Below are 43,719 nucleotides of genomic sequence, written 5' to 3'. Positions count from 1 at the left end.
TTCAGCGCCGATGGTACTGCAGGGGGGACCCTGTGGGAGAGTAGGACGCCGCCGAACAATTTTTGGGAAAACCCCGCACCTTACGGTGCGGGGTTTTCTGCGTTTAGGGTCGTTGTATGCGCTACGAACTGATTGTCTTCGACAATGACGGTGTCCTCGTCGACAGTGAGCCGATCTCCAATCGGCTGCTGGCGGCCTATCTGACCGAGCTGGGGCACCCGACCTCGTACGACGAGTCGTTGCGCGACTACATGGGGGCCGCGATGCACCGGGTCCACGATCTGATCCTGGAGCGGTCCGGCCGGCGGCTTCCGGAGCACTTCGACGACGTCTTCCACGGACGGGTGTTCGCGGCCTTCGAGCAGGACCTGCAGCCCGTTCCCGGGGTCGTCGGTGTGCTGGAGAAGCTCGCCGCGGACGAGGTGCCGTACTGCGTGGCCTCTTCCGGGAGCCATGAGCGGATCCGGGTGGGGCACCGGAGGACCGGGCTGGACCGGTGGTTCGACGAGGCGCGGATCTTCAGTTCCGAGGATGTGGGCCGGGGCAAGCCGGCGCCCGATCTCTTCCTGCACGCGGCCGAACGGATGGGTGTCGCCCCCGAGCGGTGCGTGGTGATCGAGGACAGTGCGCTCGGTGTGCAGGCGGCGGTCGCGGCCGGGATGGACGTGTACGGGTTCACCGGGATGACGCCCGCCGCGAAGCTCGCCGGGGCCACTCGACTCTTCGGTGACATGGGGGAGTTGACCGACCTGCTCGTATGACCCGAGGCAGGGGCCCGCGCTGACATGTGTCATGCGTAGCTCCGGACGGTTGCTTCTACCGGGGGCGCCGCGAGGTGAACGGGCTGCCCGTGCTCATCCTCCTGGTGCGCCTCGCCGGGCTGCTGCTCAGTTTCGGGACGGGGGACGCCCGGCGTGAGGCCGCGTGGGAAAGGCTGCGTCGGGAGTCGCCGGCGTTCCGGCGGGCGGAGCTCAGGTTCACCGGGGTGTGGGGCACGGCGTTCGTCGAACTCGGCGAAGTTGAGGGGAATTCATCTTTGGCGGGATCTACCCACCAGTAAGCCCGGGCCCTACGCTCGCCGCCATGACAGATGTGCTGCGGCGCGGCAGGGCCTCGTTGGCGTTCGGCTTCTTCGCGCAGGGTGTCGCCTTCGCTCTGCTCGTGACGCGCATCCCGGCCATCCAGGACCGGTACGGCATCTCGGATGCGCTGCTGCCGGTCTTCCTGGCCGCGGTCCCGATCCTCGCCGGTGTGGGGAGCGTGGTGACGGAGCGGCTGGTGCGGCGGGTGCGGCCCAGTCGGGTGCTGCGCTGGTCCCAGCCCGTGGTGCTGCTGGCGCTGCTGGGCGTCGGCGCGGGGGACGCGATGGCGGGGCTGGCCGTGGCCCTGGCGGCGTTCGGGCTGGCGGTGGGGGCGCTGGACGCCTCGATGAACATGCTCGGGGTGAGCCTCCAGCGGGCGTACCGGCGGAGCATCATGCTCGGGTTCCACGCCGCCTACAGTCTGGGCGGGATCCTGGGGGCCTCGCTGGCGTGGGTGGGGGCGCACTGGGAGCTGGCGCTGTGGGTGTCGTATCTCCCGGCCGTGGCGGTGCTGTTGCCGGCCGCGCTGGTGGGCAGTCGGTGGTACGTCGACGGGGAGCGGACCGACGCCGGGGCGGAGGCGCCGGTGAGCGGGGGCGGTGGTGCGGGCGTCGGCTTCAAGGTGCTGTTGCCGCTGTGTCTGGTGATGACGTTCGCGTACATCGGGGACTCGACGGTCTCCAACTGGAGCGCGAAGTACCTCCAGGACGTGCTGGGTGGTTCGGAGCAGATGGCGACCGTTCCGTACAACGTGTACATGGTGACGACGCTGGTGGGGCGGGCGGTCGGGGACTTCGGGGTGCGGCAGCTGGGGGCCGTCGCGGTGGTGCGGGCCGGGGCGGTCGTCGCGGCGGGCGGGTTCGCGGTGGTGGCCGTGGCGCCGGGGGCCTGGGCCGGGATGCTCGGGTTCACGCTGCTGGGACTGGGGTTGTGTGTGCTGGTGCCGCAGACGTTCGCGGCGGCGGGGCGTTTGTTCCCCGGGGCGTCTGATGCGGCGGTGGCGCGGCTCAACGTCTTCAACTACGTCGGTTTCCTGATCGGTTCGCCGTTGGTGGGGGCGCTCGGGGACGCCTGGAGCTACCGCGGTGCCATGCTCGTGCCGATGGTGTTGGTGCTGGTGACACTGGTGTACGCCCGGTCGTTCGAGGCTCAACCGGACCGATACGGTGGCGGGCATGAGCGGCCGCGCACAGCTGATGTGGGACGAGGCAGTAACGGGCTATGACTTCGGTCCGGACCATCCGATGGACCCGGTCCGGCTCGCCCTGACGCGAGGACTGGTCGGTGCCCTGGGGCTCGACCGGGAGGTGGAGGTCGTCGCGGCCAAGGCGGCGGGGGAGTCGACGCTGCGGCTCGTCCACCGGGAGGACTACATCGACGCCGTGAAGGCGGCCTCGGCTGATCCGGGTGCGGCGGACGGGTCGTACGGGCTCGGGACGATCGACGATCCGGCGTTCGCGGGGATGCACGAGGTGTCCGCGCTGATCGCCGGACAGTCGGTGGGCGCGGCGGAGGCGGTGTGGCGCGGGGACGCGCTGCACGCGGTGAACTTCGCGGGCGGGCTGCACCATGCGATGCCGGGGGCGGCGTCGGGGTTCTGCGTCTACAACGACGCGGCGCTGGCGATCGCGCGGCTGCTGGAGCTGGGGGCCGAGCGGGTCGCGTACGTGGACGTGGACGTGCATCACGGGGACGGGGTGCAGGCGGCGTTCTGGGAGGATCCTCGGGTTCTGACGATCTCGCTGCACGAGCATCCGCGGTCCCTGTTTCCGCAGACGGGGTGGCCGGAGGAGACCGGGGCCGACTGTGCGGAGGGGTCGGCCGCGAACGTCGCGCTGCCCGCGGGGACCGGGGACGCGGGGTGGCTGCGGGCGTTCCACGCGGTGGTGCCGGAGCTGATCGCGGACTTCCGGCCGCAGGTGCTGGTGACGCAGCACGGGGCCGATACGCACTTCGAGGATCCGCTGGCGCATCTGGCGGTGTCGCTGGACGCGCAGCGGGCCGTGCAGGTGGCCTGTCACGACCTGGCGCACGAGTACGCCGAGGGGCGGTGGGTGGCGCTGGGCGGGGGTGGCTACGCGGTGGTGGAGGTGGTGCCGCGGTCGTGGACGCATCTGGTGGGGATCGCGGCGGGGCGGCCGGTGGAGCCGGAGACGGTGATTCCGGAGGGGTGGCGGCAGGAGGTGTTCGCGCGGACGCGGCAGTTGGGGCCGATGCGGATGACTGATGGGCGGTGGCCGGTGGCGTGGGCGTCGTGGGAGGCGGGGTACGACCCTGCGGATCGCTTGGATCAGGCGGTGGTGGCGGCGCGGCGGGCGGTGTTTCCGTTGCGGGGGTTGTTGGCGTGACGGTTTCTTCCGGCGTGCGGGGCGGGTGAGCCGGCCGGCTGTTGCCTTGGCTGCCGTGCCGGTGCCGGTGCCGGTGCAAGGCGGGGGTGGGTCGCGTGGCCTGGCGCTGCCGGGGTGCCCCCCACTCTCGGCTCCGCTCGAGCGGGGGGACTCCCACCGCCCACCCGTGCCGCCCCTGGGGGCACCTCCCAGGCCGTTCAGGCACCGGGGGAGGCACGACTGCCCGCAGCTGGGCGGGGCAGCTGCCCGCGGCTGTGCGGGGGCGACGAGGCGACCAGCGGCTTGGGCGGCATGACAGCGGTTACGCCGTCCGTGGGGAGATTGTGGGGATCTCGGGTTCGGGCGTGGGTGGGTCCGGCAGGATCGTGCGGGTGTTGAGCCGTGGAGCTCTTCGGGCTCATCTTCTGGATGTTCGTCTTGCCGGTGTGGTGGCCACTTCTCGGGAGGCGAGTCTGCGGAGTTACCGGTTGTTCGCCGCCCGGGATCCGCGGGTGCTGATCGGGATCGATCCGGAGGGCGACTGGGGGCAGCGGGAACTGCTCGGGCTGATGGCGCGCAGGTGTGGTGTTTCGGCCGACCCGCGGCATACTTCGGGCCAGGATGTGATCGACCCCGAGCGGACGCTGACCGCTCTGGACGCCTTCGCCGGGCGCCTGGCCGCGGTGGCCGAGCGTCGCGCTCCGGTCCTTCTCGGCACCGGGCACCCGCATCGGCTGCTCGGTTTCTACGTCGCCCTGGCAGACGCCCTGTCGGCGGCGGGATGTGCTGTCCTCACCCCGGCGCAGGGTCACTGTGTCGACATGACGACCCGGTTCGGTCTACGCACCTACAACCTCGAGTACGTCCGGGGAGTCGCGTTGGTGCGGGAAGCCGGCGCGGAACGCCCCGGTTGTGAGCCCGGCGCACACACGCACTCGCCGCTCCCGGTTCGGACCGCGCTGGCTGTGGCGGCCGACGCCGGCGGGCCGCTTCCCGAGTTGGTGATCGGGGACCACGGCTGGGTCTGCGGAGCAGGTCAGCTGGGGTTCGAGGCCATCGGGCCGGGCGATACGAACGATCCCGCGCTCTTCGTGGGGGAGGCCGAGGGGTTGGTGTCCGTCGCCGTTCCGCTTGATGACGGTGTGCGGCCCGAGTACTACCGGCCGCTCACCCGCTACGTACTCAATCGGGCGTGTCTGTCCCAGTAGGACGCCGATGCGTGCACCTCTTCCCCATTCGCATCACCCGCACCTACATTGGGGAGTGAGCACGCAGCGACGAAGAGTCACCGGAAGGGGAAGCCGGTGGCCGTCGAGTGCGGAAGGTTCAGGTGTGTCATGGCTGCAGCTGGCGAAAGGCCTCTGAACGAGGTTCAGTTCCTTACCGTGGCGGAGGTCGCCTCGGTGATGCGCGTGTCCAAGATGACCGTGTACCGGTTGGTGCACAGCGGTCATCTGCCCGCGATCCGGGTGGGACGGTCGTTCCGCGTCCCGGAGCAAGCGGTTCACGAGTACCTCCGCGAGAGCTATGTGGGGGTGGAAACGGCCTGACGACCTCGATTACGACCTCAGCGCTCGGGCGGGTAGGCTAGCCCCTCGTAGGTCGTGTGGGCCCATGGCGCCCAAACAACCGAGTGATGAGAAGTGAGCGAGGGTAGTCGTGGGCTCTGTTATCAAGAAGCGGCGCAAGCGGATGGCCAAGAAGAAGCACCGCAAGCTGCTCAAGCGCACGCGCGTTCAGCGTCGCAACAAGAAGTAAGCGACGCTGCGCCGTCAGCGTGTTCTGTGGCCCCCCACCGATTCGGTGGGGGGCCACAGTCGTATCCCGGGATCCTGCCGGGATCCTCGAGGCCGGGCGAGCGCGAATTCCCGTCACGTGCTGCATCCGACGGTCATCACAGCGCAACACCGACCGGCTAAGTTGGCCCGCAGGCGGGAACGCGGCAGGGTACGGAGTAGGGCGAGAGGAAGGCGCTGATCTTGGGCAAGGTCGTGCTCGTGACCGGGGTGGCCCGTCCGCTGGGAGGCCGGTTCGTCCGGCGGATCCAGCGTGATCCCGACGTGGACCGGGTCGTGGCCGTGGACGCCGTCGCGCCGGAGCACCATCTGGGCGGCGCCGACTTCGTCCAGGCCGACATCCGGCAGTCGGCCATCGGGCGGGTGCTGGCCGAGACGGGCGCGGACACGGTCGTCCACATGGACGTCACGGGCACCCCGCTGGGCAGCGGCAGCCGCACGTCGGTCAAGGAGACCAACGTCATCGGCACGATGCAGCTGCTCGGCGCCTGCCAGAAGTCGCCGACCGTGAAGCGGCTCGTGGTCAAGTCCAGTACGAACGTCTACGGTTCCGCGCCGCGAGACCCGGCCGTCTGTACGGAGACCACCGCGCCCAAGTCGCTGCCCAGCGGCGGATTCGCCAAGGACGCCGTGGAGGTCGAGGGGTATGTGCGGGGCTTCGCGCGCCGCCGGCCGGACGTCGCGGTGTGCGTGCTGCGATTCGCCAACATCCTGGGCCGGAGCGCGGACACGCCCCTCGCGTCGTACTTCGGGCTGCCGGTGCTGCCGACGGTGTTCGGCTACGACCCGCGGCTGCAGTTCGTGCACGAGGACGACGTGATCGAGGTGCTGCGGACCGCCTCGCACGAGCCGCGGCGCGGCACCCTGAACAGCGGCACCTTCAACATCGCCGGCGACGGCGTCCTGCTGCTCTCCCAGTGCTCGCGCCGGCTGGGGCGCCCCACGGTGCCGTTGCTGCTTCCGGCGGTCACCTGGGCGGGCTCCCTCGTGCGTACGCTGGGGATGACGGACTTCTCCCCCGAGCAGATCCGGCTGCTCACCCACGGGCGGGTCGTGGACACCACACAGATGCGCGAGACCCTGGGGTTCCGGCCGAAGTACACGACGGCCGGGACGTTCGCGGACTTCGTGCGCGGCCGCGGTCCCGGGCTGCTGCCGCCGGAGGCCCTCGCGGGGGCCGTCGACCGGATCGCAGAGCTGTCCCTGCGGGGCAGCGGCCACCTCCCGACGCAGAGCGCCAACTGAGGAGCGCAGCAACGATGGCGGACGCCAAGGTCATTCCATTCGACGACGACCGGTCCCGCGGGAGCGGCGGGAGTGGGGGACAGCGCCCGGCGCGGCGCCGCGGCGGGGGGAGCCGGCGCAAGGGCGGCGCGGCGGAGTCCGTGCCGGTGCGCGAGGTGCAGCCGTTGCCCGTCCGCGGGGCGGCGCGGGACGACGGTCCCGTGCCCGGCGGGTCGCCGGGGTCCGACGGCGGCCAGGCGCGGGCGCAGGACGCGGACGGTGGCCTCGAACGGCGTGTCGCGGCGGGCCTGGCCTTCCTGCGGCGCCGTCTCACCGGCGACTACGAGGTCGACGACTTCGGCTACGACGCCGAACTCACCGACCAGGTGCTGATGTCGCTGCTGCGGCCGATGTACGAGAAGTACTTCCGGGTCGATGTGAAGGGCGTGGAGAACATCCCGGCGGAGGGTGGCGCGCTGATCGTCGCCAACCACTCCGGGACGCTGCCGCTGGACGGTCTGATGATGCAGGTCGCCGTGCACGACCACCATCCGGCCGACCGGCATCTGCGGCTTCTGGCGGCGGACCTGGTGTTCGTGCTGCCGGTGGTGAACGAGCTGGCCCGCAAGCTCGGCCACACGCTGGCGTGTGCGGAGGACGCGGAGCGGTTGCTGGCCCAGGGGGAGCTGGTCGGGGTGATGCCGGAGGGGTTCAAGGGCATCGGCAAGCCGTTCAGCGAGCGCTACAAGCTGCAGCGCTTCGGGCGTGGCGGCTTCGTGTCGACGGCGCTGCGGCAGGGCGCGCCGATCATTCCGTGCTCGATCGTCGGGGCGGAGGAGATCTATCCGATGATCGGGAACGCGAAGACCCTGGCGCGGTTGCTGGGGTTCCCGTACTTCCCGCTGACGCCGACGTTTCCGTGGCTCGGCCCGCTGGGTGCGGTGCCGTTGCCGACGAAGTGGACGATCCAGTTCGGTGAGCCGATTCCCACGGACGGTTATCCGCCGGAGGCGGCCGAGGATCCGATGCTGATGTTCAACCTGACGGACCAGGTCAGGGAGCAGATCCAGCACACGCTCTACAAGTTGCTGGTGCAGCGGCGGTCGGTGTTCTTCTGAGTGCGGCGGTGGGGTGCCCCTTGTGATGGGGCACCCCACCGGGTCAGTCCGCGTCCTCGCCGTGGATGCCCAGGCCGGGCAGCAGGCCGGGGAGCAGGGGCGGCAGGGTGACGTCCGGCTTCGGGGGTGGTGTGGTGGCCCCGGGGGACGGGGAGGCGGCGCTGCCGCTGGCCTTCGGCGGGTCGAGCAGGCCGCCGGAACCGCCGCCGAGCAGGCCGTCGTCGGTGGTGCCGGAGGGGGCGGACTCGCTGGGGCCGCCACTGCCGGTGCGTGCGCCGTCGGACGGGCCGCCGCTGCCGGTGCCGGGGGACGTGGAGCGTCCGGTGCCGGGCGTGTCGGTGGTCGCCGGGCCGGAACCGCTCGGTCGCCCGTCGTCGCCGGGGGTGCCCTCCTGGGCCGGTGACTTCGGCAGCAGGGACTCCAGCGGGGCGACGTCGTCCTCTATGGCGTCGAACACCGACGACACCTCTTCGCTGACGTCCCCGAGCTGCACGGGCAGCCGTTCGCGCAGGGCGCCCCAGGTCTCCCGGTGCGAGCGGGAGAAGGCGGAGAGCGCCTGCATGGGGCCCAGGGAGTCGGGGTCGCGGGCGTAGGCCGCGCTGAGCAGGCGGTGGCCTTCGGACGCGTCGTGCCGCATGCCGGACAGGGCGCGGCGGATCTCGCCGAGGTCCTCGTGGTCGAGGGGGCCGCTGCGGCCGCGCTCCATGAGGCGACGTGCCTCGTTCAGCCGGGTGGATGCCAGGTCGAGGTAGGCCCGGCCGCGTTCGTCGTCGCCGTCGGCGAGTCCGAGCCGGAAGTCCTCTATGCCGCGCTTGAGGCCGTAGAGCGAGTCACCGGGCAGCGCGTCCGAACTGGCAGCGGCGACTCCGCCGAAGGCTCCGGCGGCGACACTCACGCTCAGTCCGCCCGCGGTGAGGCCCTTGGCCAGCCGGGACCGCGGCCGGAACTTTCCCAGTGGGGTCGCCCGATGGGCGCCACGGGCCCGGCGCTGCTCGGGCACCGAAGGGTCCGTCGCCCCGCCGCCCGCGGTGCCCTCCTGCATCATGGCCTCGAACGCGGCCACCAGTTGGGCCCGCTGGACGACCTTGACCTCGGGATCCAGCTCCGGCCGGGGCAGCGTTTCCAGGCCGGCGGCGAGGGACAGCAGACGTCCCTGCTCGGTCTGTTCCGCGACGGCCCCGGCGGGTGCCGGTCCTTCGGACTGCTCGGCCGCCGCCCCGGGATCGGACTGCTCCTCCAGAGCCTGGGCGAAGGCGTTCGCCCGCCGGTGCGCCGATACGTTCGCGATCACTGGCGGCACCTCCTCTCGTCATGACGGTCGACTCCCCAGGGGGTCCTGAGGGTTGCACGCCCCGGACGGAACCACACCCGCGTGTGGTGGGAGCCGGTCGGGGAGTGACCACAGGGAGCCTGCATCCCGCACAACGAGCGGCGCGGCACTTGGGTTACGGACGACGGAGGACCGGGCCGTGGTCCCAACCGACTTTCACTGACGGTGACTTGGGGAATGCGGAGGGTGGCGACGCCTCGGGGGCGCCGGGGGCTCAGCGGGCGTCGTCCGGCAGCAGTCGGGCGAGGGTGCGGACGGCCCGGTACTGGAGGGTCTTGATGGCGCCCTCGTTCTTGCCCATGACGCGGGCGGTCTCGGCGACCGAGAGGCCCTGGAGGAAGCGCAGGGTGACGCACTCCTGCTGCTGCGGGTTGAGCCGCCGTACGGCGTCGAGGAGGGCGGCGTTGGAGAGGGATTCGAGGACGGAGTCCTCGGGGGACCGCTCGACCTCGTTGGCGTCGAGCATCTCGCCGGTGGTGACCTCCAGCCGGAAGCGGCTGGACTTGAAGTGGTCGGCGACGAGGTTGCGGGCGATGGTCACGAGCCAGGCGCCGAAGTCGCGCCCCTGCCAGGTGAAGGTGCCGATGCGCCTGAGGGCCCGCAGGAAGGTCTCGCTGGTCAGGTCCTCGGCGGTCGCCTTGCCGCCGACGCGGTAGTAGATGTAGCGATAGACAGTGTCGCTGTACTGGTCGTAGAGCCGCCCGAACGCGTCCGCCTCGCCGGCCTGGGCCCGTTCGACCAGGTCCATCATGCGGGCGCTGTCGCTGTCCGCGGCGGGGCGGCGGTGGGTGGCGGCGGCCCCGGACGAGGACGACCGCGCCCGTCTGCCGACGGCGGCGCTGCCCTCGGCCAGTGCATAGCACCGGCCGACGGGGGCGGTGGCCGCGGCGAGGGCGGGGACGGCATACGCGGTGGGGACGAAGACGCGCAACAGGTCCTGGGCTGATTTGACCGTTGCGCGCAGCGTAGCCAGGCCCGAGGCGTCAACCCCGACGTGTGGGTACACGGGACTCCCAGAGGCAGAGCTTCCATCACGTGCAGTACGGAACCATTCACCCGTCGTAGCGAAGGTGGGGTACCGGATTGCGTCTGAGGAGAATAACGCTTCGTACAGGTGCTGCTACGCCCAGTTGCTCAAATCATCGATTACGTCGCTTCTGTAGCCGATTGACGCCCGGTCAGGTGCGGAACATTGATCACTTGATGACCGAAACGGTTCGGGTTCCTGGTGACTACAGTGCGTGTTGTGCTCGATGTGACAGAAGAGGACTGAAGAGGGCCCTCCGGGGGTAGGTCCGACCGATTGGCGGCGCCGCGCCGCCGGTGCCGGGGGCCGGTCAGCGACGGCGGCGGTGCAGCGCGATGGCCGCCGCCGTGCCGCCCGCCACCGCGCCGACGCCCGCGGCGGCCGGGATGCCGACCTTGGCCGCCTTGCGGCCCGTGCGGTAGTCGCGCAGCCGCCACTCCAGCTCGCGGGCGTGCTTGCGCAGTTTGGCGTCGGGATTGATCGCGTACGGATGGCCGACCAGCGACAGCATCGGGATGTCGTTGTGGGAGTCGCTGTAGGCGGCGCAGCGGGACAGGTCCAGGCCCTCGGCCGCCGCCAGTGCCCGTACCGCCTCCGCCTTGGCGGGGCCGTGCAGCGGCTCGCCGACCAGCTTGCCCGTGTAGACGCCGCCGATCGACTCGGCCACCGTGCCGAGCGCACCGGTCAGGCCCAGGCGGCGGGCGATCACCTGGGCGATCTCCACCGGGGCGGCCGTGACCAGCCAGACCTTCTGGCCGGCGTCGAGGTGGGCCTGGGCCAGTGCCCGGGTGCCGGGCCAGATCCGCTCGGCCATGTACTCGTCGTAGATCTCCTCGCCGATCGACTTCAGCTCGGAGACGCGGTGGCCCTTGACGATCGACAGCGCCGAGTCGCGGGCGTCCTGCATGTGCTCCGGGTCCTCGATGCCGGCGAGCCGGAACCATGCCTGCTGCCAGGCGAACCGGGCGAGGTCGCGGGTCTCGAAGAACTTCCGCTTGTAGAGGCCCCGGCCGAAGTGGAAGAGCGCGGCACCCTGCATCACGGTGTTGTCGAGGTCGAAGAAGGCGGCGGCGCGGTCGTCACCGTGGACGGGGAACTCCGGTTCCCCGCCCGGGGCGGCTTCGGGAAGGTCCTGCGTGGACTTGCGGGCGGCCTCCGCCGAGGCCTCGCCTGCCAACACGCTCCGCGCCGTGGCGGAGCGCCTACGGGGAGTGAGCCATCCGAGAGCGGCCATGCCCGTGAGCATAGCCAGTTTGTTCGGAGGCTTCGGACTCGAGAGGTTGGGGCGCTGTGAACTCTGGGCGACCGTGTCGTTAAAGGGCCGGGCGGGCGGGCGCGTCGGGTTGCCGGTCGCGCAGGCGGTCCCCTCGCCGGCGGAGGGCCCGCGTCCGGTCGGGGCCGCGCGAGAATGGCGGACATGAGTCCCCTCTTCCGCCGCAGGGCCCCGCAGGCGCCCGGGGCCCCCGAGACCGCCGAGAACCCGCCATCCCCTCCGCACTCCGAGAACCATCTCGTCACCCTCATCCGCAAACCCGGCTGTCATCTGTGTGATGACGCACAGCTCGTCGTCGAGAAGGTGTGTGCCGAACTCGGTGTCCCCTGGGAGGGGAAGGACATCACCGAGGACCGCCGGCTCCACGACCAGTACTGGGAGCAGATCCCGGTCGTCCTGGTCGACGGCAGGCAGCACACCTTCTGGCGTGTGAACGAGGAGCGCCTGCGCAGGGCACTGACCGAGCAGTACAAGTAGTCCGGATGGTCGCTTAGGATCGATGGCGACATGGTCTCGGGGGCGTTGATCGTGAGGAGCGTGAGCGGCTTTGCCCCCGATGGGAGAGGAACGCAGGTGCGAGTGCGCCGGTTCCCTGTTCGTGCGCCGGGGGCGCGTGACCCCGGTCACGTTGGCCGGGCAAATCGGACACCATCTTTGTGCACGCGTTCACAAAGACATAGCCTGCATTCGACGGGGCGGTCATGTAGGGACGTATGACCGCCTACAGCCCCGCTCTACCCGCAGGAGCACCGTGGCAACTGGCCGAACACACCGACCGGCGACCCGCAGCCGAGGGATTCCCGAGGCCACCGTCGCCAGGCTTCCGCTGTACCTCCGAGCCCTCACCGCACTGTCGGAGCGCTCGGTGCCCACGGTCTCCTCCGAGGAGCTGGCGGCCGCGGCGGGAGTCAACTCCGCGAAGCTGCGCAAGGACTTCTCCTACCTCGGCTCCTACGGGACCCGGGGTGTCGGTTACGACGTCGAGTATCTCGTCTACCAGATCTCGCGTGAACTCGGGCTGACCCAGGACTGGCCGGTAGTGATCGTCGGTATCGGTAACCTCGGCGCCGCGCTCGCCAACTACGGTGGGTTCGCGTCCCGCGGTTTCCGCGTCGCCGCGCTCATCGACGCCGACCCGCAGATGGCCGGAAAGCCCGTCGCGGGCATCCCCGTGCAGCACACCGACGAGCTGGAGAAGATCATCCAGGACGACGGTGTCTCGATCGGTGTGATCGCGACCCCCGCCGGTGCCGCCCAGCAGGTCTGTGACCGGCTCGTGGCCGCCGGTGTCACCTCCATCCTGAACTTCGCGCCGACCGTGCTGAACGTCCCCGAGGGCGTCGACGTGCGCAAGGTCGACCTCTCCATCGAGCTGCAGATCCTCGCCTTCCACGAGCAGCGCAAGGCCGGTGAGGAGGCCGCGGCCGACGCCGGTGCCGTGCCGCCCGCCGTCGCCCGCAAGCAGCAGCCCTCCGCCGACCAGGGACCCGACGGGGACGTGCCCGCCGTGATGCCGGCATGAGCCTCCTCGTCGTCGGGCTGAGCCACCGCAGTGCCCCCGTCAGCGTCCTGGAGCGGGCCTCGCTGCACGCGGACGCGCAGTGCAAGCTGCTGCAGGACACCGTCGCGGCCGAACCGGCCGCCGAGGCCGCGCTGCTGGCCACCTGCAACCGCATCGAGCTGTACGCCGACGTGGACAAGTTCCACGCCGGTGTCGCCGAGCTGTCCACGCTGCTGGCCCAGCACAGCGGGGTCGGCCTGGACGAGCTCACTCCTTATCTTTATGTGCACTACGAGGACCGGGCCGTCCACCACCTGTTCTCGGTGGCCTGCGGGCTGGACTCGATGGTGGTCGGCGAGGGTCAGATCCTCGGCCAGATAAAGGACTCCCTGGCACGCGCCCAGGACTTGCACACCGCCGGACGGCTCCTCAACGACCTGTTCCAGCAGGCGCTCCGGGTCGGCAAGCGCGCCCACTCCGAGACCGGCATCGACCGCGCCGGGCAGTCCCTGGTCACCTTCGGCCTGGAGCAGCTCGCCGCGGGAGCCGACGTCCAGACCTGGGCGCGGGGCAAGAGGGCGCTGGTCATCGGCGCCGGCTCGATGTCCTCGCTGGCCGCCGCCACGCTGGCCCGGGCCGGGATCGCCGAGATCGTGGTCGCCAACCGCACCTTCGAGCGGGCCGAGCGGCTCGCCGAGATCCTCTCCGAGGGCGACGACACGGACGTGCTGGCCCGCGCGGTACCGATGGACGCGGTGCCGGCCGAGCTGACACGTGCCGACGTGGCCGTCTCCTGTACCGGGGCGACCGGGCTGGTCCTCACGGCCGACGCCGTGGCGGCGACGATGGAGGGCCGCACCGGCGCGCCCGCGGCCGTGGCCGCGACCGACGGCGCCCGTCCGGCCGCGGACGCCGGTCCCACCGCCGTACCGGAGCGTGCCGAAACGCCTCTGCCGGGTGCCTCCGCCGGTGCCGACGAGAACTGCCCGCTGGACCTGGCCTCCGTGCCGACCGGCTTCTCCGTCATGGGGGAGGCCGCCGTGGCCGGCATGGACGCGGCGACGCTGGAGCAGCACGGAGCCTGGGCCGCCGGCGGTACGGCCGTGGACCGGCCGCGCGAGACCGGGCGTCCGGGCGCCGGGACGGACGCCGAGCTGATCAGCGCGCTGGCCGCGACGGCCGCGAGTGTCGGCCGGATCCCCGAGCGCCGCCGCCCCGAGCCGGTCGCCGAGGTGCCGCGCCCGCAGCCCGTGCTCTTCCTGCTCGACCTCGCCATGCCGCGCGACATCGACGCCGCCGTGCACCGGCTGGCCGGGGTGCGCCTGGTGGACATCGAGTCGCTCGCCGAGGCGTCGGCCGACGCGCCGATGGCCGCCGACGTCGACATGGTCCGCCGGATCGTCGGCGACGAGGTCGCGGCCTTCGGCGCCGCCCAGCGGGCCGCGCACATCACGCCGACCGTCGTCGCGCTGCGCAGCATGGCCGCCGACGTCGTCGCCGGTGAGATCGCCCGGCTGGAGGGGCGGCTGCCGGGTCTGGACGACAAGCACCGCGCCGAGATCACCCAGACCGTCAAGCGTGTGGTCGACAAGCTGCTGCACGCGCCGACGGTCCGGGTCAAGCAGCTCGCCGCCGAGCCCGGCGGCGCCGGGTACGCGGACGCGCTGCGCACCCTGTTCGACCTCGACCAGGAGACGGTGGCCTCCGTCTCGCGGACCGAGAACAGCACTGAGAAGAACCGAGGGCCGGCATGACTGAGAAGGCACTGAGACTGGGGACGAGGCGCAGCAAGCTCGCCATGGCCCAGTCCGGGCAGGTGGCGGATGCCGTGAGCCAGGTGACCGGACGGCCTGTGGAGCTCGTCGAGATCACCACGTACGGCGACACGTCCCGCGAGCACCTGGCCCAGATCGGCGGCACGGGCGTGTTCGTCGCCGCGCTGCGCGAGGCCCTGCTGCGGGGTGACGTGGACTTCGCGGTTCATTCGCTCAAGGACCTCCCCACCGCGGAGCACGAGGGCCTGGTCCTGGCGGCCACCCCCGTGCGCGAGGACCCGCGGGACGTCATCGTCGCCCGGGACGCGCGGAAGTTCACCGACCTGCCCAGCGGGGCCCGCATAGGCACGGGCGCGCCGCGTCGCATGGCACAGCTGAACGCGTACGCCCGCGCCCACGGACTGGAGATCGAGACGGTCCCGATCCGGGGCAACGTCGACACCCGCATCGGATACGTCCGCAGCGGTGAGCTCGACGCCGTCGTGCTGGCCGCCGCCGGACTGAACCGGGTCGGACGCATCGACGAGGTGACCGACTTCCTGTCGGTCGACACGGTTCTGCCCGCCCCCGGCCAGGGGGCCCTGGCGATCGAGTGCGCCGCGGACAACGCTGCGCTGATCGCCGCGCTCGCCGAGCTCGACGACCCGCTCACGCGGGTCGCCGTGACGGCCGAGCGGTCACTGCTCGCCGCCCTGGAGGCCGGCTGCAGCGCCCCTGTGGGCGCGCTGGCCGACCTCCTGGCCGACGGGCAGACTGTCAAGGAAATGCGCCTGCGCGGCGTCGTCGGCACGACCGACGGCTCGACGCTGGTGCAGCTGTCCACCACCGGTCCCGTGCCCCAGACGCACGATGCGGCACTGGCACTCGGTCGCGAACTCGCCACCGAGATGCTCGCCCAGGGCGCGGCCGGTCTGATGGGGGAGCGAGCACATTGAGCCCCACCGCCTTTCCCGCCTGTCCGGAACACGGGCACGTCACCTTCCTCGGTGCCGGACCCGGAGATCCGGGACTGCTGACTCTGCGCGCCGTGGAGGCGCTGGCCAACGCGGACGTCCTCGTCGCCGAGCACGAGGTGCTCGACGTCGTACGGACGCACGCGAAGCAGGGCGTCGCCGAGGTGCACACGGATGCCGATCCGTCGGATCCGGGCGCAGGCACGCCCCAGCTGACGGTTGTTGACGGGTCGTCAACGGCCGTCGGTGTCCCCGCCGTGCGGGATGCCGCACATCTTGTCATGGAGGCCGCGCGGGGCGGCAGGCGGGTCGTGCGTGCGGTGACCGGGGACCCCGGGCTCGACACGTACGCCGCCGAGGAGATGCTCGCGTGCGCCGCGGCCGGGGTGCCCTTCGAGGTCGTCCCCGGCATCGCGAACGCCGTCGGCGTGCCCGCGTACGCCGGGGTGCCGCTGCGGGACGCCGAGGGTGCCGACGTGCGGTTCGTGGACGCCCGTACGGCGTCGGACCGCTGCTGGACCGAGGTGGGCGCCTCCGACGGGACGGTCGTGGTGTCGACGACGCTGGACTCGGTGGCCGCGGCCGCCGGTGAGCTGGTGTCGGCCGGCCGCAAGCCGGACACCCCGCTGACGGTGACCATCGCCGGTACGACGACGCGGCAGCGCACCTGGACGGCGACGCTCGGCACGGTCGCGCAGACGCTGAAGCAGGCCAAGGTGCTGCCGTCCCCGGACGGCGGCCGCCCGGTGATAGCCGTGGTCGGCGAGCGCAGTGCCACCGCCCGGCGCGACCAGCTGTCGTGGTTCGAGTCCAAGCCGCTGTTCGGCTGGAAGGTCCTCGTGCCGCGCACGAAGGAGCAGGCGGCGTCGCTCTCCGACCAGCTGAGGTCGTACGGGGCCGTCCCGCACGAGGTGCCGACCATCGCGGTGGAGCCCCCGCGCACCCCGCAGCAGATGGAGCGGGCGGTCAAGGGCCTGGTGACGGGCCGCTACGAGTGGATCGCGTTCACCTCGGTCAACGCGGTGAAGGCGGTCCGGGAGAAGTTCGAGGAGTACGGGCTCGACGCCCGTGCCTTCGCGGGCATCAAGGTCGCCGCGGTGGGCGAGCAGACCGCCAAGGCGCTGATCGCCTTCGGCGTGAAGCCGGACCTGGTGCCGAGCGGCGAGCAGTCGGCGGCGGGTCTGCTGGAGGACTGGCCGCCCTACGACCCGGTCTTCGACCCGATCGACCGGGTCTTCCTGCCCCGGGCCGACATCGCCACCGAGACCCTGGTGGCTGGGCTGATCGAGCTGGGCTGGGAGGTCGACGACGTCACCGCCTACCGCACGGTGCGCGCCTCGCCGCCGCCGGCCACGACCCGCGAGGCGATCAAGGGCGGTGGCTTCGACGCGGTGCTGTTCACGTCGTCGTCCACGGTGCGGAACCTGGTCGGTATCGCGGGCAAGCCGCACAACGTGACGGTGATCGCCTGCATCGGCCCGGCGACGGCCAAGACCGCTGAGGAGCACGGGCTGCGCGTGGACGTCATGGCTCCGGAGCCTTCCGTCCACAAGCTGGCGGAGGCCCTGGCCGACTTCGGCCTGCGCCGCCGCGCGGCGGCGCAGGACGCCGGCGATCCGGTGACGCGGCCGAGCGAGCGGCGGCCGGGGGCACGGAGGCGGCGGTCCTCGACCTGAGGTCGTAGGCGTGAGGTGGTGGCGGGACGTGCTGTGCGCGTCCCGCCATCGCTCGTTGCGAGAAGGTGAATCCTTTCCGGGCCTCCCGGCCTCTTGTCTGCGTACCGGCCGAACGGGCCGGCGGAACCGGGAGGAGACACCGATGATGGTCACCGGACTCGTAGTGATCGGAGCCCTGCTCGTGGGCGCGTGCGGGTGGCACCTGATGCGGCGCTACAAGAGCGGAAGCTGACCCGTGCCGGCGCGCGGGGTGCATCCCGGTGGGGGGAGCGGATGAACCGGCGCTTCCGCTGGCCGGACGAGCGGCTGATCAAGGCCGCTCAGGACGGTGACGTCACGTCGCTCACCACCGTCGTCATGGAATCGCAGCCCCATGTGCGCAAGTTCGCGCTGTCGCTGTGCGCGTCGCCGCAGGATGCGGAGGACGCGGCGCAGGAGGCGCTGATCATCCTCTACCGGAAGATCGGCACCTTGCGGGCCACCGGCGCGCTCGCCTCGTGGATGTTCCGGATCGTGCGCAACGAATGCCTCCGTCAGGTACGGCTGCTCGTCCCGCGGGGCGACGAGGCGCCGGCCGGACCGGAGGGTGCCGCGGAACCGTCCGCCGAGGACGCGGTGCTGCGCAGGCTGGAGGTGGAGCGGGTCGCGGCGGCGGTCGGCGCCCTTCCCCGTGATCAGCGCCAGGTGCTGATCATGCGGGACGTCCAGGGCCTGCCCGGCAGGGCCGTCGCCCATGCGCTCGGGCTCAGCAACGCCGCGATGAAGTCGCGGCTGCACCGGGCCCGCGCGGCGCTGCGTCACTCACTGGCGGCGACCGATCCAGTCATCGATCAAGTGATCGACCCACCAGTCGGAGGAGAGTCATGACCGTGAGGCCGGCACAGTCCCCGGCGTCCGAGAGGAACTTCGCGAGCAAGTCCGTCCCGCGTCACCTGGCGCGCGGCGCCATCGGCTTCGGGCTGATCATCGGCTCGATCGCCCTGGTGCCCGTCGCCGGCCCCGCCACCCTGCTGGCGGCCCCGTTGGCCCTGATCGCGTTTCGGGGCTGCCCCACCTGCTGGATGGTCGGTCTGGCGCAGACCGTGTCCCGCGGCCGTCTGGAGCGCCGGTGCGCGGACGGCGTCTGCACCCTCGCCAAGGCGCCCCCGCCCGGGTGACCTCCCCGAGGGGGTTCAGCCGAGGCGGCGGATCGGGGTGCCGGCGAGGTAGGCGTCGATGGCTTCCACCGCCTGGCCGTAGTACGTGCGGTAGTTGAGGTGGGAGACGTAGCCGAGGTGCGGGGTGGCCAGGAGGCGGGGCGCGGTGCGCATCGGGTCGTCGGCGGGCAGGGGTTCGCTGTCGAAGACGTCGACCGCCGCGCCCGCGATGCGGGCCTCGTGCAGGGCGGTGAGCAGTGCGTCCTGGTCGACGAGTGCCGAGCGGGAGGTGTTGATCAGGTAGGCGGTCGGCTTCAGCAGGGCCAGTTCGGGGGCGCCCAGGATGCCTCGGGTGGTCTCGCCCAGTACCAGGTGGAGCGAGACGAAGTCGCTGGTGCGGAGCAGCTCCTCCTTCGAGGGCGCCAGTTCGGCGCCCACCTCGTCCGTGCGCTCCTTGGTGAGGTGAGGGCTCCAGGCCGTGACCTCCATCCCGAAGGCGAGGCCCACCCGCGCCACCCTGCTGCCGATCTTGCCCAGTCCGAGCAGGCCGAGGCGGCGGCCGTGCAGGTCCGCGCCGACCGTCGACTGCCACGGGCCGCCCGCACGCAGGGCGTTGTTCTCCGTCACGATGCCGCGGGACAGTCCGAGGAGGAGCGCCCAGGTCAGTTCCACCGGCGGGGTGGGGGAGCTCTGCGTGCCGCAGACCGTGACGCCGTTCCGCTCGGCGGCCGGGTAGTCGATGACGGAGTTGCGCATGCCGGACGCGACGATCAGCTTCAGCCGGGGGAGCCGGTCGAGGAGGGAGGCGGGGAACGGGACGCGCTCGCGCAGGGTCACCGCGATGTCGAAGTCCGCGAGGGCCTCGGCCAGTTCGTCCTCGGTGGCGAAGTGCTCGGTGAAGGCGGTGACCTCCACCCGGTCGCCGACGGGGCTCCAGTCGGCGACGGTGGTGGCGACGTCCTGGAAGTCGTCGAGCACGGCGCAGCGCAGTCGCATGTCAGCCCTCTCCTGTGAGCCCAGTGCCTCCGCCGCGGCACGGGCGGGGGCCTTCGGATTGTCCCTCACGGTCGTGCGGCCGCGCCCGTGCCCTCAGCAGTGGCGAGGCGACGGCGGCGGCGAGGGCGAGCACGAGGACCGTCAGGCCGGTGACGACGACCGGGTTCACCCAGCCGGGCACCAGCTCGGTGCCCACGCCGTCCGGCGTGACGCACTGCGCGCTGACCGGCAGCGTCATCCGGGTCACCACGTGATCGCCCGGCGCTCCGGCGGCGGCGCACATCTGGTCGGGATCCAGGATGTAGAAGCCCTGGTTCACGCCGTACGCGTAGGCGCCCAGGGCCGCCGATCCGGCCAGCACGGCCAGCAGACCGCACGACACGGCGCCGGGCATGCGCAGGCCCTTCTCCGGTTCCCAGTGCCACGCCCGCACGGCGAGCACCCCCGCGGTGCCCAGGACGACGAACGGCGTCAGGAACGGCGCGAGGGCCAGGGTCAGGAAGAGGAAGGCCGCCACATCTGTTCGGACATCCCGCGCCGGTGATTGGTTCCGCCGTCCGCGTCCCGGGGACGAGGGCCCCGGGACGAAGGGCGGGTCAGTGGTGCCAGGCCTGGCCTCCCGTGTTGTGGATGAGGCGCTGGAGGACCTTCATGGTGGTCAGGTACTCCTCGTCGGAGATTCCCGAGTGGCGTTGCGTCCACAGGTCGGTCTGGAGGGCGGCCGCCTTCTCGTAGAAGGCGCGGCCCTCGGTCGTGAGGGTCAGGCGGCCGTCGGGGTGCTCGGTGATCCAGCCGGCGGTGACGGTCGCGTCGATCTCCGCCTCCATGGTGTCCGCGCCCGTGTCGAGGTAGCCGCGCAGGATGCGGGAGACCTCGGCGCGGGTCTTCGGGGTGTCCGCGCGGGCGACCTGGTTGAGGGCCCACCACTGGGGCTGGGTCGTGCCGATCTCGGCGAGGGCCACCCGGGTGCGGGTGACGACGGCCTTGTAGGCCGCCCAGGTCCAGTAGCCGACGGGCTGTTGGATGAGTTCGGCGTCGCTGTGCGAGTAGTCCATGGCACCGACCGTAGAAGCTCAAGTTTGGTCGAGGTCAAGGGTTCCGGGGCCGACTCCGCGTCGGCAAAGGCATGGCGGGGGCGGGCGTAGCGTAGGTGGTATGACGACGTACGGATCCTTTCCCGGCACCCGGCCCCGGCGGCTGCGGACCACTCCCGTCATGCGTCGGATGGTCGCCGAGACGCGACTGCATCCCGCCGACCTGATCCTGCCCGCCTTCGTGCGGGAGGGCGTGAGCGAGCCGGTGCCGATCGCGGCGATGCCCGGGGTCGTGCAGCACACCCGGGACAGCCTGAAGAAGGCCGCCGCCGAGGCGGTCGAGGCCGGGATCTCCGGGATCATGCTGTTCGGCGTGCCGGAGGAGGCCAAGAAGGACGCCGCCGGGACGGTCGGGACCGACCCGGACGGGATCCTCCAGGTCGCCCTGCGGGACGTGCGGGCCGAGGTCGGGGACGAGCTGCTCGTCATGTCCGACCTGTGCCTCGACGAGTTCACCGACCACGGGCACTGCGGTGTGCTCGACGACCAGGGCCGGGTCGACAACGACGCCACCCTCGAGCGGTACGCCGAGATGGCCCAGGTCCAGGCCGACGCCGGCGCCCATGTGGTCGGTCCCAGCGGGATGATGGACGGCCAGATCGGGGTCGTCCGCGACGCCCTCGACCAGATCGGGCGGGAGGATGTCGCCATCCTCGCCTACACCGCGAAGTACGCCTCCGCCTTCTACGGGCCCTTCCGCGAGGCGGTCGGATCCTCGCTCAAGGGCGACCGCAAGACCTACCAGCAGGACGGCGCCAACGTGCGCGAGTCGATGCGGGAGCTGGCGCTCGACCTGGAGGAGGGCGCCGACATGGTGATGGTCAAGCCGGCCGGCCCCTACCTCGACATCCTGGCCAAGGTCGCCGAGGCCGTGGACGTGCCCGTTGCCGCCTACCAGATCTCCGGCGAGTACTCGATGATCGAGGCCGCCGCCGAGAAGGGCTGGATCGACCGCGACCGGGCCATCCTGGAGACGCTCACCGGCATCAAGCGGGCCGGCGCGCGCAACATCCTGACCTACTGGGCCACCGAGGTCGCTCGCACCCTGCGCTGAGCGACCTCCCCCGGTGCTTCGCGCAGGGGGTGCGGGCACCTCTTCAGTACCCGACGGCCGCGTCCACGTCGGTCTGCCAGTAGGTGACCGTCAACGCGGTGTCGACGTACACGCCGCCGGCGGGCAGGGCGACCGTGGCGATGGAGCCGTCCTCGAAGGGGATCGTGAGGGTGTTCGTCTCGTAGCCGTTCTCGCCGCTGCCGTCGCCGGCCGACAGGACCACCCCGGCGTAGCCGGACTCGCCGGGTGCGACTCCGGTCAGCGACTGCGGCTTGGTGGCCTCCGCGACCGGCGGCACCGCCTGGGCCTCGCCGAAGCGGGCCGCCGGATACGGGGGCAGCATGCACGTCTTCGAGCCGGTGTTGGTGGCGGTCAGCAGCAGGTGGTTGAGGGGGCGGGACAGCTTCTGCGCGGTGATCTTCACGTCGGACGCGGAGCACTCGCCGGGCATGTCGTCCTCGGCGTCGCTGCCCTGGGCGCCGGAGCCGCTGTTGCCGCCGGCCGAGCCGGAGGAGGCGTCCTTGCCGCCGGAGCCCGAGGAGCCGGTGGATCCGGAGGAGCCGGTGGAGCCGTGGGTGTCCGTGCCCGAGCCCGTCGTCGTACCGGACGAGCCCTTGTCGCCGCCCGTGGAGGCGGAGGCGCCGGCGGACGGGGTGTTCTGGCCCGTGGCCGTCGCGGAGGTGGACGGGCCGCTCTCGGCGCCCGTGTCCGAACCGCCCTCACAGGCCGTCAGGGCGAGCGCGGCCAGGGCGATCGTGGTGGCGGCGAACAGGCGGGTACGGGTGGTGCGTGCAGACATGAAGGGGCCCCGTTTCGATGGAAGTTGGGTGAGCCGCTCGACCGTTCGCCGGGAGCGGCTGCTTGGATGACCACAGCTTGGGGTCCGAGTCGTCCCGTGCGCCAGCCGTGCCGCGGCATGCGGGACAATGGGATGCCGGGAACGGCTCTGACCTGGGGAAACGGTGTCCCTCTGGGACGCGGTGCGGGGATGCGGGAGAGGGAGAGACGGTGGCGGGGGACGACTTCGCGGGACTGCTGCAGGAGCTCAAGGAGCGTTCCGGGCTCAGCTACGGGGCGTTGGGCAAGCGGCTGCACATGAGCGCGTCCACTGTGCATCGGTACGTCAGCGGGGAGGTCGTACCCGTCGAGTTCGCGCCCGTCGAGCGGCTGGCCCGGGTGTGCCGGGCGACCCCCGAGGAGCTGCTCGAACTCCATCGCCGGTGGATCCGCGCGGATGCGCTGCGCGGCGTGAAGAAGGGGGAGGACCCCGGGCGCCAGGCGCCCCCGGCGGAAGCGGCGGCCGGGGACGCCGCCGAGGCGGACAGCGCGGCGGCGCCCGCGGGGGAGGGGAGCGGCCCGCCGGACGCGTCGTCAGCGCCCGCGGCGTCGGCCCCCGGAGAGGCGTCCGCACCGGAACAGGCGCCCACCACCGGGCAGGGGCCCGCCTCCGGGCCGGGGTCGGTCTCGGGGGCGGCGTCCGTCTCTGGGCCGGGGTCGGTTTCCGGGACGGCGCCCACCACCGGGCAGGGGTCTGCCTCTGGGCCGGGGTCGGTCTCGGGGGCGGCGTCCGTCTCTGGGCCGGGGTCGGTTTCCGGGGCGGCGTCCGTCTCTGGGCCGGGGGCGGTGTCCGGGGCCGGGGCCGGGACCGCACCGACCTCCTCCTACACCCTGGACGCCCCCTCCGCACCGGAGCGCCCCGCTCCCTCGCGCCGTCGGCGGCACCGCACCGCCCTGTACGCCGCGACCGGTGTCGTCGTCATCGCCGGTGCCGTGGCGCTCGTGGCGAACCTCGTGCCGGGCGACGGCGACGGCGGGCAGCGCGGTCCGGCCGGGGCCGTCGGGGCCACCGTGTCGGCCTCCGCCCAGGTGTCCGGGACCGCCACCCGGCCGGCGTCGCCGAGCGCGAGCGCCTCCGCCTCGGCGTCCGCCTCCCCGTCGCCGTCCTCCTCCGCATCCTCCTCGGCGCCCGCGGCGCGCGAGAGCACGGCCGCGCCCAGCCGCCCCGCCCCCGCCAGTGGCCCGGCGCTCACCGTGGCGACCACCCCGTACTACTGGGACGTGCCCTGCGACCACGCCTTCCTGGTCGACCGCAGCCCGCAGAACGTGCTGCCCCCACCCCCGCAGCAGGACGCGGTCGGCTGGGCCACCGCCTACGGCGCGGTCTCCGCGAACCGGCAGACGGTCGCCCTCGCCGTGCAGGGCACCGGCGAGGAGACCGTGGTCCTCGAGGACCTGCACGTGCGCGTGGTGAGCAGCAAGCCGGCGCTGGACTGGAACCAGTACGTGATGGGCAACGGCTGCGGCGGCGGGGTGGACACCGCGTCCTTCGACGTCTCGCTGGACCTGGGCACCCCGCTGGCGATGCCGGTCGCGGGGCAGCGGGACTTCCCGTACAAGGTCACCGAGTCCGACCCCGAGGTGTTCCACGTCAAGGCGCACACCAGCGGCCACGACGTCAGCTGGTACCTGGAGCTGGAGTGGTCGAGCGGCGAGCGGCAGGGCACCCTGCGCATCGACGACCACGGCAAGCCGTTCCGCACCAGCGCGTCCAAGGACGCGTCCTACTACGCGTATCCGCTCGGCAGCCACGCCTGGGAGCGGGTCGAGGGGACCTGACCCGCCCCCGTGTCCGCATCACGGAAACGTCCCTGTAGAGGGCACATACTTCCCTAGGCTGCGGCCATGACAGTGACTCAGGACGCCGCTCCCACCGCCACCGCACCGCTGCCGCCGCTCGCCGCGCGGGCCCGGTCGATCGGCGGTTCGCCGGTACGGGACATCCTCGCCGTCACCGCCCGCCCCGAGGTGATCAACTTCGCGGGCGGGCTGCCGGCCCCCTCGCTGTTCGACGCGGAGGGCATCGCCGCCGCGTACCGGGCCGTCCTCGCCGAGGCGCCCGCGCAGGCGCTGCAGTACTCCACCACCGAGGGCGAGCCCGTCCTGCGGGCCGCGCTCGCCGCCCGTACCTCGGTGCGCGGGCTGGCCACCGACGCCGACGACATCCTCGTCACCACCGGCTCGCAGCAGGCACTGTCCCTGCTCGCCACCGCCCTGGTCGAACCCGGCGACACGGTCCTCGTCGAGAGCCCCTGCTACCTGGCCGCCCTCCAGGCCTTCGGCTTCGCGGGCGCCCGCGTGGTCGCCGTGCCCGGTGACCAGGACGGGCCGGACCCCGTGGCGCTGGAGGAGCTGGTGGCGCGCGAGCGGCCCAAGCTGCTCTACACCGTGCCCACCTTCTCGAACCCGACCGGCCGCACCATGCCCGCCGCCCGCCGTGCCGCCGTCGCCGAGGTCGCCGGCCGGTGCGGGCTGTGGATCGTCGAGGACGACCCGTACGGGGAGCTGCGCTTCGAGGGCGAGCGGGTGCCGTGGATCGCCTCCTACGAGGGGGCCCGGGACCGCACCGTGCTGCTGGGCTCCTTCTCCAAGGTGATGGCGCCCGGCCTGCGCCTGGGCTGGCTGCGGGCGCCCGCCGAGCTGCGCCGGGCCTGCGCGGTCGCCAAGCAGGCCGCCGACCTGCACACCCCGACCGTGAACCAGCTCGCCGCCGCCCGGTACCTGGCCGACAGCGACCTGGACGCCCACGTCGCCCGCGTCGCCGCCGCCTACCGGGAACGCCGGGACGCCATGCTCGCGGGCCTGGCGGACGCGCTGCCGACGGGGTCGGTGTGGACCACTCCCGAGGGCGGCATGTTCCTGTGGGCGCGGCTGCCGGAGCGGTACGACACCACGGCCCTGCTGCCCGAGGTGGTCCGGCACGACGTGGCGTACGTGCCCGGCGCCCCCTTCCACGCCGGTGAGCCCGACCGCGCCACGATGCGGCTGTGCTTCGTCACACAGACGCCGGACGAGATCGCGGAGGGGCTGCGGCGGCTGGGCGCGGCGCTGGGGGACCTGGGCCTGTCGGCCTAGGACGAAAGGCCGGGCGCCGGTCCGGCCGTGGACGGCGGACGGGGCGGGCGATGCGTCCCTAGGGTGGCGGTATGGCTGACAGCGCACGGACCACACCGTTCGACCTCGACGCGTACCTCGGGCGGATCGGCTGGGAGGGGGAGCGGCGGGCCGACGCGGCCACCCTGCGGGGTGTCCACCTCGCCCATCTGAGGGCGGTCCCGTTCGAGAACCTCGACGCCCTGGGCGGCACGGCGCCCTCCCTCGACCCCGCCGGCCTGATGGCCAAGCTGGTCCACGGGCGGCGGCGCGGCGGGTACTGCTACGAGCACAACACGCTGTTCGCGCTCGCCCTGGAGGCACTCGGGTTCGGGGTGACCCGGCTGACCGCGCGGGTCGTCGTCGGCGCCGACCGGGTCGAGGACCGGCCCCGCACCCACATGGCCCTGCTGGCCGAGGTCCCCGGCGAACCCCTGCCGTACCTGGCCGACGTCGGTTTCGGTGCCGTCGGGTCGCTGCTGGAGCCGGTGCCGCTGATCGCGGACACCGAGTTCCAGGACGCCGGGCGCCGGCACCGGCTGGTGCACGCACCGCACCGGGGGCCGCTGGAGATGTGGGTGCTCGAGGCGCGCGGGGCGTCCGCGGAGGCCGTCTGGCAGGCGCAGTACGCCTTCACGCTGGAGCCGTTCGAGAGTTGCGACTACGAGGTCATCAACTGGCACATCGCCACGAACCCCCGGTCGCCCTTCTCCCGCCGCCCCTACGTGCAGCGCCTCACGGCGGACGGGCACCTGCTGCTCGACGGCGACCGGGTCACCGCGACGGGCGCCGACGGCACGGTCACCGAGCGGAAGGTGCCGGACGAGGCGGCGGTCCGCCGGGTGCTGGCGGAGGAGTTCGGCATCGACGTGCCCGACGGGCTGACCCTGCCGGCCGGAGCCGGCACGGCCCGCCCGTCGGCCACGGGCGAGGCACTCAGAGCCGCTCGGGCGTCCTGATGCCCAGCAGGGCCATGCCCCGGTGCAGGGTGCGGGCCGTGACGTCGCACAGGAACAGGCGGTTCTCCACCTGCTCGGGCGTCTCGGCCTTCAGGACCGGGCACTTGTCGTAGAAGGACGTGTACAGCGACGCGAGCTGGTAGAGGTACGCCGTCAGCTTGTGCGGGGCGTACTCCGCGGCCGCCTCGAAGACCGTGTCCCCGAACGCGTCCAGGTGCAGGCCCAGCGCCCGCTCCGCGTCGTGCAGGCCCAGCTCCGGGTGAGCGGCGGGGCGGACCTCGCCGGCCTTGCGCAGGATCGACTGGATCCGGGCGTAGGCGTACTGGAGGTAGACGGACGTGTCGCCGTTGAGCGAGACCATCTGGTCCAGGTCGAACTTGTAGTCGCGGTTCGGCGACGTCGACAGGTCCGCGTACTTCACGGCCCCGATGCCGACCTGCGCGGCCCGCTCCTGGATCTCCTCCTCGGTGAGGTCCCGCGCCTTCTCCCGGACGACCTCCGCGGCCCGCTGCACCGCCTCGTCCAGCAGGTCCTCCAGCCGCACGGTCGCGCCCTCACGCGTCTTGAAGGGCTTGCCGTCCGCGCCGAGCACCGTGCCGTAGCCCATGTTGTGCGCGGTGACGTCGTCGTTCAGCCAGCCGGCCCGGCGGGCCGTCTCGAAGACCATCCTGAAGTGCAGCGACTGGCGCACGTCGACGACGTACAGCAGCGTGGTCGCGTGCAGGTCGAGGACGCGGTTGCGGATCGCGGTCAGGTCGGACGCCGCGTAGCCGAAGCCGCCGTCGGCCTTCTGCACGATCAGCGGGACCGGCTGGTCGTCCTTGCCGCGGATCTCGTCGAAGAACACCACGAGCGCGCCCTCGGAGCGCACCGCGACACCCATCTCCTCCAGGAGGCGGGCGGTCTCGGGCATGCCCTCGTTGTACGCGGACTCGCCGACGATCTCCTCGTCGCGGATCTCCATGTCGAGCTTCTCGAAGACGGAGTAGAAGTAGACCTTCGACTCGTCCACGAACTGCTGCCACAGTTCGAGCGTCTCCTTGTCACCGGACTGGAGGGCGACGACCCGCTTGCGGGCCCGGTCCTTGAACTCCTCGTCCGAGTCGAAGAGCGCACGCGACGCCTTGTACACGCGGTTCAGGTTGCTCATCGCCTGCTCGCCGTCGACGTCCTCGGCCGGAGCCAGCTCGCCGGGGTGCTCGAACAGGTACTGGATGAGCATGCCGAACTGGGTGCCCCAGTCGCCGATGTGGTGCCGGCCGATCGTCTTCTCGCCGGTGAAGTCGAGCATGCCACGCAGGGCGTCGCCGATGACCGCGGACCGCAGGTGGCCGACGTGCATCTCCTTCGCCACGTTCGGCTGGGCGTAGTCGACGACCGTGACGCCCGCGTCCTCCTTCAGCGGCACGCCGAGGCGCTCGCCGTCCGCGTACCGCGCGGCGAGGTTCCCGGTGATCGCCCGGTCGCCGATGGTGATGTTCAGGAAGCCGGGCCCGGAGACCTCGACGTCCGCGATCAGGTCGCCGGTGGTGATGTGCGAGACGACCTCGGCCGCCAGCTCCCGAGGGTTCGCCTTGGACTTCTTGGCCAGGGCGAGGATGCCGTTGGCCTGGTAGTCCGCCCGGTCGCTTCGTCGCAGCAGCGGGTCGACGTCGGCGGCCTCCGGCCGGACGGCCGAGAGGGCGGACGCGAGGTGCTGCTGGACGGAGTCGCTGAGGGACGTGACCGAGGCCATGGAGTGGCTGCCGTTCTGCTCGGGTTCCGGAAGTACTACGGAAACCGAGTATCCCACGCGATGAAAAGGGGTTTTCGCGGATGCGGGCCGGGCTGGGAGAATGGAGCGGTCAGCCGTGCGACCGTACCGGCTGCCCGAGCTGTACTTCAGGAAACACCAGGGAAAGAGGACGTGCCGATCGTGGCTCAGAGCACAGAGACCACCGACTGGGTCTCCCGTTTCGCGGACGAGGTCATCGCCGAGTCGGAGCGTCGTGCCCCGGGCAAACCGGTCGTCGTCGCGTCCGGACTCTCCCCCTCCGGACCCATCCACCTGGGCAACCTGCGCGAGGTCATGACCCCGCACCTGGTCGCCGACGAGGTCCGCCGCCGCGGCCACGAGGTCCGGCACCTGATCTCGTGGGACGACTACGACCGGTACCGCAAGGTGCCGGCCGGTGTCCCCGGCGTCGACGAGACCTGGGCCGAGCACATCGGCAAGCCCCTGACCTCCGTCCCGGCGCCCAAGGGCTCCGCCCACCCCAACTGGGCCGAGCACTTCAAGGCCGCCATGGTCGAGGCGCTGGCCGAGCTCGGCGTGGAGTTCGACGGGATCAGCCAGACCGCGCAGTACACCTCCGGTGTCTACCGCGAGCAGATCCTGCACGCCATGAAGCACCGGCAGGACATCGACGCGATCCTCGCCCAGTACCGGACCAAGAAGGCCCCGGCGAAGAAGCAGCAGCAGAAGCCCCTCGACGAGGCCGAGCTGGAGGCCGCGGAGGGCTCCGGCGCCGCCGCCGAGGACGACGGCAGCTCCGGCTCCGCCGGGTACTTCCCGTACAAGCCGTTCTGCGGCAACTGCGAGAAGGACCTGACGACGGTCACCGCGTACGACGACGACTCGACCGAGCTGACGTACGCCTGCACCGCGTGCGGGTTCTCCGAGACGGTCCGGCTGAGCGAGTTCAACCGCGGCAAGCTGGTCTGGAAGGTCGACTGGCCGATGCGCTGGGCCTACGAGGGCGTGATCTTCGAGCCCAGCGGTGTCGACCACTCGTCCCCCGGGTCGTCGTTCCAGGTCGGCGGGCAGATCGTCGGCATCTTCGGCGGCAAGCAGCCGATCGGCCCGATGTACGCCTTCGTCGGCATCAGCGGCATGGCCAAGATGTCCTCGTCCAAGGGCGGCGTGCCCACCCCGGGCGACGCCCTGCAGATCATGGAGCCGCAGCTGCTGCGCTGGCTGTACGCCCGCCGCCGGCCCAACCAGTCCTTCAAGATCGCCTTCGACCAGGAGATCCAGCGGCTCTACGACGAGTGGGACCGCCTGGACGCCAAGGTGGCCGACGGCACCGCGCTGCCCGCCGACGTCGCCGCGCACGCGCGTGCCGTGCGCACCGCCGCCGGTGAGCTGCCGCGGACGCCCAGGCCGCTGCCGTACCGGACGCTCGCGTCCGTGGCCGACATCACCGCCGGCCACGAGGACCAGGCGCTGCGCATCCTCAGCGAGCTGGACCCGGCGAACCCGCTGGGCTCGCTGGCCGAGGCCCGGCCGCGCTACGACAAGGCCGAGGCGTGGATCAACACCCACGTCCCCGCCGACCAGCGCACCATCGTCCGCGACGAGCCCGACGCCGAGCTGCTGAAGTCCCTCGACGAGCCGTCCCGGCAGTCGCTGCGGCTGCTGCTCGACGGGCTCGCCGAGCACTGGTCGCTGGACGGGCTCACCCACCTGGTCTACGGCGTGCCCAAGGTCCAGGCCGGGTTCTCCGCGGACGCCACGCCGAAGGAGCTGCCGCCGGAGATCAAGACCGCCCAGCGGACGTTCTTCGCGCTGCTGTACCACCTGCTCGTCGGCCGCGACACCGGCCCGCGCCTGCCCACGCTGCTGCTGGCGGTCGGGCAGGACCGGGTGCGGACGCTGCTCGGGGAGTAGCTCCGCCGGTCAGGACGTGAGAGGGGGCGCCCGGCTTCGGCCGGGCGCCCCCTCTCACGTCGGTGGCGGCCCATGGGGCCGCGGCAGGCGGGCCCCTAGGAGTGGGAGAACCACACGCCGACGACGACCGCGATCATGACGAACATCGAAAAGGTGATCCACACCAGGGACGGTGTGTGCACCTTCACCTTGATATCCGGATTCTGCTCCTGTTTCAGGATGTCGGCCGCGACCCATTTCCTCACCGGGACGATCATGACGAGGAATGTCAGGAGAATGGCCGCGTAAAGGTACAGGGTCACGGCGAACGAATAACTTTTCGCCAGGGCGAACAGCAGCAGGGTCGCGCCGAGGACGAGGGGGATGAAGGAGACGCTCGTCTTCCCCTTCGGGGTGGGCATCGACCAGCGCATCAGGGCTATGTGCACCGGGGTGACGGCGACGGCGATGGCGGCCCAGGCGAGGGTGGGCAAGGACAGGAACACAGTCGATGGTCCTTCCGGGACGGAATGCGCGGAGCACTTTACTGGACCGTTCGCATTCCGCCCCGGAATGTCTCACGGGCCCGATTACCAGGGGGTCAGTGAGTGCCAGGCGTCACTGACGGTGTCGGTGACCGTGTCTTTCGCGTCGTTCCACTTGGTGGTGAACACGCCGACCGCCGGTGAGATCAGTTCCTGCTGGAGGCGCGCGGCGAGTACCGGGGCGGAGCGCAGGCCCTCGGTGCCCCACTTGATGATTCCGGAGACCCCGCCGAACTTCGTGAACGGTATGCCGCCGGTGAGGACGGCGATGGCGACGCCCGCGGAGGAGGAGAGGAAGGCCGAGGACGTCCAGCCGTCGGTGAACCCGGTGATCACGGCGCCCGCGACACCGGTGATGAGCGACACCGAGCCCGCGATCCCCGCGATCGCCTCGCCCAGCGGCGGCGGGATCAGCAGGGACGCGGCGGCGATGCCGCCCGAGACGGTGGAGACGGCCGACAGGACGTTGGCGACGTCGCGCCAGTCGTCCTTGGTGCCGCCGAGGAAGGTGCCCGGCTCGTCGACCTTGTCGCTGTCCTCGGTGTCGGAGGGATCGACACCGTCCTGCTGGTTCCTGCGGGCTTCCTCCGCCGCCTTCCTGGCCGCTTCGGCCTGCTCCGCCTTCCGCTTGGCGACGGCGATCGCGCGTGCTTCCGACGCCGCCTTCGCGGCCTCGGCGGCGTCCTTCCCGGCCTGTGCCGCAGAGGCCTGTGCGGCGGTCGCGGAGGCCTGTGCCGAGATGGCGGACTGCACCGCGGCGGCCGCGGACGCGGTCGCCCGGTTGGCGGAGTAGTTGGCGCGCCGGGCGGCCGAACGCGCGGTGATGGCCGCGTTCCGCGCCGTCGCGGCGGACGCCGAGGCGTCCTTCGCGGACTGCTCCGCGGCGTCCGCGTGCGCGTCCGCCTCCTTGGCGTACTCGTTCGCCTGGGTCGCGGACTTCTTCGCGGCGTCGGCCCACGCGAGCGCCTCGTCGGCCGCGTTCCGCGCCTCCGCCGCGGCCTTGGCTGCTTCCGCGGCGTCCGTCTGGGCGTCCTGCGCGATCTTGGCCGCGTGGGCGAGGGAGGCCCGGATGGCGGCGATGTGGGCGGCGGCGTCGGCGTCGAGCTGCACCATGCGCGGGTGCACGGTGGTGAGGAAGTCCCGGAGCATCCACTCCGGGCCGTCCAGCGCCACGGTCGCCGCCATCTTGGTGTACGGGCCGGCGGTGTTGAGGATCGTGAAGACGGCGACGTTGTCGTCCTGCTTCTGCGCCTCCGGGTACTTGGTGGCGAAGAAGTCGTGGAGGGCCTTGGCGGAGCCGTCGGACAGGGCCGCTTCGGCGGCCTGCGTCACCGCCTTGCCCGGGTTCTTCGACAGGATGCGGAAGATGGACACCTGGTTGTCGGTCTTCGCCGCCTCGACCATGCCCCCGTTGAGGAAGGCCGCGGCCGCGCCGGAGTCGGCCGACTCCAGTGCCCGCTGCGCCGCCTCCGCCACCGCGGGGGTGGAGATCTGGGCGATGTAGAGGACCGTCTCCCGGTCGTCCTGGTTCTGCGCGATGAGCCGGTCCGTGTCGACCCAGGCCAGGACCGCCTGGTCGTCCGAGGCGAGGGCGTACTCGGCGGCCTCGCGGGTCCAGGTGCCGTGGGAGTCCAGGAGCCTGAGACAGGCCTTGCGGCCGGCGGTGATCGCGCCCGCCTCGTCGCCGGCCGCGAGCGCCCTCTCCGCCTCGGCGATGAGGTCGAGGGTCTCCGTGTCCTGGGCCTGCTTCTGGGTGAGCTGGTTACGGGCGGCCGCGACGTCCTGCGCCTCGATGGCGGCGAGGCGGCGGGCCTCGTCGCGCCCCTGGAGCGTGTGCTCCTCGATCTTCGCCTGCTCCGCCTCCCGGGCCTGCCGCTCCACCTCCTGCGCGTCGGTGACGGCCTTCAGCGCGGCGTCGGCCGCCGACTTGGCCGCGGCGGCGTACTTGGCGGAGCGGTTGGCGTAGTCCACGGCCTGACCCGCGTACTTCACCGCCTCCTCGGCGGCGTCGGCAGCGTTGTCGGCGTGCTGAGCGGCCGAGTTGGCTGCGTCCCGGGCCGCCTTCGCCGAGCTCGCCGCGATCGCGGCCAGGGACTGGGCGGCGTTGGCGGCGGCGGTGGCCCGCGCGGCCTGCGCGTCCGCCTCGGCCGCGGCGGCACGGGCGGCGGCGGCCTCCGACTGCGCGGTGCCGGCGGCGGAGGCGGCGGTGGCGGCCGAGTTCGCGGCGGCCGCGGCGTTGCGCGCCGCCGAGGCGGCGGAGGAGCCGGCGGAGGAGGCCTGCGAGGCGGCCGTCGCGGCGTAGTCCGCCGCTGCCGCGGCCGTACGTGCCTTCGCCGCGGCGTTGCGGGCGCCGACCGCCGCGTCCTTGGCGGCCTGGGTCTTGGCGGCGTCCTTGGACGCGGCCATGGCGGAACGGTAGGCGGCGGAGGCGGCCCGCGCGGCGGTGGCGGCGGCGGCAGCGGCGGCGTGCGCCGCCCAGGCGGCGCGGCGGGCCGCCGACTGGGCCGCGTTGGAGGCGGAGATGGCGGTACGGGCCGCCTTCGCGGCACCCGTGGCCGCACCCGCCGCCTTGCGGGCGGCGCGCGCGGACTTGGCCACGTCCTCCTTCGCCGCCTGCGCCTCCTCCGCGGCTTCCAGCGCGGCCTGCTTCGCCTTCTCGGCGGCCGTCTGGGCCTTCTCCGACTCGGCCTTCGCCTGCTCCGTCGTCAACTGCGCCCGCTTGCCCTCGCGTTCGACGATGGCGACGAGCTGGTCGATGGTGGCCGTCTCCTGGTCACGGGCGCGGGCGATGTGCTGCCCGGTCTCCAGGAACCAGTGGATGGCGCCTGCCGTGCCCTCGTCCAGGGCGCGCGTCGCGTAGGTCTTCACCTCGGGCGAGGCGGTGGCGAGGATCTTGAAGACCTCGGCCCGCTCGTCCTCGAAGCGCGCGGTGAACTGGGTCTCGGTGATGAACTTCATCAGGGCGGCGGTGGTGCCGTCCGCGAGCGCCGTGCTCGCGGCCGCCTTGACGCTCTTGTCGCCCTGGTTCATGAGGGTGAAGGTGAGGACACGCAGGTCCTCCTGCTGCGACGCCTCGTAGCCGCCGGCGAGGAAGGCGGAGATCGCCTCGTCACCGGCCGTCAGGGCCGCGGTGATGTCACGCGCGCCGCCCTTGCCGGAGGCGGAGAGTGCCTTGAAGAGGGCGACGCGGTTGTCCTCCGCGATCGCGGCGGGAAGGCCTGCGGCGACGAACTGCTCGGCGTCGGCCGCGCTGCCCGCGAGGGCCGCCGCCGCCGCGCTCTTCACGGCCTGGCCGCCCGCCTTCCACGCGCTCACCGCCTTGCCCCGCGCGGTGTCCGGCAGGGAGGGCAGGTCGGGCACGTCGCCCGTCGCCGCGGTGGCGGCGTAGACCTGGGCTGTCCCGATGAGCGGGAGGGCGGCGGCTGTCGTCGTCGCGGCCGCCGTGGTCAGAAAGCGCCGTCTGCTCCAGAAAGTCGTGTCCAAGATGAAGTCCGTCCGGTGGGCGAACCGGCGGCCGCGGTGAGCAGCCGCCGGTCACGGGTGGCTGGTCGTCGGTGCCGCACACCGCCGGCGACGAGTCGACCGTCCGGACACGTCGGGGCAGCTGTGCGGCAGGAGCCGAACAGGAGTGCTACGAACGCACGGGCGGGACAGTACGCAACGAGCGGGGCGGTCGGCTACTGATCGAGCGTCAGGAAAGCGCGTGAGAAGAGGCACACGCACGGTAATGGCGAACCGGGGGGAAACTTCCGTTTTGGTCCAGTGTTCTGATTGCCGGTCACGTGTTTGAATGCGGCGGCGTGGCCCGACAACTGGGCTTCAGGCAACGGTGGTTGGGCGACTCGACACGAGAACACAACGATGAGCGAGGGGACTTGCATGATCGCCGCTGTCAGAAAAATCGCTGTGACCGGTGCCGTCGCCGCGGCATGCGCGGCAGCCGTCGCCACTGTCGGCTACACCGCCTCCTCCCACGACGACGCTCCCGCCACCGCGGTGGCGGACACGCAGCCCGGCTACGCGGTGGAGGACTTCACCTATCCCCAGGCCGACAAGATCGAGGCTGAGCAGGGCATCGTCCTCAAGCGCGGTGACGGGCACATCGTCCTCGCCGAGTGCGGCAGCGAGACGGGCCTCCTCGAGGTCTACTCGCGCGTCAACGCGAAGGTCTGCTTCCGCGCCACCGGCACCTCCGGGTACCTCAGCCTCGAGATCAAGTCCGTGTACGGCGTCAAGGGCGCCGGCAGCCAGGACGCCGACCTGACCCTCAAGGCCCCGGACGAGACACCGCAGGAAGTCAGCGTGCCGGCGAACTCGTTCACCCCCGTCGGCGAGTCCATCGACCCGGACCAACGGGACCACATCCTGGTCGAGATCCGCACCAGCAAGTGACCCCCGCCGGCCCACCCGCCCGACCGACCGGACACGCACCGAGGAATCGCCCCATGCCGCATGCCAGACCCGTGCGCCGCGCCACACTCGCCGCCTGCCTGCTCGCCGCACCGCTCGCCCTGACCGCCGTACCCGCGCACGCCGTGACGGGACCCGCCGTCGCCGGGTCCGACACCACCCACGCCTACGCCGCGCAGATCGTCGTCGGCGACCACGACCGCGGCTGCTCCGGTGTCCTGGTCGACCCCGAGTGGCTGCTGACCGCGGCCGCCTGCTTCGCCGCGGACCCCGCCGAGAGCCTCGCGGTACCCGCCGGCAAGCCCGCCACGAAGACCACCGCGACCATCGGCCGCGCCGACCTCACCGGCACCGGCGGCGCGGTCCGCGAGGTCGTCGAGCTGGTCCCGCGCACCGACCGGGACGTGGTCCTGGCGCGGCTGAACCGCCCGGTCACCGGCGTCAAGCCGCTCGCGCCGGCCACCGCCGCGCCGACCGCGGGCGAAGAGCTGAAGCTCGCCGGCTACGGCCGCACCCGGAGCGAGTGGGCACCGCTCGCCCTGCACACCGGCGCCTTCACGGTGGACGCGGCCGACGCCACGTCCGTCACCGTCACCGGCAAGGACGGCGTGGCCGCGTGCATGGGCGACACCGGCGGCCCGCTGGTCCGCACCGTCGGCGGCACGCAGCAGCTGGTCGCCCTGGCCGGCCGCTCCTACCAGGGCGGGTGCTTCGGCATCGACGAGGCCGAGACCCGCACCGGCGGCACCGCCGCCCGCGTCGACGACCTGGCCCCGTGGATCGCGTCGACGGTGGGCGCCACCCGCGTCACCGACTTCAACTGCGACGGCGTCGAGGACATCGCCGTGGCCGACCCGACGGCCGCCGTCGGCGGCGACGCCAAGGCCGGTCTGGTGCGCCTCGTGTACGGCGGCGGCAAGGGCACCGCCGAGATCAACCAGGACCTCGACTGGGTACCCGGCGGCTCCGAGGCCGGCGACCAGTTCGGCCAGGCCATCGCCGTCGTCGACTACAACGAGGACGGCTGCACCGACCTCGCCGTCGGCACGCCCCTGGAGAACCTGGGCGAGGCGACCGACGCCGGCATGGCCGACCTCCTCTACGGCGCCCCGGGCGGCCTGGGCACCGGCGCCGCCAAGAACACCCACTTCCAGCAGGCCTCCGGCGGCGGCTCCCTCGCCGCGTCGACCCCCGAGACGGGCGACCACCTCGGCGCGGCGCTCGCCGCCGGGACCACCACCACCGGCGAGCCCTTCCTCGCGATCGGCACGCCCGGCGAAAGCCTGGGCAGCCTCGCCGAGGCGGGCGAGGTGTTCTACGCGCACGGCACCGCCAACGTCGCACTGCACCAGGATGTCGCGGACGCTCCGGGCACCGCGGAGGCGAACGACCGTTTCGGCGAGACCCTCGCCGCCGACGCCAACCACCTGGCCGTCGGCATCCCCGGTGAGGCCATCGGCACCGACGCCGAGGCCGGCGGTGTGGCCGTCTTCTCGCACACCCTGAACGCCGACAAGCGGCCCACCCCGCTGTTCGGGCTCGACCAGGACCTGGACGCGGTCTCCGGCGGTGCCGAGCCGGGCGACCTGTTCGGCGCGTCCCTCGCCCTCGTCCCGTACCGCCCCTCGGGCGCCGCGAGCGCGAACGAGTCGATCCTCGCCATCGGCTCGCCGGGCGAGACCCTGGCCGTGAACGGCGTCGACAAGGCCGAGGCGGGCAGCGTCACGACCCTGCGCATCACCGCCTCCGGTACCTTCAGCGCGCTCAACTACTACTGGTCGGGCACCGGCGACGACGAGGTGTCCGGCGGCGCCGAGGCCGGGGACCACTTCGGTGCCGCGCTCAGCGCCGTCAACACCGCGCCCCGCGCGGTGAGCACCGGCGCCACCATGAAGCTGGCCGTCGGCATCCCGGACGAGGCCCTCGGCACCACCGCGAGCGCGGGCGCCGTGCACGCCTTCTCGCTGCTCGGCTCGCCCGGCGCCAACGACAAGTGGATCGAGGCCGGCGACGGCGACGGCATCCCCGGCACCCCCGGCGCCAACCAGCGCCTGGGCTCCAGCCTCCACTTCACCGGAACCCACCTGTACGTCGGCATGCCCTACGGGCCCAGCACCTACGGCGCGCTGTACGCCCTGCCGATGGCCAACGTGACCCTCGGTGAGACGAACGCGGCGGTCACCGCCTACCAGCCCGGACAGGGCGGCCTCCCGGCCGCCGGCACCGACTTCGGGTACGCGGCCCGGTAGGACGACGCACCCGCGCAAAGGAAGAGGGGCGCCCGGTGTTCGCCGGGCGCCCCCTCCTTCGTACCGCACACCGGTCAGGCGATGTGGTTCTCCTCCAGCTCCGCGTTGAAGCGGTTGGAGAAGCGGACGACCAGGCGCTTGGCCTCCGCGTCCGCGAGCGACGTGCCGTACGTCGCCTCGATGTTCTCGCCGAACTCCCGCGGCGTCGGGAAGCTGTCGTCGATCGACTGCCGGAACACCTGGTAGTACGCCTCCTCGTCCGGCTCGGCGACCGGCGTACCGCCGCCGTCGCCCAGCTCACGCGTGCGGCCCGGGACGACCGGGATCGGGAAGCTGCCGGTCTCCTCCGGCGAGGGCTCCTCGACGGGCGGCTCCTCCTCGTACTGGTCCCGGTACTCGTCGGCCTGCTGCTGCTCCTCGTACCACTGGGCGTACTGCTCGGCCGGGTCGTACGTCGGGTCGTAGCCGCCCTGGTACGCGACCTGGCGGGGGGTGTTGAACCAGGGGCTCTCGTCCGGCTCCGGCTCCACCTCCGCCTGCGGCCCGTGCGGCGGCCGGTCCTCCTCGCGGGCGCGGACCAGCTCGGGACGCTTCTCCGCCGCGGGCGCCGTCGCCGACGGGACCGGCGCCTCCGCCTGCGGCTGCGGCGCGGGCGGCAGCAGCGCCGGCTCGATGCCCGCCGCCGCCAGACCCGCCGGAGCCGTCTGCGCGAGGGGCACGCCGTAGCGGGCCAGACGCAGCGGCATCAAGGACTCCACCGGGGCCTTGCGCCGCCAGGCGCGGCCGAAGCGGGAACGCAGCCGCGCCTGGTACACCAGCCGCTCCTGCTCCAGCTTGATCACCTGCTCGTAGGAGCGCAGCTCCCACAGCTTCATCCGGCGCCACAGCAGGAAGGTGGGCAGCGGGGAGAGCAGCCAGCGGGTGAGGCGGACACCCTCCATGTGCTTGTCGGCCGTGATGTCGGCGATCCGGCCGACCGCGTGCCGTGCCGCCTCGACGGACACCACGAACAGCACCGGGATCACCGCGTGCATGCCCACGCCCAGCGGGTCCGGCCAGGCCGCCGCGCCGTTGAACGCGATCGTCGCCGCGGTCAGCAGCCACGCCGTCTGACGCAGCAGCGGGAACGGGATGCGGATCCAGGTGAGCAGCAGGTCCAGGGCGAGCAGCACGCAGATGCCCGCGTCGATACCGATCGGGAAGACGTAACTGAAGTTCCCGAAGCCCTTCTTGAGGGCCAGCTCACGCACCGCCGCGTACGAACCCGCGAAGCCGATCCCGGCGATGATGACGGCGCCGAAGACGACCATGCCGATGAGCACGCGATGCGTCCGTGTCAGCTGAAGTGGCGCGGCCACCCGTACTCCCCTCCCAGTGCCTGTTGTTGCGCGCAACAGGGTGGCACATCTGTGCGGGTGCCGGGTGGCCGGTGCGTCTTCGGGCCTACCCGACGACCGTCAGCTCTTGCGCGCCGTGGACGTCGACTTGGGCGACTTGGACGACTCGGAGCCCGATCCCGACGGTGCCTGGGACGCCGACTTGGACGCCGACGGTGCCGCGGAAGGAGACGCCGAGCCGCCCGCCGTGCCGCCGTTGGCGGCCGTCACCGAGGCCACCGCCTCCTTGGCCGCCTTCTCGGCGGCCTTGGCCAGGTCGTCGGCGTCCGGCGTCTTGTCGCCGGCCAGACCGGCGCCGTTGTAGTCGACGGTGACGACGACGTTCTCGACGCGCGCCACGACCGTCTGCTGCTTGAAGGTGCCTTCCTTCTTCTTCAGGTCGTAGCGCACGACCGCGGCCTCGTCGCCCGTGCCGCTCACCGGCGTCGTCTTCACGCTCTGCGCGCCCTCGGCCTTCTGCGCGTCCTGGAGCTGCTTCATGTAGTGGTCGCGCGCCAGCTTGTCGCCCGCGCCGCGCGCCACGTCCGACTCGAAGCGCAGCATCGACACACTCAGCCAGCGGAATTGCGAGCCCTTCACACCGTTGTCGTCCAGGCTGTCCCAGGAGCAACTGCCGCGCGTCGCCGTGTCGTTCGACGCGCCCTCCTTGCCGGAACCGGCCTTCGGCACCAGCTTCTCCAGCGTCTTCTTCGACAGCGTCGAGCACGGCTCCGGAAGCTTCCCGTACGCCGCCGCCTGCACCGTCGGGGAGGGGCTCGCGGACTTCGACGCGGCCGTCTTCTCCGCCGCCTTGTCCTTGCCGTCGCCCGAGCCGGAGTCCGAGGAGCAGCCGGCTGCCACCAGCATCACGGGTACGGCGGCCGCGCTGACAAGGACGCGGGTAAGTCGCTTCGCTCGCTGGTCACGCTGGTCACGCTGGGCTCGTCGCTGCATGGTTCCTTCACTCATGGCACTCGTGGTTCCTGCGTTCGGATCGGGTCCGAGGGGTCACGGTACGCGGTGGTCTCCGCGCCCGGTCCGGCTTCCCGCGCTTCACGGGCGAGGGGGCCGGATGCGGGAACGGGCTCAGCCACCCAGCGAATCGGCCAGCTGGGAGGCGAGTTTCCGCGCCCTGTCCTGCAGTTCCTTGCTGTCGGGCACGACTCCGACCGTCGCCGACTGCTCCGCGTACTCGATGGTCACCATCACGTTCGACGTGCGGAACGCCACAGTCACCGTGCGCCGTTTCGCCGTCGAACCGGAGCTGCTCAGCTCGTCGTCCAGGAACGCCTCGTCGCCCAGGTCGTCCAGCAGACGCGGCTGGAGGTCTGTGGGGGTGCCGTCGGAGGCGGACGGGCTCGACGAGGGCGCCGTGGCCGACGCGGAACCCGAGGCCGACGCGGAGGGCGAGGCGCTCGGACCGGTGGACGCGCCGGACGACGGGGTGCCGGGCGACGGAGTGCCGGACGGGGACCCGGAGGCCGACGCGGAACCCGAGGCCGACTCCGATCCGGAGGCCGACTCCGAGACGACCGGCTCGGGCAGGTCGGCCGCCTCCACCTGCTGGGCGAAGAGCTGCTCGGCCTGGCTGTCGTCGCTCACGGAGTTGTCGTACGACACGACCCGCTCGAAGTCGACGAAGAGATGGTCGGTGGCGTCGGCCGACTCGACCTTCCAGCGGCAGCCGACCTTGCGGTCGGTGTCGTACGCGAGCGTCGGCTCGCCCGCGTACGCCTTCTCGCGCTGCAGCTCGTCCGCGATCTCCTGGATGCCGGGCAGCAGTGAGTCGAGCGTCTTGTGCCCGACCGCGCGGCACGGCTCCGGGAGCGTGCGGTACTTGCCGGGCTGGGCCACCTCGCTGGCGACGCCGGGCTGTCCGGGGTTGGACTGGTCCGTCGTGGCGCCGTCGTCCGAGCCGCCGGTGCAGCCGGCCAGCACCACCGCCAGGAGGGCGGCGACGCCGGGTACGTAGGCCTTCCGCTGCACGGTGCGGCTCCTCTCGCCGGTGTGGCTGTGGTCGGTACTCCAGTGTCCCCGCTGGTTATTCGCTTGCCGCGCGGGGGCGCCCCCTGCAGACAATGTGTATCGCACGCGCCGCCGTGACCGCCGGTCAGCTGTCTCTTTGGCTGCCCTTGGCGCCGGTTTTGCGCTTTGAGACTTCTGTTTGTTTTCCGGGGGAATGAGGACGATATGTCGTACGTGGAGATGCCGGGCGCGAAGGTGCCGATCCGCATGTGGACCGACCCGGCGACCGTCGAGGACGTGGCGCTCCAGCAGCTGCGCAACGTCGCGACCCTGCCCTGGATCAAGGGCCTGGCGGTCATGCCGGACGTGCACTACGGCAAGGGCGCGACGGTCGGGTCCGTGATCGCGATGCGGGGCGCGGTGTGCCCGGCGGCGGTGGGTGTGGACATCGGCTGCGGGATGTCGGCGGTGAAGACGTCCCTGACGGCGAACGACCTCCCGGGCGACCTGTCGCGGCTGCGGTCGAAGATCGAGCAGGCGATCCCGGTGGGCCGCGGGATGCACGACGACCCCGTCGACCCGGGTCGCTTCCACGGTCTGGCGACCGCGGGGTGGGACGACTTCTGGGGGCGGTTCGACGGGGTGGCCGACGAGGTCAAGTTCCGGCGGGAACGGGCGGCCAAGCAGATGGGCACGCTGGGATCCGGAAATCATTTTGTCGAACTTTGTGTCGACACGTCTGATGCGGTCTGGCTCATGCTCCACTCCGGTTCCCGCAACATCGGCAAGGAGCTGGCCGAGCACCACATCGGCGTGGCCCAGAAGCTTCCGCACAACCAGGGACTGGTCGACCGCGACCTCGCGGTGTTCGTCGCGGACACCCCGCAGATGGCGGCGTACCGCAACGACCTGTTCTGGGCGCAGGAGTACGCCAAGTACAACCGCACCCTCATGATGGCGCTCTTCAAGGATGTGATCCGCAAGGAGTTCAAGAAGGCGAAGCCGGTCTTCGAGCAGGAGATCTCCTGCCACCACAACTACGTGGCGGAGGAGCGGTACGACGGCATGGACCTGCTGGTGACCCGAAAGGGCGCGATCCGCGCGGGGTCCGGGGACTACGGGATCATCCCGGGCTCGATGGGCACGGGCTCGTACATCGTCAAGGGCCTCGGCAACGACAAGTCCTTCAACTCCGCCTCCCACGGCGCGGGCCGGCGCATGAGCCGGAACGCGGCCAAGCGGCGCTTCTCCACCAAGGACCTGGAGGAGCAGACGCGCGGCGTGGAGTGCCGCAAGGACTCCGGCGTCGTGGACGAGATCCCGGGCGCCTACAAGCCGATCGAGCAGGTCATCGACCAGCAGCGCGACCTCGTGGAAGTCGTGGCGAAGCTGAAGCAGGTCGTCTGCGTGAAGGGCTGACGCCCGGGACGGCGTCCGGCGTCAGCCCTCGCGGTGGACCTTCGTGTTCGAGGCCTGGGCGCGGGGGCGGACGACCAGGAGGTCGATGTTGACGTGGGCGGGGCGGGTGACCGCCCACGTGATGGTGTCGGCGACGTCGTCGGCGGTCAGGGGGTCCGGGACACCGGCGTAGACCTTGGCCGCCTTCTCCTCGTCGCCGCTGAAGCGGGTCAGGGCGAACTCGTCGGTCTTGACCATGCCGGGCGCGATCTCGACGACGCGGACCGGGCGGCCGACGATCTCCAGGCGGAGGGTCTCGGCGAGGACGTGCTCTGCGTGCTTGGCGGCGACGTAGCCCGCGCCGCCCTCGTAGGTGGCGAAGCCGGCGGTCGAGGAGACGATCACGACCGTGCCGTCGCCACTCGCCTCCAGCTTGGGCAGGAGCGCCTGGGTGAGGTGGAGGGTGCCGATGACGTTCGTCTCGTACATCCGGCGCCAGTCCTCCGGGTCGCCGGTGGCCACCGGGTCGGCGCCGAGCGCGCCGCCCGCGTTGTTGACGAGGACGCCGACCGTCTTGAACGCGGTCGCGAACTCGTCGACCGCCGCGCGGTCGGTGACGTCCAGGGGGTAGGCCGTCGCCTTGTGGCCCGCGGCCTGGATCTCCTCGGCCAGCGCCTCGATGCGGTCCTTGCGGCGGGCGGTGAGGACGACGCGGTAGCCGGCGGCGGCGAGCTGCCGGGCCGTGGCGGCGCCGATGCCGCTGCTCGCACCCGTGACGACGGCGATGCGGGAGGCGGCGGACGGGGCGGCTGCGGTGGCCATGGGCTGCTCCTTGATTCGTACGACCGGTCGCCGCCCAGCGTAGTCAGCCGGCGCGGTCAGCCGCCGTTGCGCGGTACCCACATGATCAGGGCCATCCCGGCCAGGCAGACCAGCGCGCCCGTCACGTCCCAGCGGTCGGGGCGGTAGCCGTCGGCGACCACGCCCCACAGGATCGAGCCGGCGACGAAGATGCCGCCGTACGCGGCGAGGATGCGGCCGAAGTGGGCGTCGGGCTGGAAGGTGGCGACGAAGCCGTAGGCGCCGAGGGCGAGGACGCCGCCGGCCGCCCACAGCCAGCCGCGCTGTTCGCGCACGCCCTGCCAGACCAGCCAGGCGCCGCCGATCTCGAAGAGGGCGGCCACGACGAACAGGGCGGCGGAACGCAGGACGAGCATGCGGGCAGCTTCGCACGGTGGGGGAGAAGGGGCGGAATAACGTCCGGGGTCGGGTCGTTCCAGGGGTATAGTTGAACCGTCAACAACTTGGAGGTTGAGCGATCATGCAGTTCGGCATCTTCTCCGTCGGTGACGTCACTCCGGACCCGACCACCGGGCGTACGCCGACCGAGCGTGAGCGCATCAAGGCCATGGTCGCGATCGCGCTGAAGGCGGAGGAGGTGGGGCTCGACGTCTTCGCGACCGGTGAGCACCACAACCCGCCGTTCGTGCCTTCGTCGCCGACGACCATGCTCGGTTACATCGCGGCGCGTACCGAGCGGCTGATCCTGTCGACCTCCACGACCCTGATCACCACGAACGACCCGGTGAAGATCGCCGAGGACTTCGCGATGCTCCAGCACCTGGCGGACGGGCGGATGGACCTGATGATGGGGCGCGGCAACACCGGCCCGGTCTACCCGTGGTTCGGCAAGGACATCCGTGAGGGCATCAACCTGGCCGTGGAGAACTACGCGCTGCTGCACCGGCTGTGGCGTGAGGACGTGGTGAACTGGGAGGGCAAGTTCCGCACCCCGCTGCAGGGCTTCACGTCCACGCCCCGCCCGCTGGACGGTGTCGCGCCGTTCGTCTGGCACGGCTCGATCCGCTCTCCGGAGATCGCCGAGCAGGCCGCGTAC

The 43,719-nt window shown here is 72.0% G+C and carries 39 protein-coding genes; 24 read left to right on the top strand and 15 right to left on the bottom strand.

All coding sequences use genetic code 11. The features are described 5' to 3' along the window. Window positions 1-116 precede the first annotated feature (116 nt). The 8 genes from IEZ05_RS35325 to IEZ05_RS35290 all read left to right on the top strand — a co-directional run bounded on the left by IEZ05_RS35325 (window position 117) and on the right by IEZ05_RS35290 (window position 7,547). A complete protein-coding gene (locus tag IEZ05_RS35325; RefSeq protein WP_189234421.1) occupies window positions 117-761 on the top strand; it encodes an HAD family hydrolase in 645 nt (214 codons plus the stop codon). Between the two features lie 322 nt (window positions 762-1,083). Further along, window positions 1,084-2,307, top strand: a complete 1,224-nt coding sequence (locus IEZ05_RS35320; RefSeq protein WP_189234420.1) for an MFS transporter — start codon at window positions 1,084-1,086, stop codon at window positions 2,305-2,307. After that, entirely contained in the window at window positions 2,258-3,430 is a 1,173-nt protein-coding gene (locus IEZ05_RS35315; protein ID WP_189234419.1) for an acetoin utilization protein AcuC, read from the top strand. Before IEZ05_RS35320 ends, IEZ05_RS35315 begins: the two co-directional genes overlap by 50 nt. 371 nt (window positions 3,431-3,801) lie before the next feature. Then, window positions 3,802-4,617 (top strand): phosphatase, encoded by an 816-nt coding sequence (locus tag IEZ05_RS35310; RefSeq protein WP_189234418.1) that lies wholly within the window; start codon window positions 3,802-3,804, stop codon window positions 4,615-4,617. Window positions 4,618-4,746: 129 nt separating this feature from the next. After that, window positions 4,747-4,959 (top strand): helix-turn-helix domain-containing protein, encoded by a 213-nt coding sequence (locus IEZ05_RS35305; RefSeq protein WP_004984898.1) that lies wholly within the window; start codon window positions 4,747-4,749, stop codon window positions 4,957-4,959. Window positions 4,960-5,068: 109 nt separating this feature from the next. Continuing rightward, complete coding sequence (locus IEZ05_RS35300; protein WP_003948845.1) at window positions 5,069-5,167, top strand: 30S ribosomal protein bS22; 99 nt, start codon at window positions 5,069-5,071, stop codon at window positions 5,165-5,167. Window positions 5,168-5,388: 221 nt separating this feature from the next. Continuing rightward, window positions 5,389-6,450: an NAD-dependent epimerase/dehydratase family protein gene (locus IEZ05_RS35295; protein WP_189234417.1), complete on the top strand. Its 1,062-nt coding sequence runs from the start codon at window positions 5,389-5,391 to the stop codon at window positions 6,448-6,450. A gap of 14 nt (window positions 6,451-6,464) precedes the next feature. Continuing rightward, entirely contained in the window at window positions 6,465-7,547 is a 1,083-nt protein-coding gene (locus IEZ05_RS35290; RefSeq protein ID WP_189234416.1) for a lysophospholipid acyltransferase family protein, read from the top strand. Window positions 7,548-7,590: 43 nt separating this feature from the next. On the opposite strand, the gene IEZ05_RS35285 is transcribed toward IEZ05_RS35290, so the two are convergent. From IEZ05_RS35285 to IEZ05_RS35275, 3 genes are all read right to left on the bottom strand, one after another. Further along, window positions 7,591-8,838: a DUF5667 domain-containing protein gene (locus tag IEZ05_RS35285; protein WP_189234415.1), complete on the bottom strand. Its 1,248-nt coding sequence runs from the start codon at window positions 8,836-8,838 to the stop codon at window positions 7,591-7,593. Window positions 8,839-9,091: 253 nt separating this feature from the next. Further along, window positions 9,092-9,883 carry an ECF subfamily RNA polymerase sigma factor, BldN family gene (locus tag IEZ05_RS35280; protein WP_189234414.1) on the bottom strand — a complete coding sequence of 264 codons (792 nt, stop codon included), beginning with the start codon at window positions 9,881-9,883 and terminating at the stop codon, window positions 9,092-9,094. Window positions 9,884-10,214: 331 nt separating this feature from the next. Continuing rightward, the gene (locus IEZ05_RS35275) at window positions 10,215-11,138 is read right to left on the bottom strand and encodes an HAD family hydrolase (protein ID WP_189234413.1); all 924 of its coding nucleotides are present in this window, start codon (window positions 11,136-11,138) and stop codon (window positions 10,215-10,217) included. 174 nt (window positions 11,139-11,312) lie between these two features. On the opposite strand from IEZ05_RS35275, the gene IEZ05_RS35270 reads away from it, so the two are divergent. The 7 genes from IEZ05_RS35270 (at window position 11,313) to IEZ05_RS35240 (ending at window position 18,239) form a co-directional block, all read left to right on the top strand. Then, window positions 11,313-11,654 (top strand): glutaredoxin family protein, encoded by a 342-nt coding sequence (locus IEZ05_RS35270; RefSeq protein ID WP_189234412.1) that lies wholly within the window; start codon window positions 11,313-11,315, stop codon window positions 11,652-11,654. A gap of 274 nt (window positions 11,655-11,928) precedes the next feature. Next, the gene (locus IEZ05_RS35265; RefSeq protein ID WP_189234411.1) at window positions 11,929-12,699 is read left to right on the top strand and encodes a redox-sensing transcriptional repressor Rex; all 771 of its coding nucleotides are present in this window, start codon (window positions 11,929-11,931) and stop codon (window positions 12,697-12,699) included. Then, entirely contained in the window at window positions 12,696-14,432 is a 1,737-nt protein-coding gene (locus IEZ05_RS35260; RefSeq protein ID WP_189234410.1) for a glutamyl-tRNA reductase, read from the top strand. The genes IEZ05_RS35265 and IEZ05_RS35260 overlap by 4 nt, the downstream gene beginning before the upstream one ends. Beyond that, window positions 14,429-15,388 carry a hydroxymethylbilane synthase gene (gene hemC / locus IEZ05_RS35255; protein WP_189234409.1) on the top strand — a complete coding sequence of 320 codons (960 nt, stop codon included), beginning with the start codon at window positions 14,429-14,431 and terminating at the stop codon, window positions 15,386-15,388. The genes IEZ05_RS35260 and hemC overlap by 4 nt, the downstream gene beginning before the upstream one ends. After that, entirely contained in the window at window positions 15,385-17,082 is a 1,698-nt protein-coding gene (locus tag IEZ05_RS35250) for a bifunctional uroporphyrinogen-III C-methyltransferase/uroporphyrinogen-III synthase (RefSeq protein WP_189234408.1), read from the top strand. The genes hemC and IEZ05_RS35250 overlap by 4 nt, the downstream gene beginning before the upstream one ends. 273 nt (window positions 17,083-17,355) lie before the next feature. Continuing rightward, the gene (locus IEZ05_RS35245; RefSeq protein ID WP_189234407.1) at window positions 17,356-17,949 is read left to right on the top strand and encodes an RNA polymerase sigma factor; all 594 of its coding nucleotides are present in this window, start codon (window positions 17,356-17,358) and stop codon (window positions 17,947-17,949) included. Then, window positions 17,946-18,239 carry a hypothetical protein gene (locus tag IEZ05_RS35240; protein ID WP_189234406.1) on the top strand — a complete coding sequence of 98 codons (294 nt, stop codon included), beginning with the start codon at window positions 17,946-17,948 and terminating at the stop codon, window positions 18,237-18,239. Before IEZ05_RS35245 ends, IEZ05_RS35240 begins: the two co-directional genes overlap by 4 nt. 15 nt (window positions 18,240-18,254) lie before the next feature. On the opposite strand, the gene IEZ05_RS35235 is transcribed toward IEZ05_RS35240, so the two are convergent. The 3 genes from IEZ05_RS35235 to IEZ05_RS35225 all read right to left on the bottom strand — a co-directional run bounded on the left by IEZ05_RS35235 (window position 18,255) and on the right by IEZ05_RS35225 (window position 20,269). Further along, window positions 18,255-19,214: a D-2-hydroxyacid dehydrogenase family protein gene (locus IEZ05_RS35235; RefSeq protein WP_189234405.1), complete on the bottom strand. Its 960-nt coding sequence runs from the start codon at window positions 19,212-19,214 to the stop codon at window positions 18,255-18,257. Between the two features lies 1 nt (window position 19,215). Next, the gene (locus IEZ05_RS35230; protein WP_229870000.1) at window positions 19,216-19,731 is read right to left on the bottom strand and encodes a hypothetical protein; all 516 of its coding nucleotides are present in this window, start codon (window positions 19,729-19,731) and stop codon (window positions 19,216-19,218) included. A gap of 79 nt (window positions 19,732-19,810) precedes the next feature. Continuing rightward, window positions 19,811-20,269, bottom strand: a complete 459-nt coding sequence (locus tag IEZ05_RS35225; protein WP_189234404.1) for a MarR family winged helix-turn-helix transcriptional regulator — start codon at window positions 20,267-20,269, stop codon at window positions 19,811-19,813. Window positions 20,270-20,369: 100 nt separating this feature from the next. Between IEZ05_RS35225 and hemB the strand changes: the two genes are divergently transcribed. Next, entirely contained in the window at window positions 20,370-21,362 is a 993-nt protein-coding gene (gene hemB, locus IEZ05_RS35220) for a porphobilinogen synthase (RefSeq protein WP_189234403.1), read from the top strand. 43 nt (window positions 21,363-21,405) lie between these two features. Here hemB and IEZ05_RS35215 read toward each other — a convergent pair whose 3' ends face one another. Beyond that, on the bottom strand, window positions 21,406-22,161 hold the full coding sequence (locus IEZ05_RS35215) for a DUF4232 domain-containing protein (protein WP_189234402.1): 756 nt from the start codon (window positions 22,159-22,161) through the stop codon (window positions 21,406-21,408). A 209-nt stretch (window positions 22,162-22,370) separates the two neighbouring features. Between IEZ05_RS35215 and IEZ05_RS35210 the strand changes: the two genes are divergently transcribed. The 3 genes from IEZ05_RS35210 (at window position 22,371) to IEZ05_RS35200 (ending at window position 26,251) form a co-directional block, all read left to right on the top strand. Then, window positions 22,371-23,978 carry a helix-turn-helix domain-containing protein gene (locus IEZ05_RS35210; RefSeq protein ID WP_189234401.1) on the top strand — a complete coding sequence of 536 codons (1,608 nt, stop codon included), beginning with the start codon at window positions 22,371-22,373 and terminating at the stop codon, window positions 23,976-23,978. A 66-nt stretch (window positions 23,979-24,044) separates the two neighbouring features. Then, complete coding sequence (locus IEZ05_RS35205) at window positions 24,045-25,274, top strand: aminotransferase-like domain-containing protein (RefSeq protein WP_189234400.1); 1,230 nt, start codon at window positions 24,045-24,047, stop codon at window positions 25,272-25,274. A 71-nt stretch (window positions 25,275-25,345) separates the two neighbouring features. Then, entirely contained in the window at window positions 25,346-26,251 is a 906-nt protein-coding gene (locus IEZ05_RS35200; protein ID WP_189234399.1) for an arylamine N-acetyltransferase family protein, read from the top strand. Here IEZ05_RS35200 and argS read toward each other — a convergent pair. Continuing rightward, a complete protein-coding gene (gene argS / locus IEZ05_RS35195) occupies window positions 26,229-27,986 on the bottom strand; it encodes an arginine--tRNA ligase (protein WP_189234398.1) in 1,758 nt (585 codons plus the stop codon). The two genes, IEZ05_RS35200 and argS, sit on opposite strands and share 23 nt — an antisense overlap. Window positions 27,987-28,157: 171 nt before the next feature. On the opposite strand from argS, the gene lysS reads away from it, so the two are divergent. Then, window positions 28,158-29,900 carry a lysine--tRNA ligase gene (gene lysS / locus IEZ05_RS35190; protein WP_189234397.1) on the top strand — a complete coding sequence of 581 codons (1,743 nt, stop codon included), beginning with the start codon at window positions 28,158-28,160 and terminating at the stop codon, window positions 29,898-29,900. Between the two features lie 95 nt (window positions 29,901-29,995). Here the strand turns inward: lysS and IEZ05_RS35185 are convergent, their stop codons facing one another. Then, window positions 29,996-30,385, bottom strand: a complete 390-nt coding sequence (locus IEZ05_RS35185; protein WP_189234396.1) for a hypothetical protein — start codon at window positions 30,383-30,385, stop codon at window positions 29,996-29,998. Between the two features lie 84 nt (window positions 30,386-30,469). Continuing rightward, a complete protein-coding gene (locus IEZ05_RS35180; RefSeq protein ID WP_189234395.1) occupies window positions 30,470-33,907 on the bottom strand; it encodes an ALF repeat-containing protein in 3,438 nt (1,145 codons plus the stop codon). Window positions 33,908-34,303: 396 nt separating this feature from the next. On the opposite strand from IEZ05_RS35180, the gene IEZ05_RS35175 reads away from it, so the two are divergent. Together IEZ05_RS35175 and IEZ05_RS35170 are read left to right on the top strand one after the other, a co-directional pair. After that, window positions 34,304-34,816, top strand: a complete 513-nt coding sequence (locus tag IEZ05_RS35175; protein WP_308426988.1) for a hypothetical protein — start codon at window positions 34,304-34,306, stop codon at window positions 34,814-34,816. Between the two features lie 53 nt (window positions 34,817-34,869). Further along, window positions 34,870-37,083 (top strand): trypsin-like serine protease, encoded by a 2,214-nt coding sequence (locus tag IEZ05_RS35170; RefSeq protein ID WP_189234394.1) that lies wholly within the window; start codon window positions 34,870-34,872, stop codon window positions 37,081-37,083. Window positions 37,084-37,157: 74 nt separating this feature from the next. On the opposite strand, the gene IEZ05_RS35165 is transcribed toward IEZ05_RS35170, so the two are convergent. The 3 genes from IEZ05_RS35165 to IEZ05_RS35155 form a co-directional block, all read right to left on the bottom strand. Beyond that, complete coding sequence (locus tag IEZ05_RS35165; RefSeq protein ID WP_189234393.1) at window positions 37,158-38,441, bottom strand: DUF2637 domain-containing protein; 1,284 nt, start codon at window positions 38,439-38,441, stop codon at window positions 37,158-37,160. Between the two features lie 99 nt (window positions 38,442-38,540). Continuing rightward, entirely contained in the window at window positions 38,541-39,428 is an 888-nt protein-coding gene (locus IEZ05_RS35160) for a DUF3558 family protein (protein ID WP_189234392.1), read from the bottom strand. Window positions 39,429-39,545: 117 nt separating this feature from the next. After that, entirely contained in the window at window positions 39,546-40,445 is a 900-nt protein-coding gene (locus tag IEZ05_RS35155; protein ID WP_189234391.1) for a DUF3558 domain-containing protein, read from the bottom strand. A gap of 204 nt (window positions 40,446-40,649) precedes the next feature. Here IEZ05_RS35155 and IEZ05_RS35150 point away from each other — a divergent pair, with 204 nt between their 5' ends. Next, complete coding sequence (locus IEZ05_RS35150) at window positions 40,650-41,843, top strand: RtcB family protein (protein ID WP_189234390.1); 1,194 nt, start codon at window positions 40,650-40,652, stop codon at window positions 41,841-41,843. A gap of 21 nt (window positions 41,844-41,864) precedes the next feature. On the opposite strand, the gene IEZ05_RS35145 is transcribed toward IEZ05_RS35150, so the two are convergent. Beyond that, on the bottom strand, window positions 41,865-42,644 hold the full coding sequence (locus IEZ05_RS35145; RefSeq protein WP_189234389.1) for an SDR family NAD(P)-dependent oxidoreductase: 780 nt from the start codon (window positions 42,642-42,644) through the stop codon (window positions 41,865-41,867). A gap of 56 nt (window positions 42,645-42,700) precedes the next feature. Then, window positions 42,701-43,039, bottom strand: a complete 339-nt coding sequence (locus IEZ05_RS35140; RefSeq protein WP_189234388.1) for a YnfA family protein — start codon at window positions 43,037-43,039, stop codon at window positions 42,701-42,703. Between the two features lie 104 nt (window positions 43,040-43,143). On the opposite strand from IEZ05_RS35140, the gene IEZ05_RS35135 reads away from it, so the two are divergent. Next, the coding region (locus tag IEZ05_RS35135; RefSeq protein WP_189234387.1) for an LLM class flavin-dependent oxidoreductase at window positions 43,144-43,719 on the top strand (576 nt) is incomplete at its 3' end.

The organism is Streptomyces flaveolus, from assembly GCF_014648815.1.
In the GTDB taxonomy this organism is placed as follows: Bacteria; Actinomycetota; Actinomycetes; order Streptomycetales; family Streptomycetaceae; genus Streptomyces; species Streptomyces flaveolus.
The sequence above is the reverse complement of the archived record's forward strand: the minus strand, read 5'-3'. Positions and strand labels throughout refer to the sequence as shown.

What these genes read in the sequence shown, in the direction of transcription:
- IEZ05_RS35170 (WP_189234394.1), top strand. Translation starts at nt 34,870, where the DNA reads ATGCCGCATGCCAGACCCGTGCGCCGCGCCACACTCGCCGCCTGCCTG.
- IEZ05_RS35240 (WP_189234406.1), top strand. Translation starts at nt 17,946, where the DNA reads ATGACCGTGAGGCCGGCACAGTCCCCGGCGTCCGAGAGGAACTTCGCG.
- IEZ05_RS35325 (WP_189234421.1), top strand. Translation starts at nt 117, where the DNA reads ATGCGCTACGAACTGATTGTCTTCGACAATGACGGTGTCCTCGTCGAC.
- argS (WP_189234398.1), bottom strand. Translation starts at nt 27,986, where the DNA reads ATGGCCTCGGTCACGTCCCTCAGCGACTCCGTCCAGCAGCACCTCGCG.
- IEZ05_RS35145 (WP_189234389.1), bottom strand. Translation starts at nt 42,644, where the DNA reads ATGGCCACCGCAGCCGCCCCGTCCGCCGCCTCCCGCATCGCCGTCGTC.
- IEZ05_RS35290 (WP_189234416.1), top strand. Translation starts at nt 6,465, where the DNA reads ATGGCGGACGCCAAGGTCATTCCATTCGACGACGACCGGTCCCGCGGG.
- hemC (WP_189234409.1), top strand. Translation starts at nt 14,429, where the DNA reads ATGACTGAGAAGGCACTGAGACTGGGGACGAGGCGCAGCAAGCTCGCC.
- IEZ05_RS35200 (WP_189234399.1), top strand. Translation starts at nt 25,346, where the DNA reads ATGGCTGACAGCGCACGGACCACACCGTTCGACCTCGACGCGTACCTC.
- IEZ05_RS35245 (WP_189234407.1), top strand. Translation starts at nt 17,356, where the DNA reads ATGAACCGGCGCTTCCGCTGGCCGGACGAGCGGCTGATCAAGGCCGCT.
- IEZ05_RS35160 (WP_189234392.1), bottom strand. Translation starts at nt 39,428, where the DNA reads ATGAGTGAAGGAACCATGCAGCGACGAGCCCAGCGTGACCAGCGTGAC.
- IEZ05_RS35305 (WP_004984898.1), top strand. Translation starts at nt 4,747, where the DNA reads ATGGCTGCAGCTGGCGAAAGGCCTCTGAACGAGGTTCAGTTCCTTACC.
- IEZ05_RS35140 (WP_189234388.1), bottom strand. Translation starts at nt 43,039, where the DNA reads ATGCTCGTCCTGCGTTCCGCCGCCCTGTTCGTCGTGGCCGCCCTCTTC.
- IEZ05_RS35275 (WP_189234413.1), bottom strand. Translation starts at nt 11,138, where the DNA reads ATGGCCGCTCTCGGATGGCTCACTCCCCGTAGGCGCTCCGCCACGGCG.
- IEZ05_RS35225 (WP_189234404.1), bottom strand. Translation starts at nt 20,269, where the DNA reads ATGGACTACTCGCACAGCGACGCCGAACTCATCCAACAGCCCGTCGGC.
- IEZ05_RS35320 (WP_189234420.1), top strand. Translation starts at nt 1,084, where the DNA reads ATGACAGATGTGCTGCGGCGCGGCAGGGCCTCGTTGGCGTTCGGCTTC.
- IEZ05_RS35150 (WP_189234390.1), top strand. Translation starts at nt 40,650, where the DNA reads ATGTCGTACGTGGAGATGCCGGGCGCGAAGGTGCCGATCCGCATGTGG.
- IEZ05_RS35205 (WP_189234400.1), top strand. Translation starts at nt 24,045, where the DNA reads ATGACAGTGACTCAGGACGCCGCTCCCACCGCCACCGCACCGCTGCCG.
- IEZ05_RS35235 (WP_189234405.1), bottom strand. Translation starts at nt 19,214, where the DNA reads ATGCGACTGCGCTGCGCCGTGCTCGACGACTTCCAGGACGTCGCCACC.
- IEZ05_RS35260 (WP_189234410.1), top strand. Translation starts at nt 12,696, where the DNA reads ATGAGCCTCCTCGTCGTCGGGCTGAGCCACCGCAGTGCCCCCGTCAGC.
- IEZ05_RS35175 (WP_308426988.1), top strand. Translation starts at nt 34,304, where the DNA reads ATGATCGCCGCTGTCAGAAAAATCGCTGTGACCGGTGCCGTCGCCGCG.
- IEZ05_RS35270 (WP_189234412.1), top strand. Translation starts at nt 11,313, where the DNA reads ATGGCGGACATGAGTCCCCTCTTCCGCCGCAGGGCCCCGCAGGCGCCC.
- IEZ05_RS35315 (WP_189234419.1), top strand. Translation starts at nt 2,258, where the DNA reads ATGAGCGGCCGCGCACAGCTGATGTGGGACGAGGCAGTAACGGGCTAT.
- IEZ05_RS35215 (WP_189234402.1), bottom strand. Translation starts at nt 22,161, where the DNA reads ATGTCTGCACGCACCACCCGTACCCGCCTGTTCGCCGCCACCACGATC.
- hemB (WP_189234403.1), top strand. Translation starts at nt 20,370, where the DNA reads ATGACGACGTACGGATCCTTTCCCGGCACCCGGCCCCGGCGGCTGCGG.